Annotated in this window: 51 protein-coding genes (1 of these 51 only partly in view); 28 read left to right on the top strand and 23 right to left on the bottom strand. The window is 71.3% G+C overall.

The window, feature by feature from the left end; translation table 11 throughout:
* From ACXJMZ_RS15350 to ACXJMZ_RS15310, 9 genes are all read left to right on the top strand, one after another.
* Nucleotides 1-561, top strand: the 3' portion of a protein-coding gene (locus ACXJMZ_RS15350; RefSeq protein ID WP_457030583.1) for a F0F1 ATP synthase subunit B. The gene continues 6 nt to the left of window position 1, outside the view; only the last 561 of its 567 coding nucleotides appear in the window; its start codon lies off the left edge, out of view; it ends in the stop codon at nt 559-561.
* The gene (locus tag ACXJMZ_RS15345; RefSeq protein WP_457030582.1) at nt 558-1,373 is read left to right on the top strand and encodes a F0F1 ATP synthase subunit delta; all 816 of its coding nucleotides are present in this window, start codon (nt 558-560) and stop codon (nt 1,371-1,373) included. The genes ACXJMZ_RS15350 and ACXJMZ_RS15345 overlap by 4 nt, the downstream gene beginning before the upstream one ends.
* 177 nt (nt 1,374-1,550) lie before the next feature.
* On the top strand, nt 1,551-3,125 hold the full coding sequence (atpA, locus tag ACXJMZ_RS15340; RefSeq protein ID WP_057226847.1) for a F0F1 ATP synthase subunit alpha: 1,575 nt from the start codon (nt 1,551-1,553) through the stop codon (nt 3,123-3,125).
* Between the two features lie 32 nt (nt 3,126-3,157).
* Nucleotides 3,158-4,072, top strand: coding sequence for a F0F1 ATP synthase subunit gamma (locus tag ACXJMZ_RS15335; RefSeq protein ID WP_457030581.1), 915 nt, complete (start codon nt 3,158-3,160; stop codon nt 4,070-4,072).
* A gap of 2 nt (nt 4,073-4,074) precedes the next feature.
* On the top strand, nt 4,075-5,520 hold the full coding sequence (atpD, locus tag ACXJMZ_RS15330) for a F0F1 ATP synthase subunit beta (protein WP_457030580.1): 1,446 nt from the start codon (nt 4,075-4,077) through the stop codon (nt 5,518-5,520).
* Between the two features lie 197 nt (nt 5,521-5,717).
* A complete protein-coding gene (locus ACXJMZ_RS15325) occupies nt 5,718-6,098 on the top strand; it encodes a F0F1 ATP synthase subunit epsilon (protein ID WP_457030579.1) in 381 nt (126 codons plus the stop codon).
* 180 nt (nt 6,099-6,278) lie between these two features.
* Entirely contained in the window at nt 6,279-6,779 is a 501-nt protein-coding gene (locus ACXJMZ_RS15320; RefSeq protein ID WP_057226835.1) for a DUF2550 domain-containing protein, read from the top strand.
* A 62-nt stretch (nt 6,780-6,841) separates the two neighbouring features.
* Entirely contained in the window at nt 6,842-7,225 is a 384-nt protein-coding gene (locus tag ACXJMZ_RS15315; protein WP_457030578.1) for a VOC family protein, read from the top strand.
* Between the two features lie 32 nt (nt 7,226-7,257).
* Nucleotides 7,258-7,830, top strand: a complete 573-nt coding sequence (locus ACXJMZ_RS15310) for a cob(I)yrinic acid a,c-diamide adenosyltransferase (protein ID WP_057226829.1) — start codon at nt 7,258-7,260, stop codon at nt 7,828-7,830.
* Nucleotides 7,831-7,837: 7 nt separating this feature from the next.
* Here ACXJMZ_RS15310 and ACXJMZ_RS15305 read toward each other — a convergent pair whose 3' ends face one another.
* Nucleotides 7,838-8,380, bottom strand: a complete 543-nt coding sequence (locus ACXJMZ_RS15305) for a hypothetical protein (RefSeq protein ID WP_457030577.1) — start codon at nt 8,378-8,380, stop codon at nt 7,838-7,840.
* A 151-nt stretch (nt 8,381-8,531) separates the two neighbouring features.
* On the opposite strand from ACXJMZ_RS15305, the gene ACXJMZ_RS15300 reads away from it, so the two are divergent.
* From ACXJMZ_RS15300 to ACXJMZ_RS15280, 5 genes are all read left to right on the top strand, one after another.
* Nucleotides 8,532-9,725, top strand: coding sequence for a sensor histidine kinase (locus ACXJMZ_RS15300; RefSeq protein ID WP_457030576.1), 1,194 nt, complete (start codon nt 8,532-8,534; stop codon nt 9,723-9,725).
* On the top strand, nt 9,722-10,372 hold the full coding sequence (locus ACXJMZ_RS15295; RefSeq protein ID WP_457030575.1) for a response regulator: 651 nt from the start codon (nt 9,722-9,724) through the stop codon (nt 10,370-10,372). Before ACXJMZ_RS15300 ends, ACXJMZ_RS15295 begins: the two co-directional genes overlap by 4 nt.
* Before the next feature lie 131 nt (nt 10,373-10,503).
* Nucleotides 10,504-11,370 (top strand): 3-hydroxyacyl-CoA dehydrogenase family protein, encoded by an 867-nt coding sequence (locus ACXJMZ_RS15290; RefSeq protein ID WP_457030574.1) that lies wholly within the window; start codon nt 10,504-10,506, stop codon nt 11,368-11,370.
* A gap of 237 nt (nt 11,371-11,607) precedes the next feature.
* Nucleotides 11,608-11,949, top strand: coding sequence for an STAS domain-containing protein (locus ACXJMZ_RS15285; RefSeq protein WP_457030573.1), 342 nt, complete (start codon nt 11,608-11,610; stop codon nt 11,947-11,949).
* Nucleotides 11,950-12,041: 92 nt separating this feature from the next.
* Entirely contained in the window at nt 12,042-14,228 is a 2,187-nt protein-coding gene (locus ACXJMZ_RS15280) for an ATP-binding protein (RefSeq protein WP_457030572.1), read from the top strand.
* Between the two features lie 14 nt (nt 14,229-14,242).
* Here the strand turns inward: ACXJMZ_RS15280 and nucS are convergent, their stop codons facing one another.
* Complete coding sequence (gene nucS, locus ACXJMZ_RS15275) at nt 14,243-14,902, bottom strand: endonuclease NucS (protein WP_457030571.1); 660 nt, start codon at nt 14,900-14,902, stop codon at nt 14,243-14,245.
* A 569-nt stretch (nt 14,903-15,471) separates the two neighbouring features.
* Between nucS and ACXJMZ_RS15270 the strand changes: the two genes are divergently transcribed.
* Entirely contained in the window at nt 15,472-15,864 is a 393-nt protein-coding gene (locus ACXJMZ_RS15270; protein ID WP_057226806.1) for an SCO5389 family protein, read from the top strand.
* 84 nt (nt 15,865-15,948) lie between these two features.
* Here ACXJMZ_RS15270 and ACXJMZ_RS15265 read toward each other — a convergent pair whose 3' ends face one another.
* Nucleotides 15,949-17,088 (bottom strand): LLM class flavin-dependent oxidoreductase, encoded by a 1,140-nt coding sequence (locus ACXJMZ_RS15265; protein WP_457030594.1) that lies wholly within the window; start codon nt 17,086-17,088, stop codon nt 15,949-15,951.
* 339 nt (nt 17,089-17,427) lie between these two features.
* On the opposite strand from ACXJMZ_RS15265, the gene ACXJMZ_RS15260 reads away from it, so the two are divergent.
* The gene (locus ACXJMZ_RS15260; RefSeq protein WP_457030570.1) at nt 17,428-17,754 is read left to right on the top strand and encodes an ATP/GTP-binding protein; all 327 of its coding nucleotides are present in this window, start codon (nt 17,428-17,430) and stop codon (nt 17,752-17,754) included.
* Between the two features lie 9 nt (nt 17,755-17,763).
* On the opposite strand, the gene ACXJMZ_RS15255 is transcribed toward ACXJMZ_RS15260, so the two are convergent.
* The 3 genes from ACXJMZ_RS15255 to ACXJMZ_RS15245 are packed head-to-tail and all read right to left on the bottom strand — an operon-like array spanning nt 17,764 to nt 20,635.
* Nucleotides 17,764-18,810: an NAD(P)-dependent oxidoreductase gene (locus ACXJMZ_RS15255; RefSeq protein WP_457030569.1), complete on the bottom strand. Its 1,047-nt coding sequence runs from the start codon at nt 18,808-18,810 to the stop codon at nt 17,764-17,766.
* 60 nt (nt 18,811-18,870) lie between these two features.
* Nucleotides 18,871-19,638 (bottom strand): ABC transporter permease subunit, encoded by a 768-nt coding sequence (locus ACXJMZ_RS15250; protein WP_457030568.1) that lies wholly within the window; start codon nt 19,636-19,638, stop codon nt 18,871-18,873.
* Nucleotide 19,639: 1 nt separating this feature from the next.
* A complete protein-coding gene (locus tag ACXJMZ_RS15245; RefSeq protein ID WP_457030567.1) occupies nt 19,640-20,635 on the bottom strand; it encodes an ABC transporter ATP-binding protein in 996 nt (331 codons plus the stop codon).
* Nucleotides 20,636-20,725: 90 nt separating this feature from the next.
* Between ACXJMZ_RS15245 and ACXJMZ_RS15240 the strand changes: the two genes are divergently transcribed.
* Nucleotides 20,726-21,493: an alpha/beta fold hydrolase gene (locus tag ACXJMZ_RS15240; RefSeq protein WP_457030566.1), complete on the top strand. Its 768-nt coding sequence runs from the start codon at nt 20,726-20,728 to the stop codon at nt 21,491-21,493.
* A 283-nt stretch (nt 21,494-21,776) separates the two neighbouring features.
* Here the strand turns inward: ACXJMZ_RS15240 and ACXJMZ_RS15235 are convergent, their stop codons facing one another.
* From ACXJMZ_RS15235 to mce, 3 genes are all read right to left on the bottom strand, one after another.
* Nucleotides 21,777-22,706 (bottom strand): cellulose-binding protein, encoded by a 930-nt coding sequence (locus tag ACXJMZ_RS15235; RefSeq protein ID WP_457030565.1) that lies wholly within the window; start codon nt 22,704-22,706, stop codon nt 21,777-21,779.
* A 106-nt stretch (nt 22,707-22,812) separates the two neighbouring features.
* Nucleotides 22,813-27,111, bottom strand: a complete 4,299-nt coding sequence (locus ACXJMZ_RS15230; protein ID WP_457030564.1) for a hypothetical protein — start codon at nt 27,109-27,111, stop codon at nt 22,813-22,815.
* A gap of 452 nt (nt 27,112-27,563) precedes the next feature.
* Nucleotides 27,564-27,995 (bottom strand): methylmalonyl-CoA epimerase, encoded by a 432-nt coding sequence (mce, locus tag ACXJMZ_RS15225; RefSeq protein ID WP_403035059.1) that lies wholly within the window; start codon nt 27,993-27,995, stop codon nt 27,564-27,566.
* Between the two features lie 250 nt (nt 27,996-28,245).
* Between mce and ACXJMZ_RS15220 the strand changes: the two genes are divergently transcribed.
* Entirely contained in the window at nt 28,246-29,433 is a 1,188-nt protein-coding gene (locus tag ACXJMZ_RS15220; RefSeq protein ID WP_457030563.1) for an acetyl-CoA C-acetyltransferase, read from the top strand.
* Nucleotides 29,434-29,511: 78 nt separating this feature from the next.
* Entirely contained in the window at nt 29,512-30,468 is a 957-nt protein-coding gene (gene meaB, locus ACXJMZ_RS15215) for a methylmalonyl Co-A mutase-associated GTPase MeaB (RefSeq protein WP_457030562.1), read from the top strand.
* A 164-nt stretch (nt 30,469-30,632) separates the two neighbouring features.
* Here the strand turns inward: meaB and ACXJMZ_RS15210 are convergent, their stop codons facing one another.
* Genes ACXJMZ_RS15210 through ACXJMZ_RS15195 form a run of 4 tightly spaced genes read right to left on the bottom strand, consistent with a single transcriptional unit; the run spans nt 30,633 to nt 33,433 of the window.
* Nucleotides 30,633-31,154, bottom strand: coding sequence for a MarR family winged helix-turn-helix transcriptional regulator (locus ACXJMZ_RS15210; RefSeq protein ID WP_457030561.1), 522 nt, complete (start codon nt 31,152-31,154; stop codon nt 30,633-30,635).
* Between the two features lie 55 nt (nt 31,155-31,209).
* Nucleotides 31,210-32,145: an AIM24 family protein gene (locus ACXJMZ_RS15205; RefSeq protein WP_457030560.1), complete on the bottom strand. Its 936-nt coding sequence runs from the start codon at nt 32,143-32,145 to the stop codon at nt 31,210-31,212.
* A complete protein-coding gene (locus tag ACXJMZ_RS15200) occupies nt 32,145-32,795 on the bottom strand; it encodes an AIM24 family protein (RefSeq protein WP_457030559.1) in 651 nt (216 codons plus the stop codon). Before ACXJMZ_RS15200 ends, ACXJMZ_RS15205 begins: the two co-directional genes overlap by 1 nt.
* Entirely contained in the window at nt 32,795-33,433 is a 639-nt protein-coding gene (locus ACXJMZ_RS15195) for an AIM24 family protein (RefSeq protein ID WP_082598042.1), read from the bottom strand. Before ACXJMZ_RS15195 ends, ACXJMZ_RS15200 begins: the two co-directional genes overlap by 1 nt.
* Nucleotides 33,434-33,602: 169 nt before the next feature.
* Here ACXJMZ_RS15195 and ACXJMZ_RS15190 point away from each other — a divergent pair, with 169 nt between their 5' ends.
* Nucleotides 33,603-33,926, top strand: a complete 324-nt coding sequence (locus tag ACXJMZ_RS15190; RefSeq protein ID WP_457030558.1) for a DUF3817 domain-containing protein — start codon at nt 33,603-33,605, stop codon at nt 33,924-33,926.
* A 71-nt stretch (nt 33,927-33,997) separates the two neighbouring features.
* Here the strand turns inward: ACXJMZ_RS15190 and ACXJMZ_RS15185 are convergent, their stop codons facing one another.
* The gene (locus ACXJMZ_RS15185; RefSeq protein ID WP_457030557.1) at nt 33,998-35,644 is read right to left on the bottom strand and encodes a M4 family metallopeptidase; all 1,647 of its coding nucleotides are present in this window, start codon (nt 35,642-35,644) and stop codon (nt 33,998-34,000) included.
* A gap of 540 nt (nt 35,645-36,184) precedes the next feature.
* The gene (locus ACXJMZ_RS15180; RefSeq protein ID WP_457030556.1) at nt 36,185-37,834 is read right to left on the bottom strand and encodes a M4 family metallopeptidase; all 1,650 of its coding nucleotides are present in this window, start codon (nt 37,832-37,834) and stop codon (nt 36,185-36,187) included.
* Nucleotides 37,835-38,347: 513 nt separating this feature from the next.
* Here ACXJMZ_RS15180 and ACXJMZ_RS15175 point away from each other — a divergent pair.
* From ACXJMZ_RS15175 to ACXJMZ_RS15165, 3 genes are all read left to right on the top strand, one after another.
* Complete coding sequence (locus ACXJMZ_RS15175) at nt 38,348-38,854, top strand: MarR family winged helix-turn-helix transcriptional regulator (RefSeq protein ID WP_057226754.1); 507 nt, start codon at nt 38,348-38,350, stop codon at nt 38,852-38,854.
* A gap of 47 nt (nt 38,855-38,901) precedes the next feature.
* Entirely contained in the window at nt 38,902-39,177 is a 276-nt protein-coding gene (locus ACXJMZ_RS15170) for a DUF3817 domain-containing protein (RefSeq protein WP_457030555.1), read from the top strand.
* A 74-nt stretch (nt 39,178-39,251) separates the two neighbouring features.
* Nucleotides 39,252-40,937, top strand: coding sequence for an acyl-CoA mutase large subunit family protein (locus tag ACXJMZ_RS15165; protein WP_457030554.1), 1,686 nt, complete (start codon nt 39,252-39,254; stop codon nt 40,935-40,937).
* Between the two features lie 50 nt (nt 40,938-40,987).
* Here ACXJMZ_RS15165 and ACXJMZ_RS15160 read toward each other — a convergent pair whose 3' ends face one another.
* The gene (locus ACXJMZ_RS15160; protein ID WP_457030553.1) at nt 40,988-42,340 is read right to left on the bottom strand and encodes a sensor histidine kinase; all 1,353 of its coding nucleotides are present in this window, start codon (nt 42,338-42,340) and stop codon (nt 40,988-40,990) included.
* Entirely contained in the window at nt 42,337-43,023 is a 687-nt protein-coding gene (locus ACXJMZ_RS15155; RefSeq protein WP_457030552.1) for a response regulator transcription factor, read from the bottom strand. Before ACXJMZ_RS15155 ends, ACXJMZ_RS15160 begins: the two co-directional genes overlap by 4 nt.
* A gap of 65 nt (nt 43,024-43,088) precedes the next feature.
* Between ACXJMZ_RS15155 and ACXJMZ_RS15150 the strand changes: the two genes are divergently transcribed.
* Together ACXJMZ_RS15150 and ACXJMZ_RS15145 are read left to right on the top strand one after the other, a co-directional pair.
* Nucleotides 43,089-44,234 carry a UDP-N-acetylglucosamine--N-acetylmuramyl-(pentapeptide) pyrophosphoryl-undecaprenol N-acetylglucosamine transferase gene (locus ACXJMZ_RS15150; RefSeq protein ID WP_457030551.1) on the top strand — a complete coding sequence of 382 codons (1,146 nt, stop codon included), beginning with the start codon at nt 43,089-43,091 and terminating at the stop codon, nt 44,232-44,234.
* A complete protein-coding gene (locus ACXJMZ_RS15145; protein ID WP_457030550.1) occupies nt 44,231-45,217 on the top strand; it encodes an SDR family NAD(P)-dependent oxidoreductase in 987 nt (328 codons plus the stop codon). Before ACXJMZ_RS15150 ends, ACXJMZ_RS15145 begins: the two co-directional genes overlap by 4 nt.
* Here ACXJMZ_RS15145 and ACXJMZ_RS15140 read toward each other — a convergent pair.
* Nucleotides 45,214-45,912 carry a TetR/AcrR family transcriptional regulator gene (locus tag ACXJMZ_RS15140; RefSeq protein WP_457030549.1) on the bottom strand — a complete coding sequence of 233 codons (699 nt, stop codon included), beginning with the start codon at nt 45,910-45,912 and terminating at the stop codon, nt 45,214-45,216. The two genes, ACXJMZ_RS15145 and ACXJMZ_RS15140, sit on opposite strands and share 4 nt — an antisense overlap.
* Before the next feature lie 353 nt (nt 45,913-46,265).
* Here ACXJMZ_RS15140 and trxA point away from each other — a divergent pair, with 353 nt between their 5' ends.
* The 3 genes from trxA (at nt 46,266) to ACXJMZ_RS15125 (ending at nt 49,160) form a co-directional block, all read left to right on the top strand.
* Nucleotides 46,266-47,258 (top strand): thioredoxin, encoded by a 993-nt coding sequence (gene trxA, locus ACXJMZ_RS15135; RefSeq protein WP_457030548.1) that lies wholly within the window; start codon nt 46,266-46,268, stop codon nt 47,256-47,258.
* A gap of 532 nt (nt 47,259-47,790) precedes the next feature.
* Nucleotides 47,791-48,453 (top strand): DUF6230 family protein, encoded by a 663-nt coding sequence (locus tag ACXJMZ_RS15130; RefSeq protein WP_457030547.1) that lies wholly within the window; start codon nt 47,791-47,793, stop codon nt 48,451-48,453.
* A 113-nt stretch (nt 48,454-48,566) separates the two neighbouring features.
* Complete coding sequence (locus tag ACXJMZ_RS15125) at nt 48,567-49,160, top strand: DUF6114 domain-containing protein (RefSeq protein WP_457030546.1); 594 nt, start codon at nt 48,567-48,569, stop codon at nt 49,158-49,160.
* Between the two features lie 772 nt (nt 49,161-49,932).
* On the opposite strand, the gene ACXJMZ_RS15120 is transcribed toward ACXJMZ_RS15125, so the two are convergent.
* The 5 genes from ACXJMZ_RS15120 to ACXJMZ_RS15100 all read right to left on the bottom strand — a co-directional run.
* A complete protein-coding gene (locus tag ACXJMZ_RS15120) occupies nt 49,933-50,214 on the bottom strand; it encodes a hypothetical protein (protein ID WP_457030545.1) in 282 nt (93 codons plus the stop codon).
* Nucleotides 50,215-50,353: 139 nt separating this feature from the next.
* On the bottom strand, nt 50,354-51,784 hold the full coding sequence (gene pyk, locus ACXJMZ_RS15115) for a pyruvate kinase (RefSeq protein WP_457030544.1): 1,431 nt from the start codon (nt 51,782-51,784) through the stop codon (nt 50,354-50,356).
* A gap of 97 nt (nt 51,785-51,881) precedes the next feature.
* Nucleotides 51,882-53,087 carry an acetate kinase gene (locus ACXJMZ_RS15110; protein WP_457030543.1) on the bottom strand — a complete coding sequence of 402 codons (1,206 nt, stop codon included), beginning with the start codon at nt 53,085-53,087 and terminating at the stop codon, nt 51,882-51,884.
* A complete protein-coding gene (gene pta, locus ACXJMZ_RS15105; protein ID WP_457030542.1) occupies nt 53,084-55,204 on the bottom strand; it encodes a phosphate acetyltransferase in 2,121 nt (706 codons plus the stop codon). The genes ACXJMZ_RS15110 and pta overlap by 4 nt, the downstream gene beginning before the upstream one ends.
* A gap of 158 nt (nt 55,205-55,362) precedes the next feature.
* Nucleotides 55,363-56,307: alpha amylase C-terminal domain-containing protein (locus ACXJMZ_RS15100; RefSeq protein ID WP_457030541.1), on the bottom strand; the 945-nt coding region annotated here is incomplete at its 5' end.

Below are 56,307 nucleotides of genomic sequence, written 5' to 3'. Positions count from 1 at the left end.
GCCTCCGTGGCACTCCTCCTCGCGGAGGAGGGGGAGAAGATGAACCCCCTCCTGCCCGAGTGGCCCGAGGTCGTCATCGGCCTGCTCTGCTTCTTCATCGTCTTCGGCATCCTCGGCAAGAAGCTCCTGCCCAGCATCGAAAAGGTGCTGGCGGACCGCCGGGACGCGATCGAGGGCGGCATGGAGCGTGCGGAAGCCGCTCAGGCCGAGGCCCAGGCCCTGCTTGAGCAGTACCGTGCCGAGCTCTCCGAGGCGCGTCACGAGGCCGCTCGTATCAACGAGCAGGCTCGTGAGCAGGGCGCTGCCCTGGTCGCCGAGATGCGCGAGGAGGGCCAGCGTCAGCGCGAGTCCATCGTCGCCGCCGGCCACGCGCAGATCGAGGCCGACAAGAAGCAGGCAACTGCCGTCCTGCGTCAGGACGTCGGCTCGCTCGCCTCGCAGCTCGCCTCCCGCATCGTCGGCGAGTCCCTCGAGGACTCCGCCCGGCAGAGTGGCGTGATCGACCGCTTCCTGGACGACCTGGAGGCCAAGGCCTCTGCGGCCCAGGGTGCGTCCAAGTGATCGGCGCCAGCCGTGAGGCCCTGGCCGCCGGCCGGGAGAACCTCGAGAGCCTGACCGACAACACCTCGGTGGACGCGGCCAAGCTCGCCCAGGAACTCACCGCCGTGACGGCGCTGCTGGACCGCGAGGTCTCGCTCCGCCGGGTGCTGACCGACCCCTCGCGGTCCGGTCAGGACAAGGCCCAGCTGGTCGGCACGCTGCTGGCCGGTCAGGTCTCCGGCGAGGTCGTCGACCTGGTCTCCGGCCTGGTCCGGTCCCGCTGGTCCGGTGGCCGTGACTTCGCGGACGCGGTCGAGGAACTCGCCGCGTACGCCGAGATCATCGCGGCCGACAAGGCCGGTCAGCTGGACGACGTCGAGGACGAGCTGTTCCGTTTCGGACGGATCGTCAGCGGCTCGCACGAGCTGCGCAGCGCCCTCACCGAGCCGAAGGCCGGTCCCGCCGCCAAGGCGGAGCTGGTCAAGAAGCTGCTCGGTGGCCGGGTGAACGCGGGCACCGCCCGTCTGGTCAGCACGCTGGTCACCGACCCGCGTGGTCGTAGCCTGGAGCACGGCCTGGAGTCCTACTCCAAGCTCGCCGCTGCCCGGCGTGGTCGCGTGGTGGCCCTGGTCACCACCGCCGTTCCACTGTCGGACGGTCAGAAGGACCGCCTGGGCAGTGCGCTCGGCCGGCTCTACGGCCGCCAGGTGCACCTGAACATCGACGTGGACCCCACGGTCCAGGGTGGTGTCCGGGTGCAGATCGGTGACGAGATCATCGACGGCACCGTGTCGAGCCGCCTCGAAGGCGCTCGCCAGGCCCTCGAAGGCTGACGACCCACCAGCACCATCCGACCCTCGGTCGGGAACCGGCTCCGCCGGGAAGTCGCACAGCGGCTCCTCGGAGCCGGCAAATCGTACGGCCGGTTCGCATGACCCGGCCGAGAGTCGAATACTTGCGGCCCTCAATGGCGGGCCGAGGATCGCAAACTAGGAGAGCAGGGAAGCCTGATGGCGGAGCTTACGATCCGTCCGGAGGAAATCCGGGACGCGCTGGCCGACTTTGTCCAGTCGTACCAGCCGGACGCCGCCTCGCGTGAAGAGGTCGGTACGGTCACCGAGGCCATGGACGGTATTGCCAAGGTCGAGGGTCTTCCCTCGGTCATGGCCAACGAGCTGCTGAAGTTCGAGGACGGCACCCTCGGCCTCGCGCTGAACCTCGACACCCGCGAGATCGGTGTCGTCGTCCTCGGCGAGTTCAGCGGCATCGAGGAGGGTCAGACGGTGCACCGCACCGGCGAGGTCCTCTCCGTTCCGGTCGGCGAGGGTTACCTCGGCCGCGTCGTGGACCCGCTGGGCAACCCGATCGACGGCCTGGGCGACATCGCCTCCAGCGGCCGTCGTGCCCTGGAGCTGCAGGCTCCGGGTGTCATGGTCCGCAAGTCGGTGCACGAGCCGATGCAGACCGGCATCAAGGCCATCGACGCGATGACCCCGATCGGCCGTGGCCAGCGTCAGCTGATCATCGGCGACCGCCAGACCGGCAAGACCGCGGTGGCGATCGACACGATCATCAACCAGCGCGACAACTGGCACTCGGGCGACCCGAAGAAGCAGGTTCGCTGCATCTACGTCGCCGTGGGCCAGAAGGGCTCCACCATCGCGTCCGTCCGTGGCGCCCTGGAGGAGGCCGGCGCGCTGGAGTACACCACCATCGTGGCTGCTCCCGCCTCGGACCCGGCCGGTTTCAAGTACCTCGCCCCGTACACCGGTTCGGCCATCGGCCAGGAGTGGATGTACGACGGCAAGCACGTCCTCATCATCTTCGACGACCTGTCGAAGCAGGCCGAGGCGTACCGCTCCGTGTCGCTGCTGCTCCGTCGTCCGCCGGGCCGCGAGGCCTACCCGGGTGACGTCTTCTACCTGCACTCCCGTCTGCTGGAGCGTTGCGCGAAGCTCGGCGACGCGCTGGGCGCGGGCTCGATGACCGGTCTGCCGATCATCGAGACCAAGGCCAACGACGTGTCGGCGTACATCCCGACCAACGTCATCTCGATCACCGACGGCCAGATCTTCCTGGAGTCCGACCTGTTCAACGCCGGCATCCGCCCGGCCGTGAACGTCGGTATCTCGGTCTCCCGCGTCGGTGGCTCGGCCCAGATCAAGGCGATGAAGTCGGTCGCCGGCCGTCTGCGCCTGGACCTGGCCCAGTTCCGTGAGCTGGAGGCGTTCGCCGCCTTCGGTTCCGACCTGGACCCGGCCTCCAAGGCTCAGCTGGAGCGCGGTGCGCGCATGATCGAGCTGCTGAAGCAGGGTCAGTACCAGCCGTTCCCGGTCGAGGAGCAGGTCGTCTCGATCTGGGCCGGCACCACGGGCAAGCTGGACGACGTCCCGGTGGCGGACATCCGCCGCTTCGAGCGCGAGTTCCTCGACCACCTGCGGACCTCGAAGAAGGACCTGCTCGCGGGCATCGTCGAGACCAGCAAGCTCGAGGACGGCACGATCGACGCGCTCACCGAGGCGATCGCGGCGTTCAAGCTCGGTTTCACGACCGCCGACGGCAAGCTCCTCGGCGAGCAGGCCTGAGTCCGGTAGCGAGGGAAAGGACGTAACGACCCATGGGAGCACAGCTTCGGGTCTACAAGCGCCGGATCCGCTCTGTCACCGCGACGAAGAAGATCACCAAGGCGATGGAGATGATCTCCGCGTCGCGCATCGTCAAGGCGCAGCGCGCGGTGGCCGCCTCCACTCCGTACGCCGATGAGCTCACCCGCGCGGTGACGGCGGTGGCCACCCGGTCCAACGCCAAGCACCCGCTGACCACCGAGAACCCCAACGCCGCGCGTGCCGCGGTGCTGGTGATCGCGGCGGACCGTGGTCTCGCCGGTGGTTACTCGACCAACGCCATCAAGCAGGGTGTGGCGCTCAGCGCCAAGCTCCGTGCCGAGGGCAAGGACGTGGTGACCTACCTGGTCGGCCGGAAGAGCGTCTCGTACTACAACTTCCGCAACCTCGAGGTCGCGGGATCGTGGACGGGCTTCTCCGACAAGCCGACCTACGGTGACGCGAAGATGGTCGCGGCCGATCTGATCGAGGCGTTCACCGCCGAGACCGGTGGGGTGGACGAGCTCCACCTGGTGTCCACCAAGTTCGAGTCGATGCTGACTCAGACTGCCGTGGACGCCCGGCTGCTGCCGCTGAAGCTGGACGAGGTCCAGCTCAGCGACGACAGGCCGGCCAAGGCCGAGATCTTCCCGCTGTACGACTTCGAGCCGTCGGCCGAGGGCGTCCTCGACGCCCTGCTGCCGCGGTACGTCGAGAGCCGGATCTACAACGCGCTGCTGCAGTCGGCCGCTTCGGAGCACGCCGCCCGTCGGCGCGCGATGAAGTCCGCGACCGACAATGCGGGAGAGCTCATCAAGTCGCTCACGCGGCTTGCCAACTCGGCCCGTCAGGCCGAGATCACCCAGGAAATCAGCGAGATCGTCGGCGGTGCCAACGCCCTCGCCGACGCTAGCCGCGGGAGCGAATGAGAATGACCACCACAGTTGAGCCGACCACGGCGACGGGCCGCGTCGCGCGGGTCATCGGCCCGGTCGTCGACGTGGAGTTCCCCGTCGACGCGATTCCGAGCATGTACAACGCCCTGCACGTCGAGGTGGACAACCCCGACGGCACCGGCATCAAGATCCTGACCCTCGAGGTTGCGCAGCACCTCGGCGACGGCCTGATCCGCGGCATCTCGATGCAGCCGACCGATGGCCTGGTCCGCGGCGCGGTCGTCACCGACACCGGTTCGGCGATCTCCGTCCCGGTCGGCCAGATCACCAAGGGCAAGGTCTTCAACGCCCTCGGTGAGGTGCTGAACGTCGACAAGGCCGAGTTCGAGAAGCAGGTCGAGGTCCGGTGGCCCATCCACCGCAAGGCCCCGAACTTCTCCGAGCTCGAGTCGAAGACCGAGATGTTCGAGACCGGCATCAAGGTCATCGACCTGCTCACCCCGTACGTGACCGGTGGCAAGATCGGTCTGTTCGGTGGCGCGGGTGTCGGCAAGACCGTCCTCATCCAGGAGATGATCTACCGCGTCGCCGAGAACTTCGGTGGTGTGTCGGTCTTCGCCGGTGTCGGCGAGCGCACCCGTGAGGGCAACGACCTCATCCACGAGATGGTCGACTCGGGCGTTCTGGACAAGACCGCGCTGGTCTTCGGCCAGATGGACGAGCCGCCGGGCACCCGTCTGCGGGTCGCGCTCTCCGCGCTGACCATGGCGGAGTACTTCCGTGACGTCGAGAAGCAGGACGTGCTCCTCTTCATCGACAACATCTTCCGGTTCACCCAGGCCGGTTCCGAGGTGTCGACCCTGCTCGGCCGGATGCCCTCCGCGGTGGGTTACCAGCCGAACCTGGCCGACGAGATGGGCCTCCTCCAGGAGCGCATCACCTCGACCCGCGGTCACTCGATCACCTCGATGCAGGCGATCTACGTCCCCGCGGACGACCTGACCGACCCGGCGCCGGCCACCACCTTCGCCCACCTCGACGCGACGACGGTTCTCTCCCGTCCGATCTCCGAGAAGGGCATCTACCCGGCCGTCGACCCGCTGGACTCCACGTCCCGCATCCTGGACCCGCGCTACATCGCGCAGGACCACTACGACACCGCGATTCGCGTCAAGGGGATCCTGCAGAAGTACAAGGACCTCCAGGACATCATCGCGATTCTCGGTATCGACGAGCTGTCCGAGGACGACAAGATCACCGTGCACCGCGCACGTCGGATCGAGCGCTTCCTCTCCCAGAACACCTACGTGGCGAAGCAGTTCACCGGTGTCGAGGGTTCGACCGTGCCGCTGTCGGAGACCATCGAGGCCTTCAACGCGATCGCGGACGGCAAGTACGACTCGACGCCGGAGCAGGCGTTCTTCATGTGCGGTGGCATCGAGGACCTCGAGCGCAACGCCGCCGAGCTGGCCAAGAAGTAGTTCCGGCCCGCCCGACCGCATGACTGACCGTGAGGGGTGGTCCCCGTCCCTGGGGGCCGCCCCTCACGGCTAGACCGGGGGATTCGTTGTGATCCCGGTCATCTCCGTGTCCTTGGTTTCATGCCGGGGGCGCGGGCCCGTTATTCTTACCGCAATCGCCGAGGCATTCGGCGGTCGCAAGAGCCTAGGAGCCCACGTTGGCTGAGCTGCACGTCGAGCTGGTCGCAGCCGACCGCAAGGTGTGGTCCGGTGCGGCCACCATCGTTGTCGCCCGTACGGCCTCCGGTGACACCGGCATCATGCCGGGTCACACCCCGGTGCTGAGCGTGCTGGAGACCGGTCCGGTCACCATCCGCACCACCGACGGTGGCACCGTCGTCGCCGCCGTGCACGGTGGCTTCATCTCCTTCGCCGACAACAAGCTTTCTCTGCTCGCGGAGATCGCCGAGCTGGCGGACGAGATCGACGTCGCCCGCGCGGAGCGTGCGCTGGAGACCGCCAAGAGCGACCTCGACGCGCACGCCGAGCGTCGCGCCGAGGTCCGCCTGCTCGCGGTCGGCCATCGCAAGGCCGCCTGAACAACGCACGTCAGCCCCTAGTGGGCTGGTTAAGACCCCCCGACTACCGGAGGGTCTAAACCGACGGTCCCGGGGACGCGAGAGCGTGACCCCGGGACTGTCGTATCAGTTGGTAGGACAGTGCCGCCGTCGTTGATACGACCGGCAACGGGGATGCGGGTAGCGAGGAGGTCGGTGAGCATGGTCCTCGCCCTTGTGGTGTGCGCGGCGGTCGTGGCGCTCTGCGTGCTGGGTTTGGTGGTCTTCGCGGTACGCCGCCGGGTGATCCAGCGAGTAGGCGGCACCTTCGACTGCAGTTACCGGCTCAAAATGCCGGCCGACGCCTCCACGCAGCCCGATCTCGACAGCAACGGTGAGCCCACCTCCGCCCCGGTCCCGGTGACCGACGGCAAGGGGTGGGTTTTTGGTATCGGCCGCTACAGCGGTGACTCGATCGAGTGGTTCCGGGTCTTCTCCTACGCCCCGCGCCCGCGCAAGGTGCTGCCGCGCCGGGAGATCGAGGTGCTCGGCCGCCGCTACCCCGAGGGCCAGGAGGAGCTCGCCCTGCTCTCCGGCTCGGTCGTGCTGCGCTGCCTGCACAACGGCGTCCCGCTCGAACTGGCCATGAGCGACGACGCGTTGACCGGCTTCCTGGCCTGGCTCGAAGCCGCCCCGCCCGGCCAGCGAGTGAACGTCGCCTGAGCGCGCCACACTGGTCTGAGGGGGACCACACCTCCGGGGGGACCGCTCCGAGAAGGAGGCCAATGATGTTGGCCGAAGCGATTGCCACCCACACCACCCTGCCGGTCGCCGACATGGACCGGGCCAAGCGCTGGTACCACGACAAGCTCGGTATGGACCCGGTCGTAGAGTCCGAGTCCGGCGTCATGTACGAGACGGCCGGCGGCAAGTTCGGCCTCTACACGACCCAGGTCAGCGAGCGGGCCGGCCACACCCAGATGGACTTCGAGGTCGCCGACCTCAAGGCCGAGATGGCGCAGCTCCGTTCGAACGGCGTGGTGTTCGAGGACTACGACATGCCCGGTATGAAGACCACCGACGGCGTGGCCGAGTGGCCTGACGGTGCTGCCGCGTGGTTCAAGGACTGCGAGGGCAACGTGCTCTGCATCATGCACCAGGAGCATTAACGCGTGCTGACCGTGCCGTTAGGCTGCCGCGCATGGTCAATCTCACGCGCATCTACACCCGTACCGGCGATGACGGCACCACCGCGCTCGGTGACATGAGCCGGACGACCAAGACCGACCCCCGGCTGGTCGCCTACGCCGACACCAACGAGGCCAACGCCGCGATCGGCGTGGCGCTGGCCGTCGGTGCGCTGGACGAGGACATCGCCACGGTGCTGGTCCGGGTCCAGAACGACCTGTTCGACGTCGGCGCGGACCTGGCCACCCCGGTGGTCGAGGACCCGAAGTACCCGCCGCTGCGGGTGCTCCAGTCCTACGTGGACCGCCTGGAGACCGACTGCGACCACTACCTGGAGCAGCTGGAGAAGCTGCGCAGCTTCATCCTCCCGGGCGGCACCCCCGGCGCCGCCCACCTGCACCTGGCCTGCACCGTGGTCCGGCGAGCCGAGCGGGCCACCTGGGCGGCGATCGAGGAGCACGGCGACAGCGTCAACCCGCTCACCGCCAAGTACCTCAACCGCCTCTCCGACCTGCTCTTCATCCTGGCCAGGGCGGCCAACAAGGAGCGCGGCGACGTCCTCTGGGTCCCGGGCGAGAACCGCTGACGGACGGTCAGCGGCCGCCCGGGGCCTTCTTCGGGAAGACCGTGTAGCTGCCCGCGATCACCAGGCTGATCGCGAGCACCCAGCCCATCCGTCGGTACCAGAAGTCGAGCGCCCCGGTCCGCGCCGGGTCGTCGACCAGCCAGGTCATGGCGGCGATCAGGGTCAGGGTGATCGCCGCCGCGAGCGTGGTGCGGGCGAAGATCTTCCATTCGTGGACGGCCCGGGCGGAGCCGTACTTCGGGGCGGCGACCGGCTCGGGGCCGCCCGCGAAACGGTGCTGGACGCGGGCGTCGGCCCAGGTCACCAGGTAGTGCCCGTAGGCGACCGAGAAGCCCACGTAGGCGGCGGCCAGGCCGTGCGTCCAGCTCGCCACCGTGCCGTGCCGCAGGTCGAGCACGGTGAGCAGCAGGATCACCAGGTCGATCAGGGGCAGGCCGAGCAGCAGCGCGGTGCTGACGGTGCGCCACCTGAGCAGGTAGCGGGCGGCCAGGGCGAGGGCGAGGACGACCCAGAAACCGATCTCGCCGGCCACCACGAGTGTGACGATCATGGGATTTCTCCTCCTCGGGGACGGCTTCCAGCCTTTCGCGCCGTGCGGTCCCCGGCGTCGTCGGCACTGCCGAACCGGCGGTGCATCCTTCGATGTAGTCCCCTCCTCCGTACGGCTCGTCCGGCCGGGGCACCCGCAGTGGTGAGATGGGGTGGTGCTCCCCTTCGACCTCACCCCGCGCCAGGAGGACCGGGCGATCGCGGCCTTCGGGCTGCTCGGTGGTCTGCTGCTGATCGCGTTCGGTGCCTACGACCGCTCCGACGACATCCCCGGCTGGGTGGTGGCCCTGCCGCTGCTGGCCACGGCGGTGCTGGAGCTGTTCCGCCGGACCCACCCGGTCTGGACGGCGTCGCTGGGCGGGCTGGTCTTCATCGGTACGGTGTTCGCCGGCTCGCTGGTCGCCTCCATGCTGATGTACACCGACCTGCTGTACGCGGCGGTGCTGTACGGCAGCGCCAGGATGTCGCAGGTGCTGCACCTGACCGGGATCGGCTGCACGGTGCTGCTCTCCAGCCTGGCGATCCTCTACGGCTCGGTCTCCAGCGGTCTGCTGGTGGCGGTGCTCTGCGCGCTGATCTTCCTCGGCCCGGTGTGGACCGCCGACCTGGTCCGCAAGCACCGGGACGAGGCGGAGACCGAGCGGCTGCGGGCCCAGCAGACGGCGCTGCTGGCCGAGTTCGACCGGCGCGGCGCGGTGGTCGCGGAACGGGCCAGGATGGCCAGGGAGCTGCACGACGTGGTGGCCAACCACCTGTCCGCGATCGCCATCCACGCCACCGGCGCGCAGTCGCTGGCCCGGCGGCAGAACCGGGACCCGGACGACCCGCTGCTGGCCGCGATGGCGGTGATCCGGGAGAACAGTGTGCAGGGGCTGGCCGAGATGCGGCGGATGATCGGGCTGCTCAGGGCCGGTGACGAGGAGAGCTTCGCGGCACCCCGGCTGGACGCGCTGGACAGCCTGCTGGCCAAGGCGTCGGAGAGCGGGCGGGCCGCCGGGCTGACCTTCGGGCTCACCGAGCAGGGGGAGCGCGGCGAGCTGTCCGCGCCGGTCGAGCTGGCGGCGTACCGGATCGTCCAGGAGTCGCTGACCAACGCGCTCAAGCACGCCGCCCCGGGCGCCGTGCAGGTCGGGCTGGCCTACGGGGGGCAGGAGTTGGCGATCGCGGTGGACAGTCCGTACCGGCCGGGGGAGGGGCGGTCGCTGCCCGGTGCCAGGGCGGGGCTGGTCGGGATGGCGGAGCGGGCCGGGCTGCTCGGGGGCAGCTTCACGGCCGGTCCTGAGGAGGACTGCTGGCGGGTCCGTGCGATGCTGCCGCGCGAGCCGAGGACGAAGGAGACATCGTGATCCGGGTAGTGGTGGCCGAGGACCAGGCGGCGGTACGGGCCGCGCTGGTGCTGATCCTGCGCTCCGACCCGGGGCTGGAGGTGGTCGGGGAGGCGGCCGACGGTGAACAGGCCGTCCGGCTGGCGCTGGAGCTGCGGCCCGACGTGGTGCTGATGGACGTTCAGATGCCCCGGCTGGACGGGGTGGCGGCGACCCGGCAGGTGGTCGAGGCGGGCGCCGGGCAGGTACTGATGCTGACCACCTTCGACCTGGACGAGTACGTCTACGGGGCGTTGCGGGCCGGGGCGGCGGGCTTCCTGCTCAAGGACCTGGAGGCGGACGCGCTGATCGAGGGCATCCACACGGTGGCCCGGGGCGACGGGATACTGGCGCCCTCGGTGACCCGCCGTCTGATCGGCACCTTCGCCCGGCCGGGCCGCCCGGACCAGCCGAAGGCCCGGGCGGCGGTGGAGGCGCTGACCCCGCGCGAACGGGAGGTGCTGGCCTGCCTCGGGGGCGGGCTGTCGAACGGGGAGATCGCCGAGCGGCTGGAGATGGCGGAGGCGACCACCAAGACCCATGTCAGCCGGATCCTGGCCAAACTGGAGCTGCGCAGTCGGGTCCAGGCGGCGATCCTGGCGCAGGACTTGGGGCTGGTGGCCCGGTGAGCACGTCAGGAGCGTCACACCCGTCATTCGCACCACAGGGGCGCTGCTGGCACTAGAGTCCGGCGCGTGAGCGGCGCGGCTCCGGTGGGTGATCCCTGCCCTGAGCCGCCTTCAGGAGCTTAGGGGTAGCCATGAGCAACGTATCCAGCCAGCAGATCGCCGTGATCGGCGCAGGGCTGATGGGCGCGGGCATCGCGCAGGTCTCCGCGCAGGCCGGGCACCAGGTGGTGCTGCGGGACGTCACCGACGCCGCGCTGCAGCGCGGGATGGACGGCATCCGCGCGTCGTACGAGAAGTTCGTGTCCAAGGGCAAGCTGACGGCCGACCAGGCCGAGGCGGCGCTCGGGCGGATCACCACCACCACCGACCTGGGCGCGGTCGCCACCGCGGACATCGTGGTCGAGGCGGTCTTCGAGCAGCTCGAGGTCAAGGAAGCGGTCTTCCGCGAGCTGGACAAGCTGGCCAAGGACGGTGCGGTGCTGGCCTCCAACACCTCGGCCATCCCGATCACCCGGATCGCCGCCGCCACCGCGCGGCCCGAGTCCGTGGTCGGCGTGCACTTCTTCTCGCCGGTGCCGCTGATGAAGCTGGTCGAGCTGGTCCGCGGCTACAAGACCAGCGACGCCACGCTGGCCACCGCCCGGGCCTTCGCCGAGGGTGTCGGCAAGGAGGTCGTGGTGGTCAACCGCGACGTGGCCGGCTTCGTGACCACCCGTCTGATCACCGCGCTGGTGGTCGAGGCGGCCAAGCTGTACGAGTCGGGCGTGGCCAGCGCCGAGGACATCGACACCGCCTGCCGGCTCGGCTTCGGGCACCCGATGGGCCCGCTGCAGACCGCCGACCTGACCGGCGTGGACATCCTGCTGCACGCGGCGCGGAACATCTACGCCGAGACCCAGGACGAGAAGTTCGCCGCGCCGGAGATCATGGCCCGCATGGTCACCGCAGGTGACCTGGGCCGCAAGAGCGGTCAGGGCTTCTACCCGTACGGCAAGTAGCCGTTCTGGGCGGGGTCGTGGGTGAGCTTGCTCACGACTCCGCCGCAGACGGGTGATTTGGGTGGGAATCGAGCATGCGTGTGGAGTCCGACTGCGTATATTCCCTCTATTCCATCGGACGAGTGAACTTGCCTCGGATCTGGTGGTGGCCAGCAACCTGACCGGCTGATCCACCGTCAGATGATGGAGGGGAGACCGGCTCTGGCCGTACCGACACGACCGGCGAAGGAGGAGAGCATGCGCATCATCGGCGACCACCGCGGCATGGCCATTCAGGGCCGCCTAGACGTGCGCAGCGCCGCCGACGCCCGCGCCCTGCTGCACCAGGCGGTCGACGGCGGCCAGGGTGACCTGGTGCTCGACCTCTCCGGCCTCGAGTTCTGGGACGCCACCGGGCTCGGCGTCATCATGGGCACCCACCGCCGGGCCGGCCGGCTCGGCCGCCGGCTGGTGCTGCGCTGCGTCCCGGCCCAGCTCCAGCGCCTGCTGGTGGCCACCCGGCTGCACCGCATCCTGGCGGTCGAGGGCGCCGTTCCCGACCCGTACGGCAGCACCCTCCCGCTCGGCGCGACCACCTAGAGCGTCCATGTCAGGGCCCTGGATAGTGCAACGGGGTCGCGCTGCTCTAGTCTCCGGTCAGACAATCGGCCGAATGAGGGCGGAGCGAGATCGTGGGACAGCCACCCGGTGAGCTCGGGCAGGAGCCGTTGCGACTGCGGACCGGGGATCTGGTCAGCGGTGAACTGCTGCTCTCCGTCGGCAGTCCGGACGGATCCGAGGCACTGCCGTGCCCGGACGACTGGCGGCCGGAGCCGCGCCGGATCTCGGTGGCCCCCGGCGGCCGCACGGTGGCCGCGCTCGGCCCCAGCCCCGCCGTCGGCCCGCTGGCGCTGGGCAGTGCGGCGGCCGACCTGCCGCTGCTCGACCGCGAGGCGGACGTCGCCCAACTGCTCGGTCTGCTCGCCGAAGGCCGGTCGATCCGGCTGGTCGGCCAGGCCGGTGCGGGCCGTAGTGCGCTGCTGGCCGCCGTGGCCGACGCGGCGGGCGAGCTCGCCCCGGACGGTGTGGTGCGGCTCAGCGGCCACCGCCGGACCGCCCCCGACCTGCTGCAGGACCTGTACGCGGCCACCCACCAGTCGCCCCCGTTCCACCCCGACCAGTACCAACTGCGGGCCCTGCTGGCCCGGTTGGGTGCCGTGGTGGCGATCGACGACGTCGAGCTGTCCGGCCCCGAGCTGGACGAGCTGCTGGCCACCGCGCCGGACTGCGCCTTCGTGATCTCGGTGGCCCCCGGCAGCCCGCTGCTGGAGCCGGGCTCGCGGCTGGAGGACCATCCGGTGGCCGGGCTGTCCCGGGCCGCCTGTCTGGCGCTGATCGGCCGGCTGGCCGGGCGTCAGCTGGACGAGACCGAACGGGCCTGGGCGGTCGACCTCTGGTTCGAGTCGGAGGGGCTGCCGCTGCGCTTCGTCCAGGCGGCCGCGCTGCTCCGACAGCGGGACGCGCAGGTGGACACCCTGGTGGCCGCGCACGAGGACCGCAGCCGGGTCTTCGGGCTGGTCAAGGAGATCGACGAGCCGGACGACCCGGCCGTGCTGGAGACCGAGCTGCGCCGCTCGGTGCCGCTGCCCTCGGTGGCCGAGACCGCCGCCCCGGCGGCCCGGCTGGCGGCCGGACTGACCGAACCGGCCCAGGCGGTGCTGCGGTTGGCGCTGGCACTCGGCGGAGAGTGCCCGACCGCCCCGCACCTGCCCGCCCTGATCGACGTCGGCCTGGGCGAGAGCGCCCTGCACGAACTGACGGACTGTGGGCTGGCGGTCTCGATCGGCGGCCACCACCGGCTCACCGACGGCGTACTGGACGATCTCGCCGAGCACTGGCCGCCCGGCGAGATCGCGTACGGCGCCGCCCAGCACTTCTCCTGGTGGGTCGGGCACAGCTCGGTCAGCCCGGCGCAGATCGCCGCCGAGGCCGAGGTGGTGATCGGCGCACTGCTGGCCGACCGGGCCGCGGACCGGCCCGAGCAGGTGCTCCAGCTGGCCACGGCCGCCGCGCCCGCCCTGGCGCTGTCGCTGCGCTGGGGTGCCTGGGAGCAGGTACTGCGGATCGGGCTGGAGGCCGCCAGGGCGGTCGGGGCGGCGGCCGAGGAGGCCTGGTTCCACCACGAGTTGGGGGTGCTGGCGTTCTGCACCGGATCGGCGCAGCAGGCCGCCGGTGAGCTGGAGGCGGCGATCGCGCTGCGGGCCGCGCTGGGCCAGCCGCGCGGCACCGCGGCCGCCCGCCGGATGCTGGAGCTGCTGCGCGCCGAGGCCGGCCGTCCGGTGGCGGGAATCGAGGCGGCTCCGGCCGGCCGACGGCCCGTCATCCGGGCGATCGCGGCCCAGGTGCCGTTCCGGTTCCGCACCACCCCCGGCGCCACCGGCGGCACCCGCAGGACGGTGCTGGCGGCCTCGGCCGCCGTGCTGGCGCTCGGGGTGCTCGGTACGGCGGTCGGTTTCAGCCTGGTCAGGAGCGACTCCAAGACCCCGGGTCACAGCGGCACGGTGAACGAGGACGGCTACGCCGGGAACCTCGACCTCGGTACCGGCAGCGCCTCGCCGAGCCCGTCCGCCGTCCCGAGCCCGTCCACCGAGACCTCGGACTCGCCGAGCCCGTCGCCGAGCAGCTCACGCACCTCGCGCAAGCCCTCGGCCAGCCCCTCGCCGAGCGCTTCGACCAGCACGCGGCCGCCGGTCCAGCCGACGACGCCGAAGCCGCCCACCTCGCCCGCTCAGACCAGCAGCCCGCCCACTCCGACCCCGAGCCCGTCGCCGAGCCCGAGCCCGTCGCCGAGCCCGTCACCCAGCGAGTCCACCGGATAGGTCTCGCAGCCGCCTCAGAACAGCTTGAGCTTGTCGTCGTCGATGCCGCGCAGCTCGTCGTAGTCGAGCACCACGCAGCCGATGCCGCGGTCGGTGGCCAGCACCCGGGCCTGCGGCTTGATCTCCTGCGCGGCGAAGACGCCCTTCACCGGGGCCAGCAGTGGGTCGCGGTTGAGCAGTTCGAGGTAGCGGGTGAGCTGTTCGACACCGTCGATCTCGCCGCGCCGCTTGATCTCGATCGCCACGGTGGCGCCGTCCGAGTCGCGGCACAGGATGTCCACCGGGCCGATCGCGGTGGGGTACTCACGGCGGATCAGCGCCCAGCCGGCGCCCAGTACCTCCATCCGGTCCGCGAGCAGCTCCTGCAGGTGGGCCTCCACGCCGTCCTTCACCAGGCCGGGGTCGACCCCGAGCTCGTGCGAGGAGTCGTGCAGCACCTCCTCCAGGGTGATGATCAGCTTCTCGCCGGCCTTGTTGGTCACCGTCCAGGTGCCGTCGGCCTGCTTCAGCGAGCAGGGCGGCGACATCCAGTTCAAGGGCTTGTAGGCGCGGTCGTCGGCGTGAACGCTGACGCTGCCGTCGGCCTTCACCAGGATCAGACGGGTGGCGGACGGCAGGTGGGCGGAGAGCCGACCGGCATAGTCGACCGAGCAACGGGCAATGACAAGACGCATGGTCGACCACGCTAGCCCAGCGGGGCCAGTTGATGCGAAACCGCGACAGCCGGGTGAAGAACTCGCGGAGACGGCGAACCATGGAGTCGGCACCCTTCGCCTTTGCCACTACGGCAGTTGACTGTCCGGGCGTCGGGTTCCACTCAACGGGGACGGAGAACTTCGATGAACGATCCGACGGTATCCGGCCAATCTGGCCGACCAGGTGGCGTTTGCCACACAAAACGGCGGATTCGCCAGCCGCACTGAATCCGGGCTGTCACGCTGTGGTGAGCGGTCGTCGCTCCACCCGCGTCACCGCCACGGCACCGGTGTGCCGCGCCTCGTGCTGCCCGCAGCCGGGCGCGGGGGCATCAGGCATGCCCTGAGCCGGCGTCAGCCCGGCCGACACCCATGATCACCACGGCACCGTAACGCCACCTTCACGGCAAGTACGAGCAGAGCACGGCAGCAGGACCGGAACGGCACCACTCACGGCACGGCACCACCCGCACCAAGGCGCCACCCGCACCAAGGACTCGGCAAGACCACCCGGCGGCCACGCCGGGTGGACCGCGAGAGGAGAACCCATGTCGCTCGACGTCTCACCAGCCCTGCTGGAGAAGGCCGAGAGAGGAGAGGTCGACGAGAGGGAGTTCGTCGACTGTGTCCGCACCTCTCTCCCGTACGCCTGGGAGCTGATCAGTTCGCTGGTCGCCCAGGTCAAGGTCGACGGCACCGAATTCGCCGACAACCAGGTACCGCCGCCCAGCGAGCAGGCCCGTGGCCAGCTGCTGCGCGCGATGGCCAGCGACGCGATCCGAGGTGCGCTGCAGCGGCACTTCGGGGTCCGGTTGGCGTTCCAGAACTGCCACCGGGTGGCGGTCTTCGCGCCCGCCGACTCGACCGAGGAGCGGTACGCCCGCTTCACCTCGGTCCGGGCCCAGCTGCTCAACCAGTCGGACGAACTGCGCGACTGCTGAGCAGTCCGAAGGGCCGCCCCCGGCGCTGGCACGGGGGCGGCCCTTCGGTCCGCTCAGCTTCGGTTCAACGCAGCTCAGATCAGATCAGCTCAGCTGCGGGAGCACCTCGGAGCCGAGCCGGGCGATGTTGGCCATGGTCGCGGCGTGCTCGCCCGACCCCTCGGCGAGCAGCGCGAAGCGCCGCAGCCCGGTCCGCTCGGCGGTGGCCAGCAGCCGGTCCGCGCACTGCCGGGGCGTGCCCACCGCGTGCAGGTCGCAGAGCAGTTCGGTGTACTCGCGCGGGTCGCGCATCCGGCGCTCCCGGCCGTCCACCGTGCGGTGTGCGCCGAGCCCGTACTCGAACCAGCCCGGCATCGCGCCGAGCAGCCTGGCCCTGGCCTCCGAGGTCCGGTCGGCGACCTGCACCACCCCGGCCGCCAGGTGCTCCCGCTCGACCCGGGCCAACTGCTCCTCGCCCCGGCCGCAGGCCCGCCAGGCGGCCCGGTAGGCGGCCAGCATCTGCACCTTGTCCTCGTCGCCGGAGTGCATCCCGAGCAGCATCGGCAGGCCGCGCTCGGCGGCCGACCGGACCCCGCCGGGCGAGGTGCAGGCGACCACCACCGGCGGCCCGGCCGACTCGGCCCGGGGTGCGCCGGCCGGCCGCTGCCGGGGGAACCGGTGCAGCGTGCCGGACCGTCCCTCCAGCCAGCCCGCCAGCTCGTGCCTGGGCACCTCCGGCCTGCTGTCGGCCCTGCTGTCGGCCCGGGGCACCACGGCCACCTCGGGGAAGCTGAACTGCGGTCCGTCCGCGCCGACCCGGGAGCCGCGCAGCCAGCGCAGCAGCAGGTCGAGCCGCTCGGTGTAGCCCTCCTCGTAGGCGGCCACCCCGGTGCCGAAGACGTCCAGGTCGATCCACGGGCCGCCGCGCCCGACCCCGAGGGTGAACCGTCCGCCCGAGGTCAGGTGCAGCAGCGCGGCCTGCTCGCCGAGCGAGACCGGGTGGGTGGTGGAGAGCACGCTGACGGCGGTGCCGACCCCGATCCGCCTGGTCCGGCCGAGCAGCAGGGCCGCCAGGGTCGCCGCGTTCGGGCAGACGCCGTACGGGACGAAGTGGTGCTCGGCGAGCCACACCGAGTCCAGGCCGGAACGTTCCGCCGTGACAGCGGCGCTGACGGTCCGTTCGAGCGCCTCGGCATGGCTCTGGCCGGGGAACTGGGCGGACAGCAGGAACGCGCCGACCCGGATCGAGTCGGTGGCCGGGGGCTGCCGGATGCTCGGCAGCGGCAGTGTTCTGCGGGCCGGGGCAGTGGGTGAACTGTCGACCTGACTACCGTTCAGCGGACTGGTCTTGGTCATCGGGTGGCCTCCTCGGGTGCCGCAGGGTCTGCGAGCCCCGCCTTGTCACCTCGTTGAGTAACCGATGTCATGTGCCAATGGCACGCGGAACGGCCCAATTGACCGAAGATCGGGTGGATCTCCGAGGAAACCGTGAAGGCCCACCGGCTCACGTGGTAGTGCCTCAGACCCTGCGTCGGGTGCCCTTACCCTGGAACGACCAGTCAGAGCCCACCGAGAGGTGCAGACGTGTCGCCCCGTCGTAACCAGCAGCGGAAGTGGACCGCCACCACCACCACCGAGCCCGTCGGCACCCCGCTCGGCGCCTCCCTCCGCCGCACCGAGGAGTACGGCGGCGAGGAGTGGGTGGTGCAGACCGTGGCGGGTACCGCCGGGCGCCACTACCGGTGTCCGGGCTGCGACCAGGAGATCCCCCCGGGCGTCGGCCACGTGGTCGCCTGGCCCGCCCACGGCGGCGGCGTCGACGACCGGCGCCACTGGCACCGGGCCTGCTGGACGGCGCGCGAACGGCGCACCTCCAACCTGCAGCGCGGGCGCGGCGCTCCGCGCTACTAGCCTCGGCGGCTAGGCCAGTACGCCGGCGATCCGGTCCGCACAGAGCACGGCGGAGTCGGCCATCGCGGTCCGCGTCATACCCGCCACGTGCGGGGTCAGCAGCGCGTTGGGCAGGCCGAACAGCGGTGAGGCGAAGGCCGCGTGCTCGTGCTCGAAGGTGTCCACGGCGGCCCCGGCCAGCGGATGGGCCGGGTCGCGCAGCGCGGCGGCCAGTGCGGCCTCGTCCACGATGCCGCCCCGCGCGGTGTTGAGCAGCAGCGATCCCGGCCGCATCGCGGCCAGCTCCGCGGCGCCGAGCAGGCCCCGGCTGGCCGGGGTGAGCGGCAGGTGCAGCGAGAGCACGTCCGCCTCGGCCAGCAGCGCGGCCGGCGAACCGGCCCGGCGGACGCCCAGCCGCTCGGCGTCCTCGGCGGTCAGCGACCGGCTGTATGCGCTCACCGGCATCCCCAGCGCCGTTGCGCGGGCCGCCAGCGCCCGACCGATCAGCCCGAAGCCCAGGATGCCCAGCCGGAGTTCGGAGAGCTGTCGCGGCCGTGGCACGGCCTTCGGCCACTCGCCCCGGTGCGCGGCGGTGTTGTGCTCCGTCAGGCCGCGCAGCAGCGCCAGCAGTTGGGCCAGCGCGAACTCGGCCACCGCCACCGAGGTGGTGCCCGGGGTGTTGACGACCCGTACGCCGTGCCGGGCCGCCGCCTCGGTGTCGATGTGGTTCACCCCGGCCCCGGACTGGCCGACCACCCGGAGCGGGTGGGCCAGCGCCGGGTCGGTACCGGCGGCGAAGAACTCGGCCCGGATCGGCACCGCCGCCCGGGTCTTCACCGCGTCGTACCCGAGCCCGTCGGCGAGGTACGCGCCGAGCAGGGCGGCCGGGTCGGTGCCGTCGAAGTCGGTGAAGGCCACCCGGCCGTCCCAGCCCCGCCGGACGGTGGCTGCGGCGAGCCGCCAGAGGTTCACGGTGAGGTCGAGACCGGCGGCCAGGTAGCGGTCCAGCTCCAGCGTCAGCAGGTCGTCGGGTGCTGCGGCGGCGATCAGTACGCGAGGCCGGGGTTGCTCGGTCACCGGGTCACCCTGGCAGGGGCGTCGGCGACCGGGCAACCCCGGCCTCGCGGGTACGTGGGGTCAGGCGTCGCGCTTCTTCAGGACCAGGATGCCGCCGAGGAGGGCGGCCACCGTCCAGGCCAGGCAGATGAAGAAGCCGGCCCAGGGGCCGTACGGCTGGTCGGTCTGCTCGTAGACCAGCATCATCCGGGAGCCCGCGTAGTCGGGGAAGTAGCGGGCGCCCGTCCTCACCCACGGCACGATCGAGAGGATCGGCGAGAGCAGGAAGAAGAACGGAACCAGCAGGCCGAGTGCGAGGGTCTGGTTGTGCAGCATCGTGGTCACGCCCGCCGAGAACAGGCAGAGCATGGTCAGGTACAGGGCCGCCCCGCAGACCGCCCGCAGGACGTTGGGCGAGCCGATCGTGGTGGAGTGGTCGCCGAGCAGCGCCTGGCCGACGAAGAACGTGACGAAGGCGGTGACTACCGACACCGCCAGCGCCAGCGTCCCGAGTACGGCGGCCTTGCCGAGCAGCAGCGTGCCCCGCTGGGGGACTGCGGCAAGGCTGACCCGGATCATGCCGCTGCTGTACTCGTTGCCGATCGCCAGCACCCCGAACACGATGATGGCCAACTCCCCCAGCATGATGCCGGAGAAGGCCGTCCCGGTGGCGTCGAAGGTGCTGGTGGCGTGCTCGTTGAACTCGTCGAAGTTGAGCTTGGTGACCAGCGAGGCCAACCCCCCGACGACCAGGGTGATCACGAAGGCGAGGAGGAGCGTCCAGACGGTGGAGCGGACGCTGCGGATCTTGGTCCACTCGGACTGCAGGACCGCGGGGAATGACGCCATCTCAGCTCTCCTTTCCGGCGGCTGCCGCGTCCCTGGGCTGCCAGCCGGCGCCCCAGGCACCTGCCGCGTCCTGGCCCGGCACCGGTCCCGTTCCGTCGCCCGCGTGGTACTGCACGGAGTCCGCCGTCATCTGCATGAACGCCTCCTCCAGGGACGCCTGCTGCGGGCTCAGCTCGTGCAGGGTCACCCCGTGCGTGGCGGCCAGCTCACCGATGTGGGCGAGGTCGCCGTCCTCGATCTCGTACGAGCCGTCCGGGCCGGCCTCGGCGTTCAGCCCGGCCCCGTGCAGGGCGGTGAGCAGCTGCTCCACGTGCGGGGTGCGGATCCGGACCGCCGAGCGGGAGTTCTGCTTGATGAAGTCCGCCATCGAGAGGTCGGCCAGCAGCTTGCCCTGGCCGATCACCACCAGGTGGTCGGCGGTCAGTGCCATCTCGCTCATCAGGTGCGAGGAGACGAAGACCGTGCGGCCCTCGGAGGCCAGACCCTTCATCAGGTTGCGGATCCACAGGATGCCTTCGGGGTCGAGCCCGTTCACCGGCTCGTCGAACATCAGGATCTCGGGGTCGCCGAGCAGTGCGGAGGCGATGCCGAGCCGCTGCCCCATGCCGAGCGAGAAGCCCCGGGAGCGCTTCTTCGCGACCGAGCTCAGCCCGACCAGGGCGAGCACCTCGTCCACCCGCTTGCGCGGGATGCGGTTGCTCTGCGCCAGCCAGAGCAGGTGGTCGTAGGCGGTCCGGCCGGGGTGCACGGCCTTCGCCTCCAGCAGGGCGCCGATGTACTTGAGCGGCTCGTTCAGCTGCCCGTACCGCCGGCCGTCGATGGTGACCTTGCCGCTGGTCGGCCGGTCCAGGTCGAGGATCATCCGCATGGTGGTGGACTTGCCCGCGCCGTTCGGGCCGAGGAATCCGGTCACCACGCCCTGCGGTACCTGGAAGCTCAGGCCGTCCACCGCGAGGGTGTCGCCGTAACGTTTCGTCAGTTCGTGCAGCTCGATCATCTGCGCTCCTTACTCCCCGTCAGGCTATGACAATTCGGACAGGCCAGCGCGCTGCCCCGGCCGATCGGCGAGCCGCTCTACGGTGGTGTCATGACTCTCCCCGCCTTCACCGCGCACGGCACAGGTACGCCACTGGTGCTGCTGCACGCCTTCCCGCTGGCCGCCCGGATGTGGCAGGCCCAGACCGACTCGCTCGCGGACGTCGCCCTGGTGATCACACCGGACCAGCGCGGCTTCGGCGGCTCGGCCCCGGCCGAGGGGGCGCCCTCGCTCGACCTGGTCGCGGACGACATCGCGGCGGTGCTGGACGAGTTGGAGATCGAGCGGGCGGTGATCGGCGGCCTGTCGATGGGCGGGTACGTGGCGATGGCCTTCGCCCGCCGGCACGCCGAGCGGATCTCCGGGCTGCTGCTGGCCGACACCAAGGCGGTCGCGGACGGCGACGCCGCCCGGGCCAACCGGGAGCGGATCGCCGGTGCGGTGCTGGCCAGGAACAGCGTCCGGATCCTGGCGGAGGAGAAGATCGAGGACGGCCTGCTCGGCCCGGCCGTCGACCCCGAACTGGCCGACCGGGTACGGGCGATGATCGCCGAGGCGTCCCCGCAGGCGGTGGCCTGGGCGCAGCGGGCGATGGCCGCCCGGCCCGACTCGCTGCCCACCCTGGCCGCCCTGTCGGTACCGGCCGCCGTGGTGGTCGGCGAGCACGACGCGCTCACCCCGCTGGCGGAGGCCAGGGTGATGGCCGAGACCCTCCCGGACGCCGAACTGACCGTCATCCCCGGCGTCGGTCACCTGAGTTCGCTGGAGGCCCCGGAGAGCTTCACCGCGGTGGTCCGGGCGCTGCTGCGCCGGTGCTAGAGCCTTGAGACAGTCTCCGGAGGCCGTTCCCCCGGGCCCGTGGCCACCTGGTGTCCGGTCGGCGCGGTCAGGGTGACGGTCCCTCCCGCGATGCCGCCGGCCGGGCCCGGGGGAGCGGCGGCCCTGGGTCAGCGGGCGAGCCGCCTGACCGGTCAGCCTCGGGCAGGCGTCCCAGCGGCGGACGGATTCGGGCTGAACCGCGTACGGCCGTCGGATGAAATGCCCCGGGGGAACGCGAACGGGCCCGCACCTCCGAAGAGGTGCGGGCCCGGCCGATCAGGCGTCAGCGGGACTGCTGGGCGGGCACGCCGAGGGCGTCGTCGGCCGGCAGGGTGGCGGCGGCCACGGCCGCGCCGGTCAGCGTGGCGAGCATCTCGCGCACGTTGGTGAGCTGGGCGTTGATCGAGTCGCGGCGGTTGGTGAGCGCCGCCAGCTCGCGCTCGGACTCGCTGCGGATCCGGTCGGCCTTGGCGTTCGCGTCGGCCACGATGTCCTCGGACTGGCGCTGGGCCGTCTCCACCGTCTGGCGGGCGCGGCGCTCGGCGTCGGTACGGAGCTTCTCGGCCTCCAGGCGGAGCTGCTCGGCCCGGTGCTCGATCTCGGCCAGACGCTTCTCGGCCTTGGCCTGACGGGCCGCCAGGTCACGCTCGGACTGCTCGCGGCGCTTGGCCAGGTTGGTCTCGAACTCCAGCGCGGCCTGGGCGGCCTTGGTGCGGGTCTCCTCGAAGAGGGCGTCCGCCTCCTCGCGCTTGTTCTGCGCGTCCTTGTTGGCCTCGGCGCGCAGCTGGGCGCTGTCGCTCTTGGCCTTGTCGACGATCCGCAGACCCTCGTCCTCGGCCTTGGCCTTGCGGTCCTTGGCGTAGTTCTCCGCCTCGGTACGGACCTGCTGCGCGGCGGCCTCGGCCAGCTCGCGGTGCTGCTCGGCGGCGCGGTGCGCCTCGTCGCGCAGGTCCTTCGCCTCCTCCTCGGCGAGGCGGAGGATCTTCTCGACCCGGGCACCGAGCCCGGCGTACGACGGCTCGGCATCGCTGACCGCGGCCTGGGCGCTCTGGGTCTCCAGGTGGAGCTCCTCGATGCGCTTCTCCAGCGCGCCGATCCTGGTCAGCGCGGAGTCGCGGTCGGCCACCAGCTTGGTGATCCGCTCGTCGACCTGGGCGCGCTCGTACCCACGGCGCACCAGGTCGAAGCCGTGAGGGGAGTGACTGTCGCTCATGGGGTTCTGGGCTTCCTGTCGTTAACCGCTGAGGTGGTTGAGGGAATCCTGACACGTTATCGGAGTGTCGAAGGCGAAACGCCGTTGCTTCACGGACAATGTCCGCTCAATCGGGTGGTGCGCCACCGGAGCGATTGCCACCCGAACGAGGAGCGCCCACTCCGGCACCGGCCTTCGACGCCCCGTCCTTCTTGCCACTGCTTCCCCCGTTGCCCTGCGCGACCGGTGACGGTGCCTCAAAGGCCTCCAGCGCGGAGAGCACGTCCTGGACCCGAGAGATCTCGGTGTTGATGTCCTTGCGCCTGCGCACCAGCTCGTCCAACTCCCGGCGACCCTCGTCGGTCACGCGCTGCGCCTCGGCCCGTGCCTCGGACAGCAGTCGCTCGGCCTCCTCGGCCGCCAGCGAGAGCTGCTCCTCCGCTCCCTCGTCGGCCCGGCGCAGTCGTTTCTCGGCCTGCTCGGAGGCGGCCTCGAGCTGCTGCTCGGCCTCCTCCTGAGCGGACTTCAGCCGCTCCTCCGCCTCGGTGCGCAGCTTGTCGGCGCGCGCCGTGGAGTCGGCGAGCTTCTGGTCCGCCTCCTTGAGCAGGCCCTCGGCCTTGCGGACCGCGGAGATCCGGACCTTGCCGGCCTCCGCCGAGGCCTCCGAGGTGAGCTCGGCGGCCTTCTCCTCGGCGTCGGAGACCAGCTTCGCCGCCTTCGCCTCGGCGTCGGCGACCGCCTTGGCGGACTGCTCCTCGGCCTCGGTGAGCTGCTCCTGAGCCGCCGTCACCAGGGTGTCCACCCGCTCGCCGGCCGACTTCATGGCCTGCGCGTTCTCCTTGCGGGCCCGCTCGTGCAGCGCCTCGATCTCGGCGTCGGTGCGCTCGCGCAGCTCCTCCGCCCGCTCGCGGACCGCGGTGGCGTCCCGGCGGGCCTCGGAGAGCAGCGCGTCGGCGTCCGTCCTCGCCCGCTCGACCTCGCCCTGCCCGGCCGCCTCGCCGGCGGCGGTGAGCCGCTCGGCCTCCTTGCGGGCGGCCGCCACCATCGCGTCGGCCTGCTCCTCGGCGGCGGCGGTGGTGGCCAGCGCGGTGGCCTGGGCGTCCTCGCCCAGCGACTCGGCGTCCGCGAACGCCCGCTCCAGCACCGACTTGGCCTGCTCCCGGGTGGCCCGGTCGAACTGCTCGGCGGCCTCCCTGGTCTCCCGGTCGTACGCGTCGGCCCGGTTTCGGGTGGCGCTCTCGTAGTCCTCCGCCAGGGTGCGGGTGGCCAGCGCGTACTCCTCGGCCTCGGCCCGCAGCGCGGCGGCGAAGTCCTCCGCCTCGGCGACGGCGGCCGCAGCCCGCTCGTCCGCCTCGTGGGTGGTCTGCCGGGCCTGCGCCTCGGCCTCCGCGCGGCACTGCTCGGCGAAGCCCAGCGCGTCCGCCCGCTCGGTCTCCGCCTCGGCCCGCAGCCGCTGGTCGTACGCCTGCGCCTCGGCCCGCTGCTGCCCGATCTCGGCGGCGGTCTGCTCCCGGTCGGCGGTCAGCTCGGCGGCGGTCCGCTCGTGCAGCGCGGTGGCCTCGGCCTCGGCGGCGGCGCGCAGCTCGGCGGTCTCCCGGTCGGCGATCTCGCGCAGTTCGGCCGCTTCCAGCTCCGCCAGCTCGCGGGTCTCGGTGCTCTCCCGCTCGGCGGTGGCGCGGAGTTCGGCGATCTGCTGGGAGGCGGTCTCGTACAGACCGGCCACCGACTGCCGGGTCTCGGCGGCCTCGTCCTCGGCGGCGGAGACCAGCTCGGCCGCCTTGCGCTCGGCCTTGGACCGGAGCTCGGCGATCTCGGCGGTGGCCTCGGCCCGCAGCTCACCGACCTCGGTGACGGCGGTGGCGGCCCGCTCCTGCGCCTCGGCCAGCTCCCGGGCGCCCTCGGCCCGTAGCTCACCGGCCTCGGCCTCGGCGGCGGCGCGCAGCTCGGCCGTCTCGGCGGCCGTCCGCTCGGTCAGCTCGGTGGTCTCGGCGGCGACCAGGGCGCGCAGCGCGGTGGTCTCGGCCTCGGCGGTGGCCCGGAGTTCGGCGGTCTCGGCGGCGGTCCGCTCGGTCAGCTCGGTGCTCGCGGCCTCGGCGGCGGCGCGCAGCTCGGCGGTCTCCCGCTCGGCGGTGGCGCGCAGTTCGGCGGCGGCGGTGCCGGCCTCGGCCCGCTCGGCCCGGGCGGCGGTCAGCAGTTCGGCGGTCTCGCGCTGCTCGCGCTCCAAGGCGGCACTCGCCTCGGCCCGCTCGCGGCGGCTCTCCTCGCGCAGGGCGTTGGCGTCGGCCTCTGCCTCGCCACGCTGCTGGAGGGCCCAACTCTCGGCTCCGGCACGGTGGTTGTCGGCCCACTCGGCGGCCTCGGCGCGGGCCGCCCCGGCGGTCTCCCGGGCCTCGGCGGCCAGCTGCTCGGCGGCGGCCTGCGCCTCGGCCCGCACCCGCCGGTCGAACTCGGTTGCCTCGCGGCGCAGTTCGGCGGTCTCCCGCTCGGCGGCGCCCCGGTTCTCGGCGGCGGCGGCCTTCGCCGAGGTGATCGCGTCCTGGCCCTGCTGCTCGGCTCCGGCGACCAGCTTCTCGGCCTCGGCCCTGGCCCTGGCGAGCGTCTGCTCGGCCCGGCCCTGGGTCTCCACGGCCTGCGCCTCGGTCTGCTCGCGCAGCCGCTCCACCTCGGCGGCCGCACCCGCGCGCAGCTCGTCCGCGTCGGTCTTGGCCTTGGTGAGCAGCTCCTCGGCGGTCTTCGCGGACTCCTCGATCCGGAGCACCGCCTGCCGCCGGGCCTCGTTCTCCACCCGCTCCGCCTCGGCGGCCGCCCGGGTGCGCAACTCCTCGGCCTCGGACCGGAGTTGGGCGGCCTCGTCGTGGGCCTGGCGGATCTGCTCGCGGAGTGCGGCAGCATCGTCCAGCGCGGCGTTCTGGGCCTGCTCCATCGCGGCCCTGGCCTGCTCGCGCAGCTGCCCGGCCTCGGCGTCCGCCTCGGCCAGCAGCCGCTCCGCCTCGGTGCCGGCCGCCGTCACGGTGGCCTCGGCCTCGGCCCTGGCCCGGGTCACCGCCTCGTCGGCCTGCTTGGCAGCCTTGACCAGGTGCACGGTGGCGTCCTTGGCCCCCTCGGCCCGACCGGCCTCCCGGGCCTCGGCGGCCAGCTGCTCGGCGGCGGCCTGTGCCTCGGCGCGCAGTGCGGCGATCTCCTGCTCGGCCTCGGCCCGCAGCGCGGCGATGGTCGCCTCGGCCTCGGCCCGCAGCTGGGCCGCGACGCTCTCGGCCGCGCCGCGCAGCCGCTCGCTCTCCTCGGCGGCGGCGGCCCTGGCGGCCTCCGCCTCGGCCTTGGCGTTGGCGGCGTCGGCCTTGATCCGGTCGGTCTCCTTGGTGGCGGTGGCCACCATCCGGGCGATCTCGGCCTTGGCGGTCTGCGAACGCTGGTCGCTGGCCGCCTCGCCGTCGGCGACCAGCCGCTGCACCGCGGCCTCCGCCTCGATCTGCAGCTGCTCGGCGGCGGCCTCGGCGCGGGCGCGCAGCTCGGCGGCCTCCTGCCGGGCCCGCTCGGCCTCGGCCAGCGCCTCGGTACGCAGCCGCTCTATCTCCGCCTGGGCCTGGTCCAGTGCCTCGGTGGCGCGCTGCTGGTCCTCGGCGGCCTGCTGCTTGAGCTGGGTGATCTCGGCCCGGGCCACCGCGAGCTGCTGGTCGGCGGCGGCCTGCGCGCCGGCCAGCTGCTGCTGGGCCTCGCCGGTGACCGCCTCGGCCTGCGCGTTGGCCTGCTGGGCCTGCTCGGAGGCGGCCCTGAGCAGCCGCTCGGCGTCGTTCTGCGCGCGGACCAGCGCGGCTTCCACGGCGGCCTGCGCCTCGCCCCGGGCGGCGTCCACGTCGGCGGCGGTCTGCGCGCGGGCGTGGTCGGCCAGTGCGGCGGCCTCGGCGCGGGCGGCGGTGACCATCCGCTCGGCCTCGGCGCGGGCCTCTTGGAGCAGTCGCTGGGACTCCTGCTCCGTCCCGGCCCTGGTCTGCTCGGCCCAGGAGACGTTCTCGTTGACGTGCCGTTCGGCGCTGCGGCGGAGCTCGGTCAGCTCGTCGTCCAGCTGGCGCCGGCGAGCGGCGAGCTCGGCCTCCAGCCGGGCGGTGCGCTCGGCGGCCTCGGCCATCAGGCGCTGGGTGGCCGCCTGCGACTCGCGGAGCTGGCGCTCGGCGTCCGCGCGGAGTTGCTGGGCCTGCATCTCGGCGTTGTGCAGGAGCTGCTCGGCCTGCCCGGAGACGGAGTCGAAGGCACGCGGCTGGGCGAGCTGCCGACGGGATTCGTGCAGCTTGGCCCGGAGCACCTCCACCTGGTAGGCGAGGTCCTCGGCATGCTGGACGGTCTTGTCCCGCTCCTTGCGAGTCCGATCCATCTCGGCCTCGAACTGGGAGAGGTGATCGTCAGCCTCGTAGCGGTCGTTGCCCCGCACTCCGCGGTCCCATCCATCTCCTGGTCGCGTCCTCGACCCGGCCGGCCGGTAACCCCACCGTGGGGCCGGATCAGCTGGTCCTTGCAGCCGTGGCGGGTGCCACGGTCGGAGCCGTCGGTCACCGGCGCGCGACGAAATCGCGCTCCGCCGTCCGGGTGGACTCCTGAGCGAACTCTTGCCTGTGGAGAATGGTGACAGATCCGGACCGCAGCTCTACAGCCGCGCCCGGTTGGTGGACTCCCCTTGTGCCGGGATCAGCCCTTGCTGTCCCCGCCACCGGCCGTGCCCGCCGGACCGGTCCTCCCCGGAGCTTCGCGCACTTCGGCATTGTAGTGTGCGCGGCCCGCAGGGGAATGGGCGAGTGGGGGTTTTCCAAGGTTACCGACGGGTCGTGGGCGGGGCCCGGGGCCTGAGCCCCGCTTGGGGCGGGGCTCACAGCCCCGCCCGTGGCGTCAGTGCCCGGTGGTCGCCGAGGTGACCAGCTCGGTCAGCACGCCGCCGCAGTCCTTCGGGTGCAGGAAGGTGATCCGGGAGCCCATCGAGCCGATCCGGGGCTCCTCGTACAGCACCCGGACGCCCTTGGCCTTGATGTCGGCCGCGTCGCCGTCCACGTCCGCGGTGCCGAAGGCGATGTGGTGCACGCCCTCGCCGTTCTTCGCCAGCCACTTGGCGACCGTGGAGTCCTCCCGGGTCGGCTCCAGCAGCTGGAGGTAGGAGGCGCCGCCGTCGCCGGTGTCGTTGATCTTCAGCATCGCCTCGCGGACGCCCTGCTCCTCGTTCACCTCGCTGTGGAAGACCTCGAAGCCGTACGTGGCGCGGTAGAACTCGACGGTCTTGTCCAGGTCGAAGCAGGCGATCCCGATGTGGTCGATGCGGGTCAGCACGGCTGGCCTCCGGGAGGAGTGAGGGGTTTGAAGGGTGGGTACCAGTGCAGCGCACGGAGTTGAGGCAGCGCCAGCATGCCGCGTGCGAGCCTGCTCACAATTCACCCAAGCTGCGCTGACACGGTGTTGACCAGGCAGTGACACGTGCCGCTGATCACACCTCGGCTCCGGTGACGCACGGGTTACGGGTCAGTACATTGAGCCGCGTCCCCACACCCTCATGGCCTTGACGCGCGAAGGGGCTCGTCTCATGACTACTTCAGTGATCGTCGCTGGTGCCCGAACCCCGATGGGCCGGCTGCTCGGCTCGCTCAAGGGATTCTCCGGTGCCGAACTCGGCGGCTTCGCGATCAAGGCCGCGGTCGAGCGGGCCGGTCTGACCCCCGATCAGATCCAGTACGTGATCATGGGCCAGGTGCTCCAGGCCGGCGCCGGCCAGATCCCCGCCCGCCAGGCCGCGGTCAAGGCCGGCATCCCGATGAACGTCCCGGCGCTGACCATCAACAAGGTCTGCCTCTCCGGTCTGGACGCGATCGCGCTGGCCGACCAGCTGATCCGCGCGGGCGAGTTCGACATCGTGGTCGCGGGCGGCCAGGAGTCGATGACCAACGCCCCGCACCTGCTGCCGAAGTCCCGCGAGGGCTTCAAGTACGGCGCGATCGAGATGCTCGACTCGATGGCCCACGACGGTCTGACGGACGCCTACGAGGGCATCCCGATGGGCCAGTCGACCGAGACCCACAACACCCGCCTCGGCATCGGCCGCGAGGTCCAGGACCAGCTGGCCGCGCTCTCGCACCAGCGCGCCGCCGCCGCGCAGAAGAACGGTGTCTTCGACGCCGAGATCGTCCCGGTCGAGATCCCGCAGCGCAAGGGCGACCCGGTCGTCTTCAGCCAGGACGAGGGCATCCGCGCCGAGACCACGGTGGAGACGCTGGCCAAGCTGCGCCCGGCCTTCGCCAAGGACGGCACCATCACGGCCGGCACCGCCTCGCAGATCTCCGACGGCGCCGCCGCGGTGATCGTGATGAGCAAGGCCAAGGCCGAGGAGCTGGGCCTGAGCTGGATCGCCGAGATCGGCGCGCACGGCAACGTCGCGGGCCCGGACAACTCGCTCCAGTCGCAGCCGTCCAACGCCATCAAGCACGCCCTCTCCAAGGAGGGCATCGGCGTCGAGGACCTCGACCTGATCGAGATCAACGAGGCCTTCGCGGCCGTCTCGCACCAGTCGATGAAGGACCTCGGCGTCACCGAGGACAAGGTCAACGTGAACGGCGGCGCGATCGCGCTCGGCCACCCGATCGGGATGTCCGGCGCCCGCGTGGTGCTGACCCTGGCACTGGAGCTCCAGCGCCGTGGCGGCGGGGTCGGCGCGGCCGCGCTCTGCGGCGGTGGCGGTCAGGGCGACGCACTGATCGTCCGGGTGCCGAAGGCCTGACCGGCTGACGTACTGTCGGGGCCGCCGGACGACACCGTCCGGCGGCTCTGTCCTTAGCGAGACCGAGGAGCAACGCGCATGATCGACGTCCCCACGCTGGTCGAGCAGGCCCGGGAGGGGCGCCCGCGCGCCGTGGCGCGGCTGATCTCGCTGGTGGAGAACGCCGCCCCGCAACTGCGGGAGGCGATGGCCGCGTTGGCCCCGTACACCGGGCAGGCGTACACGGTCGGGCTGACCGGGTCGCCCGGTGTCGGCAAGTCGACCTCGACCTCCGCGCTGGTCTCCGCCTACCGGCGGCTCGGCAAGCGGGTCGGCGTGCTGGCGGTCGACCCGTCCTCGCCGTTCTCCGGCGGGGCGCTGCTCGGTGACCGGGTCCGGATGCAGGAGCACGCCACCGACCCGGAGGTGTTCATCCGCTCGATGGCCACCCGGGGGCACCTCGGCGGGCTGTCCTGGACGGCGCCGCAGGCCCTGCGGGTGCTGGACGGGGCCGGCTGCGAGGTGATCCTGGTGGAGACCGTCGGGGTCGGCCAGTCCGAGGTGGAGGTGGCCGCCCAGGCCGACACCACCGTGGTGCTGCTCGCCCCCGGCATGGGGGACGGCATCCAGGCGGCCAAGGCCGGAATCCTGGAGATCGGCGACGTCTTCGTGGTCAACAAGGCCGACCGGGACGGTGCGGACGCGACCGCGCGCGAGCTCAACCACATGCTCGGGCTGGGGGAGTCGCGCGGTGCGGGGGACTGGCGGCCGCCGATCGTGAAGACCGTGGCCGCCCGGGGCGAGGGCATCGACGAGGTGGTCGAGGCCCTGGAGAAGCACCGGGCCTGGCTGGCCGAGACCGGCGAACTCGCGGTCCGCCGGCGGCGGCGGGCGGCGGACGAGATCGAGGCGATCGCCCTCTCCACCCTCCGGGCCCGGATCGGCGACCTGCACGGCGACCGGCAGCTGTCCGCCTTGGCGGAACGCGTCGCTGACGGCACGTTGGACCCGTACGGAGCAGCGGACACGCTGGTCGCCGGCTTGACGCAGAGCTGAACTTTTGGCAGGCGCTCGAGCATCTACGGTCAGGGGCTCGGGGAACTGCGAGGAGATCCGGCGCCGGGGTCACGTACGAAAGTGCCTGACCACTTACGTACGGATCACCTTGCAAGGGTCGGCGTCGCAGTTCCCCGAGCCCCTGGTGGTACCTGCCCGGAGGGTCAGCTGCGGCCCCGCAGGCTGCGGAGGTGGTCGGCGACCGGGGCGAGGGCCGCGTACAGGGTGTCGATCTGCTCGGGGGTGAAGCGGTCGATGAAGTGGTGGCGCACCGAGCGGACGTGGTCGGGGGCGACCTTCTGCAGGATGTCCCAGCCGTGTTCGGTGAGGTGGGCGTAGAGGCCGCGGCGGTCGCCCGGACACTCCTGACGGAGTACCAGGCCGGCGTTCTCCATCCGGGTGATCTGGTGCGAGAGCCGGCTCTTGGACTGGAGGGTCGCGGTGGCCAGGTCGGTCATCCGCATCCGCCGGTCGGGGGATTCGGAGAGCACGACCAGGATCTCGTAGTCGTTGTTGGCGAGACCGTGCGGCTGGAGCTCCCGGCCGAGCTGGTAGTCCAGCAGGTGGCTGACCTCCAGGTGGGCACGCCAGAACTGCTGCTCCTTGGCGGAGAGCCAGGGGGTCTCCTCCTCCGCCGAGGACGACGGGGAGGAGACCGCTGCGGGGGTGTCGGCGGGGGTGTCCATGGCAACACTATAGCCGAGGTTGTTAAAAGTTATACAATTAGACGAACCGCTCCGCCTACAGGCCGAAACGGCGTCCGATGTCGCCGAGATTCCCCAGGCCAGGGACGTTCACGTTCGGCAACTGGCTCTGGCCGTGACCCTGCTGCTGTGGCGGTACGCCGTACCCGCCGCCGGGGACGCCGGCCTCCTGGTGCACCACGCCGACCGAGCGCTCGGCCATCAGGGTCTCACTGGACTGGATCAGCACCGTGCCGGCCCCGATGAACTCGAACTGGTGCTCCTCGCCGGAGGCCCCGCCGAGCCCGGTCAGCTGGCGCAGTCCGCCGAGCACACCGTGCATGTAGCCGTGGTCGTAGTGGTGGCAGGGCGCGGGGCAGTCGGCCCAGCCGACCAGGGCCTGCGGGTCCACCCGGATCGGCGGCTCGACGAAGTGCACCGGGCCGTTCGAGGCGGCCACGAACTTGCCCGTCCCGATCAGGGTGAGGAAGCCCGGGATGATCGACTGCTTGAGCGCCAGGGTCGGTTCGAAGGCCAGCAGGTTCCCCGAACGGACCGTCAGGTTGCCGTTCTCCAGGTCGTACGAGTTGAGGTCGAAGGCCCGGTCGGCGAGCAGCAGCTTGCCCCGGCCCTCGGCCACCACCCAGTCGGTGGCGTGCAGCGGGGAGTTGAAGTTGCGGCCGAGCGCGCGGTCGATCGAGCCCTGGCCGATGCCGGAGAAGCGGACGTCGCCGTAGTAGGCGATCATCTTCCCCTTCTGCAGGTAGTACGGGCCGTTCAGGTCGACCGAGAAGGCGTACGGGTTGACGTTGTCGTTGACCGGCAGGCTGTGCGCGTCGTGCACCTGCGGGCCCTCGGGGGCGCCGTAACCGGGCTGCGGCGGCTGTGCCGGGTACTGCTGCTGGGGAGCGCCGTAGCCGGGCTGCGGCGGGTAGCCCGGCTGCTGCTGCGGATAGCCGGGCTGCTGCGGCGGGTACTGAGGCGGGTAGGACATCAGAGCTTCTCCTCGCTCGCCTGGACGTACACCACACCGTTGCCGGAGAGTTCCAGCTGGAACGCCTCGCCGGAGCCGCGTCCGACCATGTCGCGCCAACCCACCGACGTGGACAGCTTGTTCTGGACCTGGCCGCGGTGCGCGACGTACGCCTGCGGGTCGACGTGCACCGGCTGGTTCGGGGTGATCGGCAGTTCGACGAAGCCGCCGTGTGCCATCACCGCGACCGAACCCTGGCCGCTCAGCTGGGTGGTGAACAGGCCCTGCCCGCTGACCTGGCCGCGCACCATGCCCATCACGCCGCCCTGCGAGCCGAGGAAGACGGTGGTCTGCCGGAGCGTGCCGTCGAAGGCGAGCAGCCGGTCGGCCTCGACGTTCAGGGTGTCGCCGGTGAGCTCGATGATCTGGATGTGGTGGCCGCCGTGGCCGAACAGCACGCTGCCCTGGCCCTCGACGGTCATCAGCGGGACGTCCTCGTTGGCCACCCGGCGGCCGATCATGCCCATCACGCCGCCCTGACCGCCGGTCAGGTTGGGGGTGAACGCGACCTCGCCGGTGTAGGCGATCATCGAGCCGCGCTGGCTGAAGATCCGCTGCCCGGAGAAGACCTTGGCCTCGATCAGCTTGCTGTTGATCTTGGTGAACGGCATCAGACGTCGCCCCCGAAGGTGAGCCGCTCGGACGGCTGGATGTAGACCAGGCCCTCGCCGGTGAACTCCACCTGCATCGCCTCGCCACCGCCCTCGCCGATCAGCGTGGTCCAGCCGCCGCCGGACTTCAGCGCGCGGTTGAGGTTGCCGGTGTGCGCGACGTACGCGCCCGGGTCCACCCGGAGCGGCTGCCCCTGGGAGACCCGGAGGATGATCGCCGGGCCCTTGGAGGTGAGCGCCGCCCAGCCGTGCCCGTCCACCTTGGTGGTGAACAGGCCGGTGCCGGAGGCCATCCCGTTCAGACCGGTGAAGCTGGTGCCGGTCTGCAGGCTGCCCTCGGTGCAGAGCAGGTTGTCCGCCTCGACGAACAGCGTCTCGCCGTTCAGCCGTACGAGGTTGACCTCGGTGGCCCGGTCGGCGAAGAAGCAGGTGCCCTGCCCCTGAACCTCCATGACCTCCATCTGCTCACCCGTCAGCCGACGGGTGACCATGCCACGCAGGCCGTTGCCACCGCCGCTGAGCTTCTTGAAGTTCATCTGGCCCGTGTACGCAACCATGCATCCGTTGCGGGCCTTGACCGCGTCGCCCGTCATGTCGACGGCGAGCACCTTTGATCCCTGGAGTCGAAACTGAGCCACGCGGTGACCATAGCGGCCACGGCCCGGGCGCCGGGAGAGGGTGACGGCCACTGGTACACATCCGGTACACACCCCCGGCCGCCGGAGGCGGGTAAAGAAAGGGTCATAATGGGTGGCCGGTTTGTGTACCGGTTCACAAGCCAGCCGATCCCTGTAGTGAGGTTCCGCCGTGAAGAGCAGCGCCGTCCACCGTCTGCGCCTCGTGTCCGCCCCCGAGGGCCTGTCCTTCCTGCTGCTGCTGGTCTGCTCGGTGCTCAAGCGCACCACGGACTTCAACGCCGTGCCGGTGATGGGCAGGGTGCACGGCGTCCTCTTCGTGCTCTACCTGGTCTTCCTCGCGCTGGCCTGGCAGAAGCAGCGCTGGGACGCCAAGCGCGGCGCGATCCTGTTCGTGCTCTCGGTGGTGCCGTTCGGCGGCTTCGTGGCCGAGCGGATGCTGGCCAAGGAGGAGCGCGGCGAGTACCCGGCCCCCGGGCAGCCCGCCACCGCCTGACGCAGACGACACGACAGCCCGGGCCTCCCCTCCGAGGGGCCCGGGCTGTCGTGTGTTCAGGTGGCGGGACGTCAGTTGACGTTGACCCCGGCCCAGGCGGCCGCGACCGCGTTGTACTCGGCGCTGCCCGCGCCGTACAGGTCCGCCGCCGCGCTGAGGGTGCCGGTACGGGCGCCCGCGTAGTTGGTGGTGGAGGTCCAGTACACGGTCAGCGCGCGGTACCAGATCGCCGCGGCCTTGTCCCGGCCGATGCCGGTCAGGGTCGAGCCGTTGCTGGTCGGGCTGTTGTAGCTGACGCCGTTGACGGTCTTGGCGCCGCTGCCCTCGGAGAGCAGGTAGAAGAAGTGGTTGGCCGGGCCCGAGGAGTAGTGCACGTCGACCGAGCCGACGCCGGAGTACCAGGCGTCCGCCGAGCCACCGTCCTTGGAGGGCTTGTCCATGTAACGGAGCGGCGTGCCGTCACCGTTGATGTTGATCAGCTCGCCGATCAGGTAGTCGCCCTTGTCGGCCGCGAGGTTCGCCGAGAACTCGACCATGGTGCCGAAGATGTCCGAGGTGGCCTCGTTGAGGCCGCCGGACTCACCCGAGTAGTTCAGGCCGGCGGTGTTGGAGGTGACGCCGTGGGTCATCTCGTGGCCCGCCACGTCAAGCTCGGTCAGCGGGTGGGTGTTGGAGGCACCGTCGCCGTACGTCATGCAGAAGCACTGGTCGCTCCAGAACGCGTTGACGTAGCTGCGGCCGTAGTGCACCCGGCTGAAGGCGCCGACACCGTCGTTGCGGATGCCGAGGCGGCCGAACGAGTTCTTGTAGAAGTCCCAGGTGGCTGCCGCGCCGAACTGGGCGTCCACGGCGGCCGACTGGCTGCTGGAGACCAGGCCGGTGCCCCAGACGTTGTCGGTGTCGGTCAGCAGGGTGCCGTTGCCCGAGGTCTTGCTGTTGAGCGTGGTGGTGTACATGTTGCCCCGGCTGGGGTCCTTCAGCTGGTACGTGCCGCTGGCGGAGTTGGTGGTCAGCGGGACCGAACCGACGAAGACGCCCTTGCCGGTGCCGGAGGCGGCGGCCGCGAGGTACTGCTCGTGGGTGGAGAGCACCTCGCCGGTGGCGGCGTCGGTGACCAGCTTCTGGGCGCTGGGTATGCCGCTCTCGCGGACGCCCTCGACGACGGTCTCGTAGGCGAGGCGCGGGGTGCCGGAGGTGGCCCAGATCACCAGCTTGGCGGGGGTCGAGCCGGTGACCTCCTTGATCGGGCTCTCGTCCTCGTCGATGGTCAGGCCGACGGTGGCCTGCACGGCGCCGGTGGCCTGCTTGGCCGCCTTCTCGGCCGGCACGGACGGGGTCAGGCTCGGCAGCGCGATGGTGGCCTCGGCGGCCTTGCCCACCGACGTGACCTTGCCGGCCGGGTTCAGGTGCGCGACCAGGTCGCCACCGACCACCGGCAGGCCGGCGTAAGTGCGCTCGAAGCGCAGGTGCTTGGCGCCGTTGGCGTCCACCACGGCGTCCTTGGCGACCAGCGTCTCCGAGGCGCCGAGGCCGGCGGCCTTGGCCACGGCCGCGGCGTAGGACTGGGCGAGGGTCTTCAGCTCGGCGCGCTGCAGGGTGGAACCCTTGCTGCTCGCGGGAACGGGGGCGGCCTGGGCCGTTCCGACGCTGACCTGGATGGCACTGGCGAGGATCACAGTGGCCGAGAGGGCGGCGCCGACAGTCAGCTTTCGCTTCACGTGCAGGTTCCTTCCGAAGATCAACCGCGTGTGCGCGGTCGCACCTCACTCCGTGGCACCAGGGGTTAGTGCCGTCGGGGCGGAGCGGATGCTGACGTGCTGCTCCGTGCGGTCAAGCGGCATCCGGCCGGAGTGGTGGGGCGGCCGGTGCCGGTACGGGGCTGGCCAGAAGCATGACAATGCACCTGGTGAAATGACAGGTCTCAGCTCAGAGTTGGCCAGCTCCCGCCAGCTCGGAACGCTGCGTGATGGCCTGATCAACTCCATGGCATAACCGACAAATCAGCCAAAACCCGGCGCAGAAGCGGAGTTTCGACGCGAACGGAACCTGAACAACCGTCGAAAATCGGCAACTGTCCAGACCAATACGAAGATTGCGGCAGTGTTTCGGCGGATTGCTGTCCTGGTATGTACCAGAAACAACGCTGGCGGGACCTCGCCAGACCGTTCTCTTGATCGGCTTGCCGGGTACCTGCTAACAACGCCGCAGCCGGGCCCCCGACCTGGGAGACCCGGCTGCGGCGCGCTGCTGCGAGGGCGTCAGTTGACGTTGACCCCGGACCAGGCGGCCGCGACCGCCTTGTACTCGGTGCTCGCCGTGCCGCCGTACAGGTCGGACGCCGCCTTCAGGGTGGCGGTGCGCGCGGCCTTGTAGTTGGTGGTGGAGGTGAAGTACACGGTCAGCGCGCGGTACCAGATCGCGGCGGCCTTGGCACGGCTGATACCGGTCAGGGTCGAGCCGTTACTGGTCGGGCTGTTGTAGCTGACGCCGTTGATGGTCTTGGCGCCGCTGCCCTCGGAGAGCAGGTAGAAGAAGTGGTTCGCCACGCCCGAGGAGTAGTGCACGTCCACGTTGCCGACCCCGGAGTACCAGGAGTCCTTGGACGCGCCGTCCTTGGAGGGCTTGTCCATGTAGCGGAGCGGCGTGCCGTTCCCGTTGATGTTGATCTTCTCGCCGATCAGGTAGTCACCCGGGTCGACCGACAGGTTGGCGTACCACTCGACCATGGTGCCGAAGATGTCCGAGGTGGCCTCGTTCAGGCCGCCGGACTCGCCGGAGTAGACCAGGCCCGCGGTGTTGGCGGTGACGCCGTGCGTCATCTCGTGGCCGGCCACGTCGATCGCGGTCAGCGGGTGGGTGTTGGAGGCGCCGTCGCCGTACGTCATGCAGAAGCAGGAGTCGCTCCAGAACGCGTTGACGTAGTTGCTGCCGTAGTGCACCCGGCTGACCGCGCCGACGTTGTCGTTGCGGATGCCCAGGCGGTTGAAGCTGCTCTTGTAGTAGTCCCAGGTCGCCACCGCGCCGTACTGGGCGTCCACCGCGGCCGACTGGATGTTGGTGGCCAGCCCGTTGCCCCAGACGTTGTCGGCGTCGGTGAACAGCGTGCCGTTGCCCGAGGTGCCGCCGGCCAGGCCGACGGTGCGGGTGTTGCCCCGGGTCGGGTCCTTCAACTCGTAGGTGGAGCCCGTGTAGTTGGTGGTCAGGGTGACCGAGCCGACGTGCACGCCCTTGCCGCTGCCGGTGGCGGCCGCCGCGAGGTACTGCTCGTGCGTGGCGAGCACCTCGCCGGTCGCCGCGTCGGTGACCAGGTTCTGCGCACTCGGGACGCCGCTCTCCCGGATCCCCTCGACCACCGTCTGATAGGCGAGGCGCGGGGTGCCGGACTGGGCCCAGACCACCAGGACCGGGCTGCCGGTGCCGGTGACAGCCTTGAGCGGCGACTCGTCCTGGGCGATCGTCAGGCCGACGGTGGCCTGCACGGCGCCGGTGGCCTGCTTGGCCGCCTGGTCGGCCGGCACGGCGGGGGTCAGACCGGGCAGGGCGATGGTGGCCTCGGTGGCCCGGTCGATCGAGCTGACCTTGCCGTTCGGGGCCAGGTGCGCGACCAGGTCGCCACCGATCACGGAGAGGCCGGAGAAGGTGCGCTCGAAGCGCAGGTGCTTGGCGCCGTTGGCGTCGATCACGGCGTCCTTGGCGACCAGCGTCTCCGAGGCGCCGAGGCCGGCGGCCTTGGCCACGGCCGGAGCGTACGACTGGGCCAGCGCCGTGAGTTCGGCGCGCTGGAAGGTGGAGCCCTTGCTGCTCGCCGGGGTCGGCGCGGCCTGGGCGGTCCCGGCGCCGATCTGGATGGCGCTGGCGAGGATCACCGTGGCGGAGAGTGCGGCTCCGACTGTCAGCTTTCGCTTCACGTACGGGTTCCTTCCGGGAATCAACCGCGTGTGCGCGGTCGCACCTCGCTCCGGGGCACCAGGGGTTAGTGCCTGCGGGGCGGAGCGGATGCTGACGTGCTGCTCCGTGCGGTCAAGCGGCATCCGGCCGGATGTGGGTGGGGCGGCCGGTGCCGTGACGGGGCTGGCCAGAAGCATGACAATGCACCTGATGAAATGACAGGTCTCGGACCAGAGTTGGCCAGCTCTCGCCACCGGGCCGGGCTCCGGGGATGGCCGGATCGTCCGCATGGAAACTCCGACATATCCCATGGAATCGGGCGGCGGTGGCGGGATTCGACGGTATTCGATTCGGCCCGATGGTCGAGATCCGGCAACTCCCGTGAGCAGTAGGGAAGTTGTCGAACCGGTGAGTAGTCCGACTGTCCCGGTATGCCCCGCAATGGGCGGTGGCGGAACTCCGCCAGGACGCCCCCTTGTCCGCCAACGTGGACACCTGCTACCCGCCGCCGGGGCCGCCGGTACGGTGGAGGGGTGGCCAAGCCCCTAGCTCTCGAATTCGACCCGATCGCCCGCGCCGATGAACTCTGGACCAGCCGCTGGGGCGGCGTTCCCTCGATGTCGGCCATCACCTCGGTGATGCGCGCCCATCAGATCCTGCTCGGCCGGGTGGATGCCGTGGTCAAGCCGTACGGGCTGACCTTCGCCCGGTACGAGGCGCTGGTGCTGCTCACCTTCAGCCGGACCGGCGAGCTCTCGCTCTCCAAGATCGGCGAGCGGCTGATGGTGCATCCGACCAGCGTCACCAACACCGTCGACCGGCTGGAGCGGGCCGGCCTGGTGGCTCGCCGCCCCAACCCGCTGGACGGTCGCGGCGTACTGGCCGCGATCACCGACCGGGGCCGGGAGGCGGTCGAGCAGGCCACCCGGGACCTGATGGCGATGGACTTCGGTCTGGAGGGCTACGACGAGGAGCAGTGCCGGCAGATCTTCGACGTGCTGCGCCCGCTCCGGGTGGCTGCGGGCGACTTCCGGCAGTGACAGCCCTGTGGTCGGGGTGTCCGGTAAGGGCGGTTACCCTCGATGCCATGAAGCAGAGTGTGCTGACCCGCTACCGGGTCCTGGCGTATGTGACGGGTGTCCTGCTGGTCATGCTGACCCTGGGCGTGATCGGCAAGTACGCGCTGGACCTGTCGGGTGCGGCCGATTTCACCAAGGTGGTCGGCATGGCGCACGGCTGGCTGTACGTGGTCTACCTGGTCTTCGCCTTCGACCTCGGCACCAAGGCGAAGTGCCTCCCGACACGGGAGGGGCGCCTCTCCGTCTTCGGGCCACCATCGACAGATACTAGGACGTCCGAGTAAATTGACAGCACCCAAGCAGTAACTGGTCCCGCACCCACAAGGCAGCGGCCGCAACGGAGTGGAGTCGGAGTCTGATGGACGCCGAGGAGATCGAGGCCGGCCGTGCTCGCTGGCAACAGCGGTACGACAAGGCCCGAAAGCGTGAGGCCGACTTCACCACCCTGAGCGGTGACGAGGTGGAGCCGATGTACGGCCCGCCCGCCGGGCAGCCGTACGAGGGCTTCGAGCGGATCGGCTGGCCGGGGGAGTACCCGTACACCCGCGGCCTGCACGCCACCGGCTACCGGGGGCGGACGTGGACCATCCGCCAGTTCGCCGGCTTCGGCAACGCCGAGCAGACCAACGAGCGCTACCGGATGATCCTGGACTCCGGCGGTGGCGGCCTCTCGGTCGCCTTCGACATGCCGACCCTGATGGGCTACGACTCCGACGACGCCAAGTCGCTCGGTGAGGTCGGCCACTGCGGCGTGGCGATCGACTCCGCCGCCGACATGGAGGTGCTGTTCCACGGCATCCCGCTCGGCGAGGTCACCACCTCGATGACCATCAGCGGCCCGGCGGTGCCGGTCTTCTGCATGTACCTGGTGGCGGCCGAGCGCCAGGGCGTCGACCCGGCGGTGCTCAACGGCACGCTGCAGACCGACATCTTCAAGGAGTACATCGCGCAGAAGGAGTGGCTGTTCGCTCCCGAGCCGCACCTGCGCCTGATCGGCGACCTGATGGAGTACTGCGCGACTGGCATCCCCGCGTACAAGCCGCTCTCGGTCTCCGGCTACCACATCCGGGAGGCCGGAGCCACGGCCGCGCAGGAGCTCGCCTACACGCTGGCGGACGGCTTCGGGTACGTGGAGCTCGGGCTGTCCCGGGGCCTCGACGTCGACGTCTTCGCGCCCGGGCTCTCGTTCTTCTTCGACGCGCACCTGGACTTCTTCGAGGAGATCGCCAAGTTCCGTGCCGCACGCCGGATCTGGGCCCGCTGGATGAAGGAGCGGTACGGCGCGAAGACCGACAAGGCGCAGTGGCTGCGGTTCCACACCCAGACGGCGGGCGTGTCGCTGACGGCCCAGCAGCCGTACAACAACGTGGTGCGGACGGCCGTCGAGGCCCTGTCGGCGGTGCTCGGCGGCACGCAGTCGCTGCACACCAACGCGCTGGACGAGACGCTCGCGCTGCCGAGTGAGCAGGCGGCGGAGATCGCCCTGCGGACCCAGCAGGTGCTGATGGAGGAGACCGGCGTCGCCAACGTGGCCGACCCGCTGGGCGGTTCCTGGTACGTCGAGGCGCTGACCGACCGGATCGAGCAGCAGGCCGAGGCGATCTTCGAGCGCATCCTGGACAAGGCGACGGACGGCCACCCGATCGGGCCGATGACCTCGGGCATCCTGCGCGGGATCGAGGAGGGCTGGTTCACCGGGGAGATCGCGGAGGCCGCCTTCGCCTATCAACAGGGTGTGGAGAAGGGCGAGAAGCGCGTGGTCGGCGTCAACTGCCACCCGCGCAGCGTCACCCCCGCGCTGGAGATCCTCCGGGTCAGCCACGAGGTGGAGCGCGAGCAGGTCAGGACGCTGGCGGCGCGGAAGGCGGCGCGGGACGAAGCGGCGGTGCAGGCCGCTCTGGCGGAGATGCTCGCCGCTGCGCGGTCGGGGGAGAACATGATCCCGCCGATGCTCACCGCCGTCCGGGCGGAGGCCACGCTCGGGGAGATCTGCAACGCGCTCCGCGACGAGTGGGGGATCTACCACGAGACCGCGATGTTCTGAGGTCGTCGAGGGGCTCGGGGTACTGCGAACGTCAGCAGAGCCCCGAGCCCCTACCTTCCGAAGGTGAAGCGGAAAAGTGCGCCGCCGCCCGGGGCCGCTTCGGCGGTGAGGGTGGCCCCGTGCGCCCTGGCGATCTGTTGGGCCATGGCGAGGCCGAGGCCCGAGCCCGGGAGGGCGCGGGCGGCCGAGGCGCGGTAGAAGCGGTCGAAGACGTGCGGGAGGTCTTCGGGGGTGATGCCGGGGCCGTGGTCGCGGACGGTCAACTCGTGGGTGGTGAGGGCGACTTCGACCGGGCCGCCGGGTGGGCTGAACTTGGCCGCGTTGTCGAGCAGATTGCCCACCAGGCGGGCCAGCCGGGCCGGTACGCCGTCCAGGGTGACCTCGGTGCCGGCCAGGTCGAACCGGACGCCGGGCCAGTGCCCGCGTGCGGTGTCCACGCAGTGGGCCACCAGTGGCCCGAGCCGGACCGTCTCGACCAGGGCCTGGGGCTCCTCGTCCCGGGCCAGTTCGATCAGGTCGTTCACCAGGCCGGTCACCGCGCGCAGCTGTCGTTGCAGACCGGCGGTCGCGCGGGCCCGCTGCTCCGGCGTCAACTGCTCCACCCGGCCCAGGAGTTCCGCGTTGGTGCGGAGCGCGGTGAGCGGGGTGCGGAGTTCGTGCGAGGCGTCCGCGACCAGTCGGCGGCGGGCGGTGACGGACTGCTCCAGTTCGCCGAGCATGGTGTTGAACGCCCCGGCCAGCCGGGTCACTTCGTCCTCGCCCCGGCCCTGCGGCAGGTCGATCCGGACGGTGGCGTCCCGGGTCTCGGCGATCCGTTCGGCGGTGGCGGTCAGCCGGGCCACCGGGGCCAGGCCGGTACGGGCCACCGCGTAGCCGAGCCCGCCCGCCAGCAGGATGCCAGCGCCGGCCACCACCGCCATCAACTCCCCGGCCTGCCTGACGCCTTGCTGCACGGTGTCGGACCGCAGCGCGACCTGTACGGCCTGCCCGGGGCCGAAGCGGGTGGTGAGCATCCGGGCCGGGTGGCCGCTCACCGTGACGTCGGAGTAGTACGCGGCCCGCTGCCCGGCCGCGACCTGCCGGGTGGCGGGGGTGACCGGCAGCAGGTACGGGACGCCCGGGTCGTCGGCGGGCCTGGCGGGGACGATCTGGGTGCAGGCCGGGGCGGCCAGGTAGCCGCACTCGCCGTAGACGGTCTGCGGGCCCTGGCCCCGGTACTGCTGCTGGACCAGGGTGGCGTGCTGGGTGAGGTTCAGGTCGAGCTGGTGCACCAACTCGTAGCGGATGATGGTGAAGGCAGCGGCGCAGACCCCGAGGGTGACCAGGGCGACGGCGGCCGAGGTGGCCAGCGCCAGCCGGGTCCGCAGCGGCCGGCGGCGGCGCCACCGGGCGTGTGCGCTCACGGGGTGTCCAGCCGGTAGCCGACGCCGTGCACGGTGTGCACCAGCCGGGGTCCACCGCCGGCCTCCAGCTTCCGGCGCAGGTAACCGACGTACACCGCCAGCGAGTTGGAGTCCGGGCCGAAGTCGGCACCCCAGACCCGGTCCATGATCAGCTCGCGCGGCAGCACCTGCCCCGGGTGCTGCAGCAGCAACTCCAGCAGCGCGAACTCGGTGCGGGAGAACTCCACCGCCCGGCCCGCCCGGCGGCCGGTCCGGCTGACCGGATCGACCGTCAGATCGGCGAAGACATAGGCGCCTTCGGGCTCCGCCGGGGCGGCCCGGCGGAGCAGGGCGCGCAGCCGGGCGGTCAGCTCGTCCAGCGCGAACGGCTTGACCAGGTAGTCGTCGGCGCCCGCGTCCAGGCCGTCCACCCGGTCGCTGACCGAGTCCCGGGCGGTCAGCACCAGGATCGGGGTGCGGTCGCCCAGCGCCCGCAGCCGGCGGCAGACCGCCAGCCCGTCCAGCACGGGCATCATCACGTCCAGCACCAGGGCGTCCGGCTGCCAGGCCGTCAGTTCGGCCAGCCCGGCGAGTCCGTCGGCGGCGCCCCGGACCGCGTACCCGGACACCGCGAGGCCGTCCTCGACGGCGGCGCGGACCTCCGGATCGTCGTCCACCACCAGGACCTTCTGCGGGCTGCTCATGCGGACAAGCATCGCAAATGCGGCTATTAGAACTCTCTTACTACGCCTCGTCAGGCTCTGGTGTCATGACAGAACAGAGCTTGTCGGTGGTGATAGGTGCGGGCGGCACGGGTGGTCACATCTACCCCGGCCTCGCGTTGGCCGAGGCGCTGCGCCGGGCCGACCCGGGGGCGGAGATCTCCTTCGTCGGTACCGAACGCGGCCTGGAGACCGAGCTGATCCCGGCCGCCGGGTACCGGCTGCACACCGTGGACATGATCCCGTTCGACGCCTCGCTCGGCCTGCGCCGCTACCTGCTGCCCGCTGCGCTGCTGAAGTCCGGCGTGCAGTGCCGGGAGATCCTCCGGGCGCAGCGGGCCCAGGTCGCGGTCGGGATGGGCGGCTACCCGAGTGCCCCGGTGATCGTCGGCGCCCGGCTGGCCGGGCTGCCCAGCGTGGTGCACGAGTCCAACGCGGTGCCCGGCCGGGCCAACCGCTTCGCGGCCCGGCTCACCCCGCACCTGGCGCTGGCCTTCGACCGGACCAGGGACCACCTGCCGTCCGGGGCGAATGCCGAGACGGTCGGCATGCCGCTGGTCGGCGTGGTGGCCGGGCTCGACCGGGCGGCCCTGCGGGCCGAGGCCCGGGTCCGGCTCGGGGTGCCGCCGGGCGCGCGGCTGCTGCTCTTCAACGGCGGCAGCCTGGGCGCGGCCCGGCTCACCGAGGCGGCCCTCGGACTGGCCGAGCGCTGGCGGGCCCGCTCCGACGTCCGACTGCTCGTCAAGACCGGTCCGGCCGCGCTCGACGCGGTGCGGACACGGCTCGGCGCCAACCCGGTGGCCGAGGCCGTCCCCTACCTGGACCGGATGGATCTCGCGTACGCCGCCGCCGACCTGGTGGTCTGCCGAGCAGGGTCGGCCACCGTGGCGGAGCTGGCCAGCGTCGGCGTACCGGCCGTGCTGGTGCCGTACCCGCACGCACCGCACGACCACCAGACCCACAACGCCCGGGTGCTCACGGAGGCCGGGGCCGGGCTGCTGCTGCCCGACGCCGAGTGCAGCACCGCCCGGCTGGCCGCGCTGGTCGAACCGCTGCTGGCGGACCCGGCGCGGCTCGCCGTGATGGGCCGGGCCGCCGACCCGGGGACGCACGCCGAGGCGGCGGACCTACTGGCGGCAAAGGTGTTGCGGACGGTCCGTCAGCACCAGCACGAGACGAGGAGCGCGGCATGAACGACTGGACCGGCAAGCGGGTCCTGGTGACCGGTGGAGAGGGCTTCATCGGCTCGACCCTCGTGGACCTGCTGGTGGAGCGCGGCGCCGAGGTGCGTGCGCTGGTGCACTACAAGCCGTACGCCGAGCGCGGGTACCTGGCGGCCCATCTGAGGACCGGTCAGGTCGAGATGCTCGCCGGTGACGTCCGGGACGCGGGCCGGGTGCAGGACGCGGTGGCGGGCTGCGACACGGTCTTCCACCTGGCCGCGCTGATCGGCATCCCGTACAGCTACCAGTCGCCCGAGGCGTACGTGCAGACCAACGTGGTCGGCACCCAGAACGTCGCGGCGGCCTGCCTGCGGCACGGCGCCCGGCTGGTGCACACCTCCACCAGCGAGGTGTACGGCACGGCGATCACCGCGCCGATCAGTGAGCAGCACCCGCTCCAGCCGCAGTCGCCGTACTCGGCCTCGAAGATCGGCGCCGACATGGCGGCGCTCTCCTACTGGCACGCCTTCGAGCTGCCGGTCTCGGTGGTCCGCCCGTTCAACACCTACGGTCCCCGGCAGTCGGCCCGCGCGGTGATCCCCGCCATCCTGGCCCAACTGCACTCCGGCGCCCGGCAGATCAAGCTCGGCTCGCTCACCCCGACCCGGGACTTCACCTACGTCACCGACACCGCCGAGGGTTTCCTGGCCGCTGCCCTGGCCGACCGCGCGGTCGGCCAGGTGCTGAACCTGGGCACCGGCACCGAGATCTCCATCGGCGACCTGGCCCGGCAACTGATCGCCGCCTCCGGCCGGGACGCCGAGGTGGTGGCCGATCCGTCGCGGCTGCGGCCCAGTGGAAGTGAGGTGGAGCGCCTGCTCTCCGACAACACCAGGGCTCGCGAACTGGCCGGCTGGCAGCCTCGGATGCCGCTCGCGGAGGGCCTCCGCCACACCTCGGACTGGGTCGCCGCCAACCTGGACGCTTTCGCTCCCGACCGCTACCAGGTCTAGGCACCCGCGCTGGTGGTGCCTGGCTGAGCGCCTGCCAACAGGCCGGGCAGGGGGCTGAGCAGGAGGGTGGTGAAGCGGTGGATCCACTCCGGGGTGACCGGTTCGCCGCTCACCAGCATCCGGTGCTCGACGGTGCCGGCGATGGTGTCGAAGATGATCGCGATCTCCTCGGCGGCGGTCACCTCGTCCCGGTCCGGGCCGAGTTCGCCGCGGCGCTGGGCGTTCGCCCGGCCCCGCTGGACCAGGTGCTTCTGCGGGTCGACGATCCGCTCCCGGATGCGGCGGCGGAGCTGTGGGTCCCGGGAGCCCTCGGCGAACAGGGCGAGCAGGGCGGCCTGGGTCTCCGGGCGGGCCAGCAGCTCGGCGAAGCTGAGCACCACGGCTTCGATGTCGGCCCGCAGGCTGCCGAGGTCGACGATCTCGAGCTCGTCGAAGAGGCTCGCCACCGCGTCCACCACCAGCTCGTTCTTCGACGGCCAGCGGCGGTAGAGGGTGGTCTTGGCGACGCCGGCCCGGGCCGCGACGTGACCCATGGTCAGTCCGCCCCAGCCGAGTTCGGCCAGCGCGGCGCGGGTGGCGTCCAGGATCGCGAGGTCGGCGGCGGCACTGCGGGGCCGGCCCTTGCCGCGGACGGGCGCGGGCGCGGCCGGGGCGGCGGGGGCAGAGGCGGTGGGCTGCCGGGTGGTGGGGGCCACCGAGCCTCCTTGCGGTTTTTACCTGCGAGTAACTTGAGCTGCACACGGTAGCGACATACCGGCGGTAGCGGGACCCGGGAGGCGCCCGAAAGTGGGGCAGCTCACGTCCCCGGTTGCCCGGCAGGGCTTGCGGCACCGGCCCCGGATGCAGATACGCTACGACTCGTAGCGAATAGAGCGACAACCACGCGCCGACCCAGGGATCGGGTGGGCGCGGGGCGCGGATGGGGATCCGCGCCGGACTCCTTCGACTACCGGGGAGGTGACTCCCGCCGACGCCGGACCGGAAAGGCACCCGAGCCTTTCCCGGCGGTTGGCACACGTCACTGGTGCGGACGGGGGAGGATAGTGCCATGCAGCCACGGAATTCAGGTCTCAACAGCTCCGCCCTGCGCGGCGCGGTCGATCTCGCCGCAGTGAAGGCGGCCGGTGAGGCCGCACAGAAGGCCGAGCAGGCCAGGGTCGAGCGGGCCCGCCAGGCCGCCGCCGCAGAGGCGGACGGCGTCGCCCTGCCCACCGCCTCGTACCCGCTGGTGCTCGACGTCAACGAGGACACCTTCGAGGCCGAGGTCGTGCAGCGCTCGGCCGAGGTGCCGGTCGTGGTCGACTTCTGGGCCGAGTGGTGCGGGCCGTGCAAGCAGCTCAGCCCGATCCTGGAGCGCCTCGCCGAGGAGTACGCGGGCCGGATCGTGCTCGCCAAGATCGACGTCGATGCCAACCAGCTGATCGCCCAGCAGTTCGGCATCCAGGGCATCCCGGCCGTGATGGCCGTGGTGGCCGGCCAGCTCGTCCCGCTGTTCCAGGGGGCCGAGAACGAGGCCAACGTCCGCAAGATCATTGACCAGTTGATCGCGGTGGCCGAGCAGCGCTTCGGCATCGTCGGCGGCGCAGGTGCGCCCGAGGGCCAGGCCCCCGCCGCTGCGCTGCCGCCGGAGGACCCGGCGCTGGCGGCCGCGCACGACGCGCTGGATCGGGGCGATCTGGGCGGCGCCGTCCAGGCGTACCGGAACGTGCTGGCCGACCAGCCCGGCAACGCCGAGGCCAAGCTCGGTCTGGCGCAGGCCCAACTGCTGTACCGGGTCGAGCAGTTCGACCCGGCGGCGGTCCGGGCGGCGGCGGCCGGCGATCCGAAGGACGTCGCGGCCCAGCTGGACGCGGCCGATCTCGATCTGGTGGGCGGTCATGTCGAGGATGCTTTCGGGCGTCTGGTGGACACCGTGGGCCGGACGTTCGGCGAGGATCGGGACACCGCTCGGCTGCGACTGCTGGAGCTTTTCGAGGTGATCGGCACCGAGGATCCGAGGGTCGGCGCGGCCCGGGCCGCACTGGCCCGCGTCCTGTTCTGAACGCCCAATGCTGGCACGGCCGATGACCTGCGGTGCCGTGGGTGATTTGGCGACAATGCGCGCGGATTCGTGGGCCTTTATCAAATCTTGACCACACCCTCTCCTCATCACCATCGGTGACGAGGAGAGGGTGTTTCGCTGGTGTTGCCACGGAGTTTCCGAGCTGACCACCCGCCAGATCGTCACTCTCCGTGAGAAATCGCCGGATTTCATGATCGACGGTTACTGATGTTGGATTACTCGTCAGTAACGAACCTCTTGTACTTCGCCTGGGATTCAAGCACGATCGGCGACGCCCGGTCCTCTCCCCAGAGGTCCCCACCGGGTGGCTGCCGGCTCCGGTCGGCGGCTGAGGGCAGGGGGGTATCCGCAGATCCCAGAAAAGCGGGTCCTGTCCCTTTCCGGCCGCGCATCCCTGCGTGGCCGTAGGTTGTCGCCGCTATTGAGGACGTGGCTCTCTCCCATCCCAGCCTGGCCGGCGCGGGACGCGCCGGGAACGGCCGGAGATGTACGTCCCAGAAGGAGGACTCGCATGTCCCAGACTTTCGGCAAGACCCGCTGGAAGCGCTTCGCGCTCGTGATGGTCCCCGGCATCGCCGCCACCGCGGCCATCGGTGTGAGCCTCGCGAGCAACGCGCTGGCCGCCTCGTTCAGCGTCTCGGGCCAGGACTTCAAGGTCACCACCTCGCGCCTGGAGGGCACCAACTTCGCCCAGTTCGGCGGGGTCGACTTCGAGGTCAACGGCACGCCGCACCCGATCGCCATCTCGACCTTCGACACGGCCACCATCAACAACATGTGCCAGTCGGTGAAGACCAACCTCGGTCCGCTCGGCGACTGGACCCTGGTGCTGAACGCCGGTGGCGACCCGACCAAGCCGGTCACCGCCAAGAACCTGATCCTGGATGTGTCCGAGCTCAAGGCGGACGCCGAGTTCAAGAACATCAACATCGGCCAGGACGCCTCGACCCTCGGGCACAAGGACGGCGACGCGATCGACCTCGTCCGCAAGCAGGGCAAGCTGCCCACCGGCGCCCGGGGCTTCGCCCAGGCCGCCGACGAGGCCGTCCTGACCGACGTCAAGCAGACCGCGTGGGCCACCACCGCGGGCACCTTCAAGCTCAACGGCCTGAAGCTCAACATCAAGAAGGGCTCGGGCACGGGCATCGAGTGCTACATGCCCGAGGCCGGCTGACGGTCCGTCCCCGGACGACCTGACTGACCGATCGTCACGGCCGGGGCGGGCAACCGCCCCGGCCGTACCCTCTCCGACTTTCCCGCCTGCGAGTACCACCGAGGAGCTGCCTCGTGTCCAGCGCTACCGTCCCCCCGTGGCCCCAGCAGGAGGGCCAGGCGACCCCCTGGGAGAGGTTCCACACCTGGCGGCACACCCGACCGTTCTGGGGCGGGCTGCTGGCCATCCTGGCGGGCGGGCCGATCCTGTACTTCCCGTACTTCCACCTGAAGCTCGGCCAGCTCACGATGGCCATGTCGACCACGGCCGGCGCGGGTTCGCTGGTGATCGGCCTGCTGCTGATCGCGCTCGGGCTGACCGCGTGGTTCCAGCCGCTGGTCCGGGTGTTCTGCGGGGTGGCCACCACCATCCTGAGCCTGATCTCCATCCCGGTCTCCAACTTCGGCGGCTTCCTGATCGGCTTCCTGCTCGGCCTGGTGGGCGGCGGTCTGCTGCTCTCGTGGGCGCCGCTGAAGCCCGAACCTGTCGTCGAGGCCGTCGAGACTGTCGAGGGCGCCGAGTTCGCCGCCGAGCAGCCGGCCGGGAGTGAGCCGGCCGCCGCAGAGCCGGCCCAGGCCGCCGAAGCCCAGGTCGCGGACGTCCAGGCCGCCGACACCCACGTGCTGCCCGCCCAGCCGCAGGCCGCCGATCCGGAGGGGCAACGGTGACCGACCGAGACGAGGCGGCCGACCTCCGGCTGCCGGGCCCGCGGCACGCCGCGCCGCGGCGCAGCTCCCGCCTGCGCGGCCGGGCGTTCGCGCTGGCCGCCGTCCCCACCGCGTTGCTGATGGGGGCGATCCCGACGCTGGCCTCCGCGGAGAGCCCGAAGAACTGCGCCAGCGCCCCGGACACGGTGCTGGAGGAGATCCCGGTCCCGAAGAGCGAGCTGACCCCGCTCCCGGGCACCCCGGGACTGCCCGGCGCCGAGGCGTCCACCCCCGCCACCGTGCCCACGGCGCCCGCCGGCTCCGCCAGTGCCACCGCTCCGGTGGGCACGCCGAGCCCGTCCGGTACGGCCTCCGAGCGTGCCTCCCGGGGTACGGTCCGGCCGAACGGCATCATCGACGACATCGTTGACGTCCTGCTGCCGCCGAAGCCGAGCAACTCACCGACGCCGAGCCCGAGTTCGACCTCGAAGGCCCCGACGGCGACGCCGAGCCCGATCATCGTGGCACCCCGGGCCGTGGCGCCGGCCGCCGTCCCGTCCGCCACCGCGTCCGCGACGGCGAGGCCGAGCGGCAGCGCCAAGTCCTCGGGTGCCTCGGCCAAGCCCAAGGCGGCCGGTTCGGCCTCCGCCTCGCCCTCGGCCGACCCGAACTGCGCCGTCGACACCAGCTCGGTGAAGGCCCTCAAGAGCACCCCCGGGCACGTGGTGCCGGAGCAGAACTGGACCCTGCGCTCCACCCGGCTCGCCCTGCACGGCTCGGTCTTCAACGGCGTCTACGACGTGAAGACCCCGACCGGCACCAAGCGGGTGCTGAAGTTCACCACCGCGAGCGTGGACATCGAGAACCTCGACATGTCGACGATCCAGATCCCCGGCCTGACCTTCCACGTGAAGAGCAAGCCCGGGTCGACCTCGACCATGCGGCAGGGCCCGGTCACCATGTACGTGGAGAGCCTCTCCGGCCACCTGGCCGAGGTGCTCGGCCTGCCGATCCCGATCGACCTGGGCGAGATCACGCTCACCCCGGACACCCTGCCGAAGTGGCTCTGGGACATGCTCAGCACCGTCCCGATCCCGCTCGACCTGACGCTGACCGGGGCCAAGGCCGTCCAGGCCGGTCAGTTCGGCGGCACGCTGAAGATCCCCGGCAGAACTCCGGGGCGCCCCACAGGCGTTACTGCTACTGTGCGGGGCTCAGAGAGCCGCGCGGGTGCCCAGGTGGTGGACCTGGACCATGTTGGTGTTGCCGGGGATGCCGGGCGGGGAGCCGGCCGTCACGATGACGGTGTCGCCCTCGTTCAGGCGGCGAAGCGCCAGCAGCTCCTGGTCGACCTGGGCCACCATCGCGTCGGTGGTCTCCACCTGCTCGGTCACGTACGCCTCGACGCCCCAGCTCAGCGAGAGCTGGTTGCGGGTGGCGACGTCCGGGGTGAAGGCCACCACCGGGATCGGCGAGCGGTAGCGGGACAGCCGGCGGGCGGTGTCACCGGACTTGGTGAACGCCACCAGCGCCTCGGCGTTCAGGAAGTCGCCCAGCTCGCAGGCGGCGCGGGCGATCGAGCCGCTCTGGGTGCGCGGCTTGCGGCCCGGGTTGAGCGGCTGGAGGCCCTGCGAGAGCAGCTCCTCCTCGGCCGTCTCGGCGATCCGGCTCATCGTCTTGACCGTCTCGATCGGGTACTTGCCGACGCTGGACTCGGCGGAGAGCATGATCGCGTCCGCCCCGTCCAGGATCGCGTTGGCGACGTCCGAGACCTCGGCGCGAGTCGGCCGCGAGGCGTGGATCATCGACTCCATCATCTGGGTGGCGACGATGACCGGCTTGGCGTTCCGGCGGGCCAGCGTGATCAGCTGCTTCTGGACCAGCGGCACCTTCTCCAGCGGGTACTCCACCGCGAGGTCACCACGGGCCACCATGATCGCGTCGAAGGCGAGGACGATCTCCTCCATCGCCTCGACGGCCTGCGGCTTCTCGATCTTGGCGATGACCGGGACGCGGATGCCGACCTCGTCCATCACCTTGTGCACGTCGTGGATGTCGCCCGCGTTCCGGACGAAGGAGAGCGCGACCATGTCGACGCCCAGCTCCAGCGCGAACCGCAGGTCGTCCTTGTCCTTCTCGGACAGCGCGGGCACGTTCACGGCCGCGCCGGGCAGGTTGATGCCCTTGTTGTTCGAGAGCACGCCGCCCTCGATCACCACGGTCTTCACCCGCGGGCCGTCGACGCTGACGACCTCCAGGGCGATGACCCCATCGTTGATCAGAACCGGGTCGCCGGGCTTCACGTCGCCCGGCAGGCCCTTGTAGGTGGTACCGCAGATGTGCTGGTCCCCGGGCACATCCTCGGTGGTGATGGTGAACTCGTCACCGTTGTCGACCGTCACCGGGCCGTTGGCGAAGGTCGCCAGACGGATCTTCGGGCCCTGGAGGTCGGCCAGGATGCCGATGGTGCGGCCGGTGTCCTGGGACACCTGGCGGACCTTGCGGTACCGCTCCTCGTGCTCCGCGTGGGAGCCGTGGCTCATGTTCAGTCGGGCGACGTTCATGCCCGCTTCGACGATGGCCTTCAGCTGTTCGTAGGAGTCCGTGGCAGGACCCAGGGTGCAGACAATTTTCGCTCGGCGCATATCGGTCAGTCTATCCGTTCGTGTTATGGGTGCATTCCGCTCGAATGGTGAGAGATCGCCGACGAAGCATCCCGAGGGGTGGGATACTGACGTCTCGTCAGGCTCCGTGCACCAGGGCGAAGGACTGCTGCGCGATCTCCAGCTCCTCGTCCGTGGGTACCACTGCGACGGTCACCCGTCCGTACTCGGGGGAGATCACCCGGGCCTCGCCGGAGCGGACCGAGTTCAGCTCCGGGTCCACCGCGATGCCCAGCTCCTCGAGGCCGGCGCAGGCGGCCGCGCGGACCGGTGCGGCGTTCTCGCCGACTCCCGCGGTGAAGGCGATCGCGTCCACCCGCCCGAGCACCGCGTAGTAGCCGCCGAGGTACTTGCGCAGTCGGTGGATGTAGCTGTCGAAGGCCAGCTTCGCGTCCTGGTCGCCCTGGTCCGCACGCCGCATGATCTCGCGCATGTCGTTGTCGCCGCACAGGCCGAGCAGGCCGCTGCGACGGTTCAGCAGCTCGTCGATCTGGTCGATGCTCAGGCCGCCCACCCGGTGCAGGTGGAAGATCACCCCCGGGTCGACATCACCCGAACGAGTGCCCATCACCAGGCCCTCCAGGGGAGTGAGACCCATCGAGGTGTCCACGCAGACCCCGCCCGCGACCGCCGAGGCCGAGCCGCCGTTGCCCAGGTGCAGCACGATCAAGTTCAGCTCGGCCGGGTCCCGGCCGAGCAGCCGGGCGGTGGCCCGCGAGACGTACTGGTGCGAGGTGCCGTGGAAGCCGTAGCGGCGCACCCCGTGCTGGTCCGCCACCGCCTTGTCGATCGCGTAGCGGGCCGCGTACTCCGGCATGGTGGCGTGGAAGGCGGTGTCGAAGACCGCCACCTGCGGCAGGTCGGGGCGCAGCGCGCGGGCCACCTCGATGCCGGTGATGTTGGCCGGGTTGTGCAGCGGGGCGACCGGGACGAGGCGGCGGATCTCGGCCAGCACCTCGTCGGTGACCAGGGTGGGCGCCGTGAACCGCCGGCCGCCGTGCACCACCCGGTGGCCGATCGCTGCCAGCTCGGGGGAGTCCAGGCCGAGGCCGTCGGCGGCCAGCTCCTCGGCCACCGCCTTGAGTGCCGCACCGTGGTCGGGGAAGACCTGGACGGTCTCCCGCCGGTCGCCGTCGCGCGGGGTGTGCGCGAGCCGGCCGTTGCCCTCGCCGATCCGTTCGACCAGGCCGGCGGCCAGCCGGGCGCCGTTCACCATGTCGATCAGCTGGTACTTGACCGAGGAGGAGCCGGCGTTGAGGACGAGGACCCGGGTGGCGTCGGTCATGAGGCCGTTCCTTCGTTCTGAGCCTGGATGGCGGTGATCGCCACGGTGTTGACGATGTCCTGGACCAGCGCCCCCCTGGACAGGTCGTTGACCGGCTTGCGCAGGCCCTGCAGCACCGGGCCGACGGCCACCGCACCGGCGGAGCGCTGCACCGCCTTGTAGGTGTTGTTGCCGGTGTTGAGGTCCGGGAAGATCAGCACGGTGGCCCGGCCAGCCACCTCGGAGCCGGGCAGCTTGGTGGCCGCGACGTGCGCGTCGACCGCCGCGTCGTACTGGATCGGCCCGTCCACCAGCAGGTCTGGGCGCAGCTCGCGGACCAGCTCGGTGGCCTTGCGGACCTTGTCCACGTCCGCGCCGGAACCCGAGGTGCCGGTGGAGTAGGAGAGCATCGCGACCCGGGGTTCGACGCCGAACTGGGCGGCGGTCTCGGCCGACTGGATGGCGATGTCGGCCAGCTGCTGGGCGTCCGGGTCGGGGTTGACCGCGCAGTCGCCGTAGACCAGCACCTTGTCGGCCAGGCACATGAAGAAGACCGAGGAGACGATCGCCGCGCCCGGCGCGGTCTTGATCACCTCGAAGGCGGGGCGGATGGTGGCGGCGGTGGAGTGCACCGCGCCGGAGACCATGCCGTCCGCGATGCCCTCCTGGACCATCAGGGTGCCGAAGTACGAGACGTCGGTGACCACGTCCAGCGCCAGCTCGACCGTCATGCCCTTGTGCGCGCGCAGCTTGGCGTACAGCTCGGCGAACTGCTGGCGCAGCGGGCTGGTGGCCGGGTCGACCAGTCGGACCTGCGCCTGGTCGCCACCCTCCTGCGGGAGCGTGATGCCGAGCGCGGCGGCCTTGCGGCGGATCGCGTCCGGCTCGCCGAGCAGGGTGAGGTCGCAGATGTTGCGGCGCAGCAGGATCTCGGCCGCGCGCAGCACCCGCTCCTCGGTGCCCTCGGGCAGCACCACGTGCCGACGCTCGCCCCTGGCCCGCTCCAGTAGCTCGTGCTCGAACATCATCGGGGTGACCCGCTCGGACCGGCTGAGCTCGATCCGGCTGGTCAACTCGGCGGTGTCGACGTGCAGTTCGAACAGGCCGAGGGCGATCTCGGCCTTCCGGGGGCTGGCCTGGGTGAGCTTGCCCTCCAGGTGGGTGAGCGCGGCGGCGGTCAGCCAGCTGCCCTCCGGGACGACGGCGACCGGGGTGCCGGGGGCCAGCCGGGCGGCCAGCGCCATCACGTTCGGGCCGGGGTGCTGACCGAGCGTCAGCAGCACGCCGGCGATCGGCGGGGCACCGGCGGAGTGCGCGGCCAGCGAGCCGATCACCAGGTCCGCCCGGTCCCCGGGGGTGACCACCAGGGCGCCCTCGGTCAGCGCGGTCAGGAAGGTCGGCAGCATCGCGCCGCCGAACACGAAGCCCCGGACGTCCCTGGCCAGGCCCGCCGCGTCGCCGAGCAGCAGCTCGGCGCCGGTCGCCTCGACCAGCTGGGCCACCGTCGGGGCCGCGAGCGCCGGCTCCTCCGGCAGGACGTACGCGGGGAGGGGGAGCTTCTCGGCCAGGGTGCGCTGGATCTGCTGCTTGGCGCCGGGGGCGACCCGGTTGGCGATCATCGCGAGTATCGAGCAGCCCAGGTCGCGGTAGGCCCGGTGGGCGTTGCGCACCTCGGCGATCACCGCCTGCGGGTCCTCGTCGTGGCCGCCGACCACCGGCAGCACCCAGGCGCCGAACTCGTTTGCCAGCCGGGCGTTGAAGGCCAGCTCGTCCGGGATGTTGGTGTCGGCGAAGTCGGTGCCGAGCACCAGCACCGCCTGGCACCTGCGCTCCAGCGCGCGGAACCGGTCGACCAGGGCGGAGACCAGCTCGTCCGGCCCCTGCGCCGCCTGGAGCGCGGCCGCCTCCTCGTAGGTGAGGCCGTACAGCTCGGTGGTCGGCAGGTCCAGCCGGTAGCGGGTGCGGAGCAGCTCCACCACGTGGTCCGACCCCGGCTCGCCGGGGGCGTGGGCGTGGACCAGCGGACGGAACACACCGACCCGGTCCACCTGACGGGTGAGCAGTTCCATGACCCCGAGTTCGACGGCCTGCCGGCCGTCCCCTCGGCCGATCCCGGTCACGTACACGCTGCGCGCCACGTGGGAGCTCCGTTCCGGTCGTCCTCAGTGCACGGTCACATTGACCATACATTCGCACCGGGAACGGCTGTCCGCATACGCGACCATCCGAACGAGGCAAGGGACGAACGTCCCCGGCGGGCGGGCCTTTCGACCGGCCGCCGGGGGCGGACGGGGGGTCAGTTCGCCGGGCGGAGCCAGACGGTGGCCAGTGGCGGGAGGACCAGTTCGGCGCTGCGCGGCTGGTCGTTCCAGGGGGTGGCGTCGGCCTTGACGGGGTGGGAGTTGGCGACGCCGCTGCCGCCGTACTCGGTGGCGTCGGTGTTCAGCGTCTCCTCCCAGAGCTGGTCGGTGGTGTCCAGGGCGGGCAGGCCGACCCGGTAGCAGTGCCGGACCACGGGGGAGAAGTTGCAGACCGCCACCAGCGGGCTGCCGTCGGCGGCGAACCGGACGAAGGAGAGCACGTTGTCCTCGGCCGCGCCGCCGTCCAGCCAGCGGAAGCCGTCCGGGGTGGTGTCCTGCTCCCAGAGGGCGGGGCTGTCCAGGTAGCGGCCGTTCAGGTCGGCGACCAGGCGCTGCACGCCCCGGTGCTCGGCGGCGGCGGGCCAGTCCTCGCCCAGCACCCACCACTGCGGGCCCTGCTCGTGGTCCCACTCCGCGCCCTGGGCGAACTCCTGTCCCATGAACAGGAGTTGCTTGCCCGGATGAGCCCACATGAAGCCCAGGTAGGCGCGGTGGTTCGACCGCTGCTGCCACCAGTCGCCGGGCATCTTGGAGACCAGGGACTGCTTTCCGTGCACCACCTCGTCGTGCGAGATGGGCAGCACGTAGTTCTCCGAGTACGCGTAGACCATCGAGAAGGTGATCTCGTTGTGGTGGTGCTTGCGGTGCACCGGCTCCTTGGACATGTAGACCAGCGAGTCGTGCATCCAGCCCATGTTCCACTTCAGGCCGAAGCCCAGGCCGCCGGTGTCGGTCGGCCGGGTGACGCCCGCCCAGGCGGTGGACTCCTCGGCGATGGTGACCACGCCGGGGCAGCGCCGGTAGACGGTGGCGTTCATCTCCTGCAGGAAGGCGGCGGCGTCCAGGTTCTCCCGGCCACCGAACTGGTTCGGGGTCCAGTC

The organism is Kitasatospora sp. P5_F3 (genome assembly GCF_054049135.1).
The sequence above is the reverse complement of the archived record's forward strand: the minus strand, read 5'-3'. Positions and strand labels throughout refer to the sequence as shown.

Coding starts and splice junctions, on each gene's coding strand:
- ACXJMZ_RS15155 (WP_457030552.1), bottom strand. CDS start 43,023: ATGAGCAGCCCGCAGAAGGTCCTGGTGGTGGACGACGATCCGGAGGTC.
- trxA (WP_457030548.1), top strand. CDS start 46,266: ATGCAGCCACGGAATTCAGGTCTCAACAGCTCCGCCCTGCGCGGCGCG.
- ACXJMZ_RS15200 (WP_457030559.1), bottom strand. CDS start 32,795: ATGCCGTTCACCAAGATCAACAGCAAGCTGATCGAGGCCAAGGTCTTC.
- ACXJMZ_RS15235 (WP_457030565.1), bottom strand. CDS start 22,706: ATGAGCGACAGTCACTCCCCTCACGGCTTCGACCTGGTGCGCCGTGGG.
- ACXJMZ_RS15220 (WP_457030563.1), top strand. CDS start 28,246: ATGACTACTTCAGTGATCGTCGCTGGTGCCCGAACCCCGATGGGCCGG.
- ACXJMZ_RS15250 (WP_457030568.1), bottom strand. CDS start 19,638: ATGGCGTCATTCCCCGCGGTCCTGCAGTCCGAGTGGACCAAGATCCGC.
- ACXJMZ_RS15290 (WP_457030574.1), top strand. CDS start 10,504: ATGAGCAACGTATCCAGCCAGCAGATCGCCGTGATCGGCGCAGGGCTG.
- ACXJMZ_RS15145 (WP_457030550.1), top strand. CDS start 44,231: ATGAACGACTGGACCGGCAAGCGGGTCCTGGTGACCGGTGGAGAGGGC.
- ACXJMZ_RS15210 (WP_457030561.1), bottom strand. CDS start 31,154: ATGGACACCCCCGCCGACACCCCCGCAGCGGTCTCCTCCCCGTCGTCC.
- ACXJMZ_RS15240 (WP_457030566.1), top strand. CDS start 20,726: ATGACTCTCCCCGCCTTCACCGCGCACGGCACAGGTACGCCACTGGTG.
- ACXJMZ_RS15270 (WP_057226806.1), top strand. CDS start 15,472: ATGTCGCTCGACGTCTCACCAGCCCTGCTGGAGAAGGCCGAGAGAGGA.
- atpA (WP_057226847.1), top strand. CDS start 1,551: ATGGCGGAGCTTACGATCCGTCCGGAGGAAATCCGGGACGCGCTGGCC.
- ACXJMZ_RS15285 (WP_457030573.1), top strand. CDS start 11,608: ATGCGCATCATCGGCGACCACCGCGGCATGGCCATTCAGGGCCGCCTA.
- ACXJMZ_RS15310 (WP_057226829.1), top strand. CDS start 7,258: ATGGTCAATCTCACGCGCATCTACACCCGTACCGGCGATGACGGCACC.
- ACXJMZ_RS15150 (WP_457030551.1), top strand. CDS start 43,089: ATGACAGAACAGAGCTTGTCGGTGGTGATAGGTGCGGGCGGCACGGGT.
- ACXJMZ_RS15315 (WP_457030578.1), top strand. CDS start 6,842: ATGATGTTGGCCGAAGCGATTGCCACCCACACCACCCTGCCGGTCGCC.
- ACXJMZ_RS15335 (WP_457030581.1), top strand. CDS start 3,158: ATGGGAGCACAGCTTCGGGTCTACAAGCGCCGGATCCGCTCTGTCACC.
- ACXJMZ_RS15205 (WP_457030560.1), bottom strand. CDS start 32,145: ATGTCCTACCCGCCTCAGTACCCGCCGCAGCAGCCCGGCTATCCGCAG.
- nucS (WP_457030571.1), bottom strand. CDS start 14,902: ATGCGTCTTGTCATTGCCCGTTGCTCGGTCGACTATGCCGGTCGGCTC.
- ACXJMZ_RS15110 (WP_457030543.1), bottom strand. CDS start 53,087: ATGACCGACGCCACCCGGGTCCTCGTCCTCAACGCCGGCTCCTCCTCG.
- ACXJMZ_RS15170 (WP_457030555.1), top strand. CDS start 38,902: ATGAAGCAGAGTGTGCTGACCCGCTACCGGGTCCTGGCGTATGTGACG.
- meaB (WP_457030562.1), top strand. CDS start 29,512: ATGATCGACGTCCCCACGCTGGTCGAGCAGGCCCGGGAGGGGCGCCCG.
- pyk (WP_457030544.1), bottom strand. CDS start 51,784: ATGCGCCGAGCGAAAATTGTCTGCACCCTGGGTCCTGCCACGGACTCC.
- ACXJMZ_RS15130 (WP_457030547.1), top strand. CDS start 47,791: ATGTCCCAGACTTTCGGCAAGACCCGCTGGAAGCGCTTCGCGCTCGTG.
- atpD (WP_457030580.1), top strand. CDS start 4,075: ATGACCACCACAGTTGAGCCGACCACGGCGACGGGCCGCGTCGCGCGG.
- ACXJMZ_RS15245 (WP_457030567.1), bottom strand. CDS start 20,635: ATGATCGAGCTGCACGAACTGACGAAACGTTACGGCGACACCCTCGCG.
- ACXJMZ_RS15305 (WP_457030577.1), bottom strand. CDS start 8,380: ATGATCGTCACACTCGTGGTGGCCGGCGAGATCGGTTTCTGGGTCGTC.
- ACXJMZ_RS15165 (WP_457030554.1), top strand. CDS start 39,252: ATGGACGCCGAGGAGATCGAGGCCGGCCGTGCTCGCTGGCAACAGCGG.
- ACXJMZ_RS15120 (WP_457030545.1), bottom strand. CDS start 50,214: ATGTCCCAGAGCCACTTCGGCAGGGTGTCCGGGGTGAGCGTGATCTCG.
- ACXJMZ_RS15320 (WP_057226835.1), top strand. CDS start 6,279: ATGGTCCTCGCCCTTGTGGTGTGCGCGGCGGTCGTGGCGCTCTGCGTG.